The sequence below is a fragment of the Rhizobium sp. L43 genome, assembly GCF_002531725.1.
In the GTDB taxonomy this organism is placed as follows: domain Bacteria; phylum Pseudomonadota; class Alphaproteobacteria; order Rhizobiales; family Rhizobiaceae; genus Rhizobium.
Genome location: NZ_NWSQ01000008.1, coordinates 57,672 through 115,342, shown reverse-complemented (window position 1 = coordinate 115,342; position 57,671 = coordinate 57,672). Strand labels below are relative to the sequence as shown.

49 protein-coding genes and 1 pseudogene (2 of these 50 cut by a window edge) are annotated in these 57,671 nt (G+C 61.9%); 34 read left to right on the top strand and 16 right to left on the bottom strand.

The window, feature by feature from the left end; translation table 11 throughout:
• From CO667_RS12465 to CO667_RS12445, 5 genes are all read right to left on the bottom strand, one after another.
• A protein-coding gene (locus CO667_RS12465; RefSeq protein WP_097618663.1) for an ABC transporter ATP-binding protein crosses the window boundary here: on the bottom strand, window positions 1–558 show its 5' portion. 204 nt of this gene lie to the left of the window's left edge; only the first 558 of its 762 coding nucleotides appear in the window; it begins with the start codon at window positions 556–558; its stop codon lies beyond the left edge, outside the window.
• Window positions 555–1,595, bottom strand: coding sequence for an iron ABC transporter permease (locus CO667_RS12460; protein WP_097618662.1), 1,041 nt, complete (start codon window positions 1,593–1,595; stop codon window positions 555–557). The genes CO667_RS12465 and CO667_RS12460 overlap by 4 nt, the downstream gene beginning before the upstream one ends.
• On the bottom strand, window positions 1,592–2,617 hold the full coding sequence (locus CO667_RS12455) for an ABC transporter substrate-binding protein (RefSeq protein WP_097618661.1): 1,026 nt from the start codon (window positions 2,615–2,617) through the stop codon (window positions 1,592–1,594). The genes CO667_RS12460 and CO667_RS12455 overlap by 4 nt, the downstream gene beginning before the upstream one ends.
• A 161-nt stretch (window positions 2,618–2,778) precedes the next feature.
• Window positions 2,779–3,060: a hypothetical protein gene (locus tag CO667_RS12450; RefSeq protein ID WP_097613600.1), complete on the bottom strand. Its 282-nt coding sequence runs from the start codon at window positions 3,058–3,060 to the stop codon at window positions 2,779–2,781.
• A gap of 26 nt (window positions 3,061–3,086) precedes the next feature.
• Window positions 3,087–3,539, bottom strand: coding sequence for a hypothetical protein (locus tag CO667_RS12445; protein WP_097618660.1), 453 nt, complete (start codon window positions 3,537–3,539; stop codon window positions 3,087–3,089).
• Window positions 3,540–3,704: 165 nt separating this feature from the next.
• Between CO667_RS12445 and CO667_RS12440 the strand changes: the two genes are divergently transcribed.
• The 5 genes from CO667_RS12440 to CO667_RS35360 all read left to right on the top strand — a co-directional run bounded on the left by CO667_RS12440 (window position 3,705) and on the right by CO667_RS35360 (window position 15,896).
• Complete coding sequence (locus CO667_RS12440; protein ID WP_097618659.1) at window positions 3,705–10,004, top strand: HAMP domain-containing protein; 6,300 nt, start codon at window positions 3,705–3,707, stop codon at window positions 10,002–10,004.
• A 10-nt stretch (window positions 10,005–10,014) separates the two neighbouring features.
• Window positions 10,015–11,691 (top strand): response regulator, encoded by a 1,677-nt coding sequence (locus CO667_RS12435; protein ID WP_097618658.1) that lies wholly within the window; start codon window positions 10,015–10,017, stop codon window positions 11,689–11,691.
• Window positions 11,692–11,876: 185 nt separating this feature from the next.
• Window positions 11,877–13,649 (top strand): malto-oligosyltrehalose trehalohydrolase, encoded by a 1,773-nt coding sequence (gene treZ, locus CO667_RS12430; protein ID WP_245433129.1) that lies wholly within the window; start codon window positions 11,877–11,879, stop codon window positions 13,647–13,649.
• A 25-nt stretch (window positions 13,650–13,674) separates the two neighbouring features.
• The gene (gene malQ, locus CO667_RS12425; protein WP_179874131.1) at window positions 13,675–15,546 is read left to right on the top strand and encodes a 4-alpha-glucanotransferase; all 1,872 of its coding nucleotides are present in this window, start codon (window positions 13,675–13,677) and stop codon (window positions 15,544–15,546) included.
• A 188-nt stretch (window positions 15,547–15,734) separates the two neighbouring features.
• On the top strand, window positions 15,735–15,896 hold the full coding sequence (locus CO667_RS35360; RefSeq protein ID WP_179874126.1) for a hypothetical protein: 162 nt from the start codon (window positions 15,735–15,737) through the stop codon (window positions 15,894–15,896).
• Window positions 15,897–16,017: 121 nt separating this feature from the next.
• Here CO667_RS35360 and CO667_RS12420 read toward each other — a convergent pair whose 3' ends face one another.
• Window positions 16,018–17,205 carry a hypothetical protein gene (locus tag CO667_RS12420; protein WP_097618785.1) on the bottom strand — a complete coding sequence of 396 codons (1,188 nt, stop codon included), beginning with the start codon at window positions 17,203–17,205 and terminating at the stop codon, window positions 16,018–16,020.
• Between the two features lie 490 nt (window positions 17,206–17,695).
• Here CO667_RS12420 and CO667_RS12415 point away from each other — a divergent pair, with 490 nt between their 5' ends.
• From CO667_RS12415 to CO667_RS12395, 5 genes are all read left to right on the top strand, one after another.
• Window positions 17,696–18,571, top strand: a complete 876-nt coding sequence (locus CO667_RS12415; RefSeq protein ID WP_097618655.1) for a DMT family transporter — start codon at window positions 17,696–17,698, stop codon at window positions 18,569–18,571.
• Window positions 18,572–18,713: 142 nt separating this feature from the next.
• On the top strand, window positions 18,714–19,628 hold the full coding sequence (locus CO667_RS12410; protein ID WP_003550760.1) for an ABC transporter permease: 915 nt from the start codon (window positions 18,714–18,716) through the stop codon (window positions 19,626–19,628).
• A gap of 3 nt (window positions 19,629–19,631) precedes the next feature.
• The gene (locus CO667_RS12405; protein WP_179874125.1) at window positions 19,632–20,558 is read left to right on the top strand and encodes an ABC transporter permease; all 927 of its coding nucleotides are present in this window, start codon (window positions 19,632–19,634) and stop codon (window positions 20,556–20,558) included.
• Window positions 20,551–22,185 carry an ABC transporter ATP-binding protein gene (locus CO667_RS12400; RefSeq protein WP_097618653.1) on the top strand — a complete coding sequence of 545 codons (1,635 nt, stop codon included), beginning with the start codon at window positions 20,551–20,553 and terminating at the stop codon, window positions 22,183–22,185. Before CO667_RS12405 ends, CO667_RS12400 begins: the two co-directional genes overlap by 8 nt.
• Entirely contained in the window at window positions 22,182–23,129 is a 948-nt protein-coding gene (locus tag CO667_RS12395) for a 2-hydroxyacid dehydrogenase (RefSeq protein WP_097618652.1), read from the top strand. Before CO667_RS12400 ends, CO667_RS12395 begins: the two co-directional genes overlap by 4 nt.
• A 29-nt stretch (window positions 23,130–23,158) precedes the next feature.
• Here CO667_RS12395 and CO667_RS12390 read toward each other — a convergent pair whose 3' ends face one another.
• A complete protein-coding gene (locus CO667_RS12390; protein WP_097618651.1) occupies window positions 23,159–23,878 on the bottom strand; it encodes a GntR family transcriptional regulator in 720 nt (239 codons plus the stop codon).
• Window positions 23,879–24,020: 142 nt separating this feature from the next.
• On the opposite strand from CO667_RS12390, the gene araD reads away from it, so the two are divergent.
• The 13 genes from araD (at window position 24,021) to CO667_RS12325 (ending at window position 35,533) form a co-directional block, all read left to right on the top strand.
• Window positions 24,021–25,757 carry an L-arabinonate dehydratase gene (gene araD, locus CO667_RS12385; protein ID WP_097618650.1) on the top strand — a complete coding sequence of 579 codons (1,737 nt, stop codon included), beginning with the start codon at window positions 24,021–24,023 and terminating at the stop codon, window positions 25,755–25,757.
• Between the two features lie 9 nt (window positions 25,758–25,766).
• Window positions 25,767–26,957, top strand: coding sequence for a mandelate racemase/muconate lactonizing enzyme family protein (locus tag CO667_RS12380; RefSeq protein ID WP_097618649.1), 1,191 nt, complete (start codon window positions 25,767–25,769; stop codon window positions 26,955–26,957).
• A gap of 22 nt (window positions 26,958–26,979) precedes the next feature.
• Window positions 26,980–27,690, top strand: coding sequence for a ribonuclease activity regulator RraA (locus CO667_RS12375; RefSeq protein ID WP_097618648.1), 711 nt, complete (start codon window positions 26,980–26,982; stop codon window positions 27,688–27,690).
• Window positions 27,691–27,870: 180 nt separating this feature from the next.
• The gene (locus tag CO667_RS12370) at window positions 27,871–29,403 is read left to right on the top strand and encodes an aldehyde dehydrogenase (NADP(+)) (protein ID WP_097618647.1); all 1,533 of its coding nucleotides are present in this window, start codon (window positions 27,871–27,873) and stop codon (window positions 29,401–29,403) included.
• A 106-nt stretch (window positions 29,404–29,509) separates the two neighbouring features.
• Window positions 29,510–31,030: an ABC transporter substrate-binding protein gene (locus CO667_RS12365; RefSeq protein WP_097618646.1), complete on the top strand. Its 1,521-nt coding sequence runs from the start codon at window positions 29,510–29,512 to the stop codon at window positions 31,028–31,030.
• Window positions 31,031–31,106: 76 nt separating this feature from the next.
• A complete protein-coding gene (locus CO667_RS12360; RefSeq protein ID WP_097618645.1) occupies window positions 31,107–32,162 on the top strand; it encodes an Ldh family oxidoreductase in 1,056 nt (351 codons plus the stop codon).
• Between the two features lie 210 nt (window positions 32,163–32,372).
• Window positions 32,373–32,663, top strand: a complete 291-nt coding sequence (locus tag CO667_RS12355) for a hypothetical protein (RefSeq protein ID WP_097618644.1) — start codon at window positions 32,373–32,375, stop codon at window positions 32,661–32,663.
• An 89-nt stretch (window positions 32,664–32,752) separates the two neighbouring features.
• Window positions 32,753–33,157: a hypothetical protein gene (locus CO667_RS12350; protein WP_097618643.1), complete on the top strand. Its 405-nt coding sequence runs from the start codon at window positions 32,753–32,755 to the stop codon at window positions 33,155–33,157.
• 67 nt (window positions 33,158–33,224) lie between these two features.
• The gene (locus tag CO667_RS12345) at window positions 33,225–33,473 is read left to right on the top strand and encodes a hypothetical protein (RefSeq protein ID WP_097618642.1); all 249 of its coding nucleotides are present in this window, start codon (window positions 33,225–33,227) and stop codon (window positions 33,471–33,473) included.
• A gap of 398 nt (window positions 33,474–33,871) precedes the next feature.
• Entirely contained in the window at window positions 33,872–34,102 is a 231-nt protein-coding gene (locus CO667_RS36360) for a hypothetical protein (protein ID WP_097618641.1), read from the top strand.
• 176 nt (window positions 34,103–34,278) lie between these two features.
• Window positions 34,279–34,542 carry a hypothetical protein gene (locus tag CO667_RS12335; protein WP_097618784.1) on the top strand — a complete coding sequence of 88 codons (264 nt, stop codon included), beginning with the start codon at window positions 34,279–34,281 and terminating at the stop codon, window positions 34,540–34,542.
• Between the two features lie 97 nt (window positions 34,543–34,639).
• A complete protein-coding gene (locus CO667_RS12330; RefSeq protein WP_097618640.1) occupies window positions 34,640–35,149 on the top strand; it encodes a hypothetical protein in 510 nt (169 codons plus the stop codon).
• A 132-nt stretch (window positions 35,150–35,281) separates the two neighbouring features.
• The gene (locus tag CO667_RS12325) at window positions 35,282–35,533 is read left to right on the top strand and encodes a hypothetical protein (protein WP_097618639.1); all 252 of its coding nucleotides are present in this window, start codon (window positions 35,282–35,284) and stop codon (window positions 35,531–35,533) included.
• 55 nt (window positions 35,534–35,588) lie between these two features.
• Here the strand turns inward: CO667_RS12325 and CO667_RS12320 are convergent, their stop codons facing one another.
• Window positions 35,589–38,090, bottom strand: a complete 2,502-nt coding sequence (locus tag CO667_RS12320) for a methyl-accepting chemotaxis protein (RefSeq protein ID WP_097618638.1) — start codon at window positions 38,088–38,090, stop codon at window positions 35,589–35,591.
• Window positions 38,091–38,307: 217 nt separating this feature from the next.
• The gene (locus CO667_RS12315) at window positions 38,308–39,036 is read right to left on the bottom strand and encodes an endonuclease/exonuclease/phosphatase family protein (protein ID WP_097618637.1); all 729 of its coding nucleotides are present in this window, start codon (window positions 39,034–39,036) and stop codon (window positions 38,308–38,310) included.
• Window positions 39,037–39,238: 202 nt separating this feature from the next.
• Here CO667_RS12315 and CO667_RS12310 point away from each other — a divergent pair, with 202 nt between their 5' ends.
• On the top strand, window positions 39,239–40,201 hold the full coding sequence (locus CO667_RS12310) for a lysylphosphatidylglycerol synthase domain-containing protein (RefSeq protein ID WP_097618636.1): 963 nt from the start codon (window positions 39,239–39,241) through the stop codon (window positions 40,199–40,201).
• Here the strand turns inward: CO667_RS12310 and CO667_RS12305 are convergent.
• Window positions 40,148–41,644, bottom strand: a complete 1,497-nt coding sequence (locus tag CO667_RS12305; RefSeq protein WP_097618635.1) for a phospholipase D-like domain-containing protein — start codon at window positions 41,642–41,644, stop codon at window positions 40,148–40,150. The genes CO667_RS12310 and CO667_RS12305 overlap by 54 nt on opposite strands.
• A gap of 103 nt (window positions 41,645–41,747) precedes the next feature.
• On the opposite strand from CO667_RS12305, the gene CO667_RS12300 reads away from it, so the two are divergent.
• Window positions 41,748–42,998: a DUF763 domain-containing protein gene (locus CO667_RS12300; protein ID WP_097618634.1), complete on the top strand. Its 1,251-nt coding sequence runs from the start codon at window positions 41,748–41,750 to the stop codon at window positions 42,996–42,998.
• Window positions 42,999–43,092: 94 nt separating this feature from the next.
• On the opposite strand, the gene CO667_RS12295 is transcribed toward CO667_RS12300, so the two are convergent.
• The 3 genes from CO667_RS12295 to CO667_RS12285 form a co-directional block, all read right to left on the bottom strand.
• Entirely contained in the window at window positions 43,093–43,542 is a 450-nt protein-coding gene (locus tag CO667_RS12295) for a pyridoxamine 5'-phosphate oxidase family protein (protein ID WP_097618633.1), read from the bottom strand.
• Window positions 43,543–43,688: 146 nt separating this feature from the next.
• On the bottom strand, window positions 43,689–44,606 hold the full coding sequence (locus CO667_RS12290; RefSeq protein WP_097618783.1) for a DMT family transporter: 918 nt from the start codon (window positions 44,604–44,606) through the stop codon (window positions 43,689–43,691).
• A 162-nt stretch (window positions 44,607–44,768) separates the two neighbouring features.
• Window positions 44,769–45,419: a GntR family transcriptional regulator gene (locus tag CO667_RS12285; RefSeq protein WP_097618632.1), complete on the bottom strand. Its 651-nt coding sequence runs from the start codon at window positions 45,417–45,419 to the stop codon at window positions 44,769–44,771.
• Between the two features lie 172 nt (window positions 45,420–45,591).
• Between CO667_RS12285 and CO667_RS12280 the strand changes: the two are divergent.
• From CO667_RS12280 to CO667_RS12265, 4 genes and pseudogenes are all read left to right on the top strand, one after another.
• Window positions 45,592–46,972, top strand: a pseudogene (locus CO667_RS12280) (malonyl-CoA decarboxylase).
• Window positions 46,969–48,483: a malonyl-CoA synthase gene (locus CO667_RS12275; protein WP_097618631.1), complete on the top strand. Its 1,515-nt coding sequence runs from the start codon at window positions 46,969–46,971 to the stop codon at window positions 48,481–48,483. Before CO667_RS12280 ends, CO667_RS12275 begins: the two are co-directional and overlap by 4 nt.
• Before the next feature lie 97 nt (window positions 48,484–48,580).
• Window positions 48,581–49,927: an SLC13 family permease gene (locus tag CO667_RS12270; protein WP_097618630.1), complete on the top strand. Its 1,347-nt coding sequence runs from the start codon at window positions 48,581–48,583 to the stop codon at window positions 49,925–49,927.
• Window positions 49,928–50,119: 192 nt separating this feature from the next.
• The gene (locus CO667_RS12265; RefSeq protein WP_097618629.1) at window positions 50,120–50,362 is read left to right on the top strand and encodes a DUF982 domain-containing protein; all 243 of its coding nucleotides are present in this window, start codon (window positions 50,120–50,122) and stop codon (window positions 50,360–50,362) included.
• Between the two features lie 303 nt (window positions 50,363–50,665).
• On the opposite strand, the gene CO667_RS12260 is transcribed toward CO667_RS12265, so the two are convergent.
• The 3 genes from CO667_RS12260 to CO667_RS12250 all read right to left on the bottom strand — a co-directional run bounded on the left by CO667_RS12260 (window position 50,666) and on the right by CO667_RS12250 (window position 52,565).
• On the bottom strand, window positions 50,666–50,869 hold the full coding sequence (locus CO667_RS12260; protein WP_097618628.1) for a cold-shock protein: 204 nt from the start codon (window positions 50,867–50,869) through the stop codon (window positions 50,666–50,668).
• Between the two features lie 109 nt (window positions 50,870–50,978).
• Entirely contained in the window at window positions 50,979–51,491 is a 513-nt protein-coding gene (locus CO667_RS12255) for a hypothetical protein (RefSeq protein ID WP_097618782.1), read from the bottom strand.
• A gap of 150 nt (window positions 51,492–51,641) precedes the next feature.
• Window positions 51,642–52,565, bottom strand: coding sequence for a LysR family transcriptional regulator (locus tag CO667_RS12250; RefSeq protein ID WP_097618627.1), 924 nt, complete (start codon window positions 52,563–52,565; stop codon window positions 51,642–51,644).
• Between the two features lie 100 nt (window positions 52,566–52,665).
• Here CO667_RS12250 and CO667_RS12245 point away from each other — a divergent pair, with 100 nt between their 5' ends.
• From CO667_RS12245 to hutC, 5 genes are all read left to right on the top strand, one after another.
• A complete protein-coding gene (locus tag CO667_RS12245; protein WP_097618626.1) occupies window positions 52,666–53,691 on the top strand; it encodes a putative sulfate exporter family transporter in 1,026 nt (341 codons plus the stop codon).
• A gap of 98 nt (window positions 53,692–53,789) precedes the next feature.
• The gene (locus CO667_RS12240; RefSeq protein WP_097618625.1) at window positions 53,790–55,340 is read left to right on the top strand and encodes a CoA-transferase; all 1,551 of its coding nucleotides are present in this window, start codon (window positions 53,790–53,792) and stop codon (window positions 55,338–55,340) included.
• Window positions 55,337–56,143: an SDR family oxidoreductase gene (locus CO667_RS12235; RefSeq protein WP_097618624.1), complete on the top strand. Its 807-nt coding sequence runs from the start codon at window positions 55,337–55,339 to the stop codon at window positions 56,141–56,143. The genes CO667_RS12240 and CO667_RS12235 overlap by 4 nt, the downstream gene beginning before the upstream one ends.
• Window positions 56,140–56,991 (top strand): MaoC family dehydratase, encoded by an 852-nt coding sequence (locus CO667_RS12230; RefSeq protein ID WP_097618623.1) that lies wholly within the window; start codon window positions 56,140–56,142, stop codon window positions 56,989–56,991. Before CO667_RS12235 ends, CO667_RS12230 begins: the two co-directional genes overlap by 4 nt.
• A protein-coding gene (gene hutC / locus CO667_RS12225; protein ID WP_097618622.1) for a histidine utilization repressor crosses the window boundary here: on the top strand, window positions 56,988–57,671 show its 5' portion. Its footprint extends 84 nt past the window's final position; 684 of the gene's 768 nt are visible here — the first part of the coding sequence; its start codon is at window positions 56,988–56,990; its stop codon lies off the right edge, out of view. The genes CO667_RS12230 and hutC overlap by 4 nt, the downstream gene beginning before the upstream one ends.

Here is a 57,671-nt window from a genome sequence, read left to right as displayed (position 1 = left end):
GATCGGCAGGCCGGAGACGAGCCGCATCAGGCCGATCTGGTGCTGGATGTCGAGGTGGTTTGTGGGTTCGTCGAGGATCATCTCTTGCGGCGACTGGGCGAGCGCCCTGGCGATATGAGTGCGCTGCTTTTCACCGCCCGACAGGTTCTGCCAGCGGTCGTCGCGCTTCTCCGCCATGCCGGCGCGCGCGAGCGCACTTTCGACCGCCTCTTCGTCGGCCCTCGTCCAGCCCGAGAACATCGACCGGTGCGGAAATCGTCCGAGTTTGACGACGTCGACGACCTTCAGATTGGCATTCGTCGTCGCGTGCTGTTCGACGAAGGCGATGCGCCTCGCGATCGAGCGGCGGCTGATTGCGCCGATGTCGCTGCGGTCGAGCGTGACACGGCCGGAATGCGGCCGCTTCAGGCCGGCGAGAAGCCGCAGCAGCGAGGTCTTGCCCGAGCCGTTCGGCCCGAGCAGGCCGAGCATACGGCCGGGCTGCGCCTCCAGGGAAACGCCGTCCAGAATGGTCTTCCTGCCAATTTTCCAGGTGAGGTTGTCGGCCTTGATGCTCATGACGCGCGCTGGAACCGGTAGAGAATGATCGAGAAGAAGGGAACACCCACGAGCGCCGTGACGACGCCGATCGGCAGGATTTGACCGGGAATGAGGGCGCGCGCGGCAATGTCGGCGAGCACCATGAAGATCGCTCCGCCGATGGCGCAGGCCGGCAGCAGGCGGATATGCAGCGGCCCGACGACGAAGCGGGCGACATGCGGCACGACGAGACCAACGAAGCCGATCGAGCCGACCATGCTGACGATCGTCGCGGTCATCATGGCGGTTAGCGCGGAGAGCACCATGCGGGCGCGGCCGACATTGACGCCGAGCGAGGATGCCGCCTCGTCGCCGAAAGCGAAGGCGTCGAGCACGCGGGCGTAGAACAGACAGGCGGCGAGACCGAACCCGACGACGATCGAAACCAAAGCGAATTCCGGCCAGCGCACGCCGCCGAAACTGCCGAGCAGCCAGAACATGACGTCGCGGGCTTGCTGTGCATTGGCCGAGGTGGTGACGATATAGGAGGTCGAGGCGTTGAAGAGCTGCGATGCGGCGACACCGGCAAGGATGGTGCGGTCGGCGCCACCGCGTGTGCCGTTCGACAGCAGTGCGACGAAGAAGAAGGCTGCGAAGGCGCCGGCAAAGGCGCCTGATGAGAGCGAGACCGCGCCCGAGCCGATGCCCAGGATGACGATCGCGACGGCGCCGGTAGAGGCGCCGGCGGAAATGCCGAGCACATAGGGTTCGGCAAGCGAGTTGCGCAGCAGCGACTGCATGATCGCGCCCGACAGCGCAAGGCCCGCGCCGCAGAAGGCGGCAACGAGCGCCCGGCTCAGGCGATAGTCCCAGATAACCGTCTCGTGGATGCCGTTCAGCTCGATGGCGGTCCATCCAAGCCGGTTGGTGACGGCCGAAAAGGTGGTCGCCAGCGGAATCGGCAGGTCGCCGATCCCGACGCTGACGCCGACGGCGACCGCGATCAGGCAGAGGGAGGCGAGCAGCAGTGCCGTGACCGCCCCCAACTGCCGGAAGAGACGGCCTGCGTCGGTCACTTCCGCAGACCGAGCGCCTTCAGCTGCTCGGCTACCTGCTCGGCGCCGTAGATCGTGCGGATGGTCGGGTTCATGGCCTGGCCGTCCATGACGACGAGCGCCTTGTTCTTGACGGCCGGGATCTGGCTGACGGCGGGGTCGGTGTTCAGGAACTTGATCTTCGCCTCGGGCTTGTCGAGTTCCCAGCGGTTGCGGTCGAGGCTGGCGACGACAATGACGTCGGGATTGGCGGCGATGATGCCTTCCCAGCCGATCGTCGGCCATTCCGCTGCCGCGTCGATTGCATTATGCCCGCCGAGCAGGTCGGCAATGAAGCCGGAGGCGCTGTTCTTGCCGCCGACATAGGCATCGGCTGATGGGCTGGGGCTGGAGAACCAGAAGACGTAGGACAGGTTCTTGCCGCCCTTGGAAACGCTCGCGCGAAGCTTGGCCTCACGCGCCTTGAAGTCGGCGATAACAGCCTGGCCCCGATCGGCAACGTCGAAAATCTCAGAGAGTTCGTCGATTTCCTTGTAGAGAAGATCCATGTTCCACAGCTCGCCGCGGCTGCCATACTGGTCCTTGACGTCCTTGGTGCTGAGGCAGGTGCTGGGCGAGAGATAGGTTGAAACACCGACCTTGTCGAAATCCTCACGCTTGGCGATCTTGCTGTTCGGCCCGACGAGGCTCGGCAGGGCGACGGCCACGAAGTCGGGATTCTCGGCCAGGATCGACTCGAAGGTCGGCATCTCGACGGTGAGAAGCTTGACCTTGGCATTGGCCTCGGCGAGCTCCGGCAGAACCTTGCTCGGCCAGAAGGCGGTGCCGTCCATCTTATCCTGGAGACCGAGCAGCAGCAGGATTTCCGCGCTGTTCTGGCCGAGGCCGATCGCCCGCTCGGGCGCCTTCTTGAAGGTTACCTCAGCGCCGCAGTTTTCCAGCGTCAGCGGATAGGTGGTCGAACCGGCCAATGACGGGGTTGCGGCAAGGCCGATCAGGGCGGAGAGGCCGCAGGCGGCCAGGAGCGATTTGAGGCTGGTCACGAAGAAATCCCGGTGCGTGAATATATGCGCCCGGGGTATAGCCGCAGGAGCGGCTAGGAAACAAGACAAAAATGATCAACTTTTCGCAAAAAATCGACAGTGCCGGATGTTGCGGCCGGAGTAACGATCTCCGACGTCGCAAGCAAAACCTTTGAGCTTGGTCAGGTGAGTTTTCCCACGAGCTTGGCATAGTCCGAAAACGTGGCTCCTTCGCCTTTGCGGCCGGCTTCGCCGGCAAGCTGCAGCACGCGGATCGGAAACAGGATCGCCGCCCGGTTGGCGCCGGAAAGCTCGTGGTCGTCGTCCTCCTCGATCGCCTTTTGAGCCTTCGAGAGCGCGGCGCCGATTTCCCCGCGCGTGAGCAATTCCTTCTCGGCGATGGCGTCGCATATCGAGGCCATCGCCATGATCAGGCCTTTGAGCTGCAGATTGGCGGTATTCATGGGAACTCCCAGGTGAAGAGCGAGATTTAGTCCGCCTCGACCGGTCGGATCGTGTCGACCGAGACCGTGCCGTCGAGGATACCCCGCTTTATATCACGTCTGTTCCGATCGATCTCGATCACGGTGTAGAGCTTGTCGTCGCGGAAGGCGCTGGCATTGACCGTCGTCACATCCTCGGCGGGCGCCGCATCGACTTCCATGAAATCGAGTTCGCGCGCTGCGGCGACGATTCTGGCGTCGCCCGGGGTTCTGGCGGCCACGACAACGATGCCGTGTCCCGGGGCATTGTCCCATCTGGGATCATCGGGTTTGGCGATCGGTTCCAGCCGGTAGATATTGAGCATCTCGCCGCCGGTTTCGGGTGACGCCTCCGCCGCCGCATCCTGCATTTGCGCCTGGCTCTCGACCGACCTTCCGAAGGTGTTCGGATTGGTCGCGTTGTTGGTCTCTTCCCTGCCTGTCCTTGAGACGTTCGACATGTCGCTCTCCATCATCAAGACGGAAACGACGCCCGGCGGGAAACTGTTCCCGCGCAGGCGAAGTTTACGGCTGACGGTATATGGGTCTGTACAACCGCGCGGCTCAGCCATACCCTTTTTCCACTCGAGCACTAAATTATCTCCAGTCGAGCAGGGGGGATTTTCGTGAGCAATCAAACCAGTGAATTTTCGCGGGATAGCGTCACGCCAGACAGCATCAATGGGCACGACCACAAGACGATGGCGTTCGACGACGCCAGCGCACTTCTGGAGGTCCTTGTCGCAGTCAGGCGCGGCGATTTTTCCGTGCGGATGCGGTCGGATCTGACCGGCGTCACGGGCAAGGTCGCCGACGCTCTCAACGACATCATCGCCGCCAATCAACGCATGGCCCAGCAGCTCGAACATGTCGGCCAGGTCGTCGGTCGGGACGGGCGAACGAGCACGCGGGTGCGCTTCGGTTTGTCGGATGGTTCCTGGTCTGAAATGGAGGGTTCGATCAACGGCCTGATCGACGATCTCCTGTGGCCGACGACGGCGGTCACGCGCACGATCACCGCGGTTGCCAAGGGCGACCTGCTGCAGACCGTGCCGCTCGATGTCGACGGGCGGGCGCTGAAAGGCGAATTCCTGCGCTCGGCCGATATCGTCAACACGATGATCAAGCAGCTGAGCGTGTTCACTTCTGAGGTGACGCGCGTCGCCCGCGAAGTCGGCACCGACGGCAAGCTCGGCGGGCAGGCGCAAGTGCCCGAGGTGACCGGCGTCTGGAAGGACTTGACCGAAAGCGTGAACTCGATGGCGTCGAACCTGACGGCGCAGGTGCGCAATATCGCGGAAGTGACGATCGCGGTTGCGAACGGCGACCTTTCGAAGAAGATCACCGTCGACGTGCGCGGCGAGATCCTGCAGCTCAAGGAAGCGATCAACACCATGGTCGACCAATTGCGCTCCTTCGCCTCGGAAGTGACACGCGTCGCCCGCGAGGTCGGCACCGAAGGCAAGCTCGGCGGCCAGGCGCTGGTTCCGGGTGTGGCCGGCACCTGGAAGGATCTGACTGACTCGGTCAACGCCATGTGCGGCAATCTGACGGCCCAGGTGCGCAACATCGCCCAGGTGACGACGGCGGTCGCCCGCGGCGACCTCTCGCGCAAGATCACTGTCGACGTCTCGGGCGAAATCCTGGAACTCAAGGAAACCATCAACACGATGGTGGATCAGCTCAATGGTTTCGCCGGCGAAGTGACGCGCGTGGCGCGTGAAGTCGGCACCGAAGGCCGCCTCGGCGGCCAGGCCCAGGTGCCCGGTGTCGCCGGCACCTGGAAGGATCTCACCGACAACGTCAATTCCATGGCCTCGAACTTGACGGCACAGGTGCGCAATATCGCCGAGGTCTCGACGGCAATCGCCAATGGCGACCTGTCGAAGAAGATCACCGTGACGGTGTCGGGCGAAATCCTCGAGCTGAAGGAAACTATCAATACGATGGTGGACCAGCTGAACGCTTTCGCTTCGGAAGTGACGCGTGTGGCGCGCGAAGTCGGGACGGAAGGCCGGCTCGGCGGCCAGGCCAATGTGCGCGGCGTGGCCGGCACCTGGAAGGACTTGACCGAAAACGTCAACTCGATGGGCGGCAACCTGACGGCGCAAGTGCGCAACATCGCCGAAGTCTCGACCGCGATTGCCAATGGCGACCTGTCGAAGAAGATCACCGTCGACGTGAAGGGCGAGATCCTCGAACTGAAAGAAACCATCAATACGATGGTCGACCAGCTGAACGCCTTCGCCTCGGAAGTGACGCGCGTCGCCCGCGAAGTCGGCACCGAGGGGCGGCTCGGCGGCCAGGCCAATGTGCGCGGCGTCGCCGGCACCTGGAAGGATCTGACCGACAGCGTCAATTCCATGGCCTCCAACCTGACCGGACAGGTGCGCAACATCGCCGAGGTGGCGACCGCGGTCGCCCAGGGGGACCTTTCCAAGAAGATCACTGTGACCGTGTCGGGAGAAATCCTCGAACTGAAGGAAACCATCAATACGATGGTCGACCAGCTCAACGGCTTTGCCGGTGAAGTCACGCGCGTGGCGCGCGAGGTCGGCACGGAAGGCCGGCTCGGCGGCCAGGCGAACGTGCTCGGCGTCGCCGGCACCTGGAAGGATCTGACCGACAGCGTCAATTCCATGGCGGGCAATCTGACGGCGCAGGTGCGCAACATCGCCGAGGTCTCCACAGCGATCGCCAATGGCGACCTGTCGAAGAAGATCACGGTGTCGGTTTCTGGCGAAATCCTTGAGCTCAAAGAAACGCTGAACACCATGGTCGACCAGCTGAACCGCTTCGCCTCTGAGGTGACGCGCGTCGCGCGCGAAGTGGGAACCGAAGGCAAGCTCGGCGGTCAGGCGCAGGTGCCGGGCGTCGCCGGCACCTGGAAGGATCTCACCGAAAACGTCAACTCCATGGCCTCTAACCTCACCGGCCAGGTGCGCAACATCGCCGAGGTGACGACGGCTGTGGCGCGCGGCGACCTCTCGCGCAAGATTACCGTCGACGTGAAGGGGGAAATCCTCGAACTGAAAAACACTATCAACACGATGGTCGATCAGCTCAACGCTTTTGCCGGCGAAGTCACGCGTGTTGCCCGCGAAGTCGGCACCGAAGGCAAGCTCGGCGGCCAGGCGCAGGTCTCCGGGGTCGCCGGCACCTGGAAGGATCTGACCGACAGCGTCAATTCGATGGCCGGCAACCTGACGGCGCAGGTGCGCAACATCGCCGAAGTGGCGACCGCGATCGCCAACGGCGACCTGTCGCGCAAGATCACCGTCGACGTGCGCGGCGAAATTCTGCTCCTGAAGGACACTTTGAATACCATGGTCGACCAGCTTCGGTCCTTTGCCGGCGAGGTAACGCGTGTGGCCCGCGAGGTCGGCACGGATGGCAGGCTCGGCGGCCAGGCGGTCGTTCCCGGCGTCGCCGGCACCTGGAAGGACCTGACCGACAACGTCAACCTGCTTGCCGCCAACCTCACAACACAGGTGCGAAACATCGCCGAGGTGACGACCGCTGTGGCGCGCGGCGACCTTTCGCGCAAGATCACCGTCGACGTGAAGGGCGAAATCCTCGAACTGAAGAACACCATCAACACGATGGTGGACCAGCTCAACGCCTTTGCCGGCGAAGTGACCCGCGTTGCCCGCGAAGTCGGCACCGAAGGCAAGCTCGGCGGCCAGGCGCAGGTGCCGGGTGTGGCCGGCACCTGGAAGGACCTGACCGACACGGTCAACGTCATGGCCGCCAACCTGACCGAGCAGGTGCGCGGCATCGTCAAGGTGGTGACGGCGGTCGCGAACGGCGACCTCAAGCAGAACCTCACCGTCGCCTCCAAGGGCGAGGTGGCAGCGCTTGCCGAAACCATCAACAATATGACCAACACGCTCGCGACCTTCGCCGATCAGGTGACCACGGTGGCGCGTGAAGTCGGCGTCGAAGGCCGCCTCGGCGGCCAGGCGAACGTACCCGGCACCGCCGGCACCTGGAAGGACCTGACCGGCAACGTCAACCTGCTTGCCGCCAATCTGACGACGCAGGTGCGCGCCATTGCCGAGGTGGCGACCGCCGTCACCAAGGGCGACCTGACGCGCTCGATCAAGGTCGATGCGCGCGGCGAAGTGGCCGAGCTCAAGGACAACATCAACACGATGATCGACAATTTGCGCCTGACGACGGAGCGCAACACCGAGCAGGACTGGCTGAAGACCAACCTGGCGCGCTTCACCAATATGCTGCAGGGCCAGCGCGATCTGACGCTGGTCGGCAAGATGCTGCTGTCGGAGCTGGCGCCTCTGGTCGGCGCCCATCAGGGTGTCATCTACCAGGTGGATGCCGACGAAGAGCAGTCGTTCCTGTCGCTGCTTTCCGTTTATGCGCAAGGCGTCGAGGCGGCGCATCCGCTGCGGCTCGACTTCGGCCAGGGACTTGTCGGCCAGTGCGCCAGCGATGCCCGCCGCATCCTGGTCACCGACCTTCCCGATAACGTCGTTCCGATCAGCTCCGGCGTATTCACGACCCTGCCGAGAAGCGCCATCGTGCTGCCGGTGCATTTCGAGGGGCAGGTGAAGGCGGTAATCGAGCTTGCCTCCGCCGGCGAATTCACCGAGCTGCAGCTCTCCTTCCTCGACCAACTGACGACATCGATCGGCATCGTTCTCAACTCGATCGAAGCGACCATGCAGACCGAAGGCCTGCTCAAGCAATCCCAGCAGCTCGCCGCCGAGCTGCAGACGCAGCAGCGTGAGCTGCAGCAGACCAACGAACAGCTCGGGCAGAAGGCGCAGCAGCTGGAAGAACGCAACGTTGAAGTCGAGGCGAAGAACCAGGAGATCGAGCAGGCCCGGCGTGCGCTCGAGGAAAAGGCAACCGAGCTCGCGCTGACATCGAAATACAAATCCGAATTCCTCGCCAACATGTCGCATGAGCTGCGCACGCCTTTGAATTCGATCCTCATCCTCGGCCAGCAGCTGGGAGAAAATCCGGATGGCAACCTGTCGGGCAAACAGGTCGAGTTCGCCAAGACCATCCACGGCGCGGGAACCGACCTGCTGAACCTCATCAGCGATATCCTCGATCTGTCGAAGATCGAGTCCGGAACGGTCTCGGTCGATGCCGAGGAGATCTTCGTCAGCAACCTGCTCGAGATGATGGCCCGGCCGTTCCGGCATGAGGCCGAAAACCGCAGCCTGTCGTTTGCGGTCGAGGTCGACGGCGATGTCACCAAGAGCATCATTACCGATTCCAAGCGGTTGCAGCAGATCCTCAAGAACTTGCTGTCGAATGCCTTCAAATTCACTGCGCAGGGCGGCGTGACGCTTCGCGTCGCGTTGGCCACGAGCGGCTGGTCGCCCGATCATCCGTCGCTGCGGCATGCGCCTTCGGTGATCGCCTTCGAAGTCGTCGACACCGGTATCGGCATTCCGCCGGAAAAGCAGCGCATCATTTTCGAGGCGTTCCAGCAGGCGGATGCTTCGACAAGCCGCAAATATGGCGGCACCGGCCTCGGCCTGGCGATCAGCCGCGAATTGGCGAACCTGCTCGGCGGCGAGATCCAATTGCGCAGCACGCCGGGCGTCGGCAGCACCTTCGTTCTCTACCTGCCGCTGACATATGTCGGTGCCGGTGCGGTTGCACCCAGGCCCGCCCCAACGCCGGCGAACGTCGTGGAATTTGCCGAAGCGGCTGCCCGCCGCGCCGAGAAACCCGCCGAACGTGTCGCAGACGATCGTCAGCGGATAGCGGTCGGCGACTCGGTATTGCTCGTCGTCGAAGACGATGCGCATTACGCCCGCGTCCTGGTCGATCTCGCCCGCGACAATGGCTTCAAGGTGCTGGTCGCGATGCGCGGCAGCGATGCGCTTGTTCTTGCGCAGGAGTACAAGCCGTCGGCGATCTCGCTCGATATCTTCCTGCCCGACATGCTCGGCTGGACGGTGCTGAGCCAGCTCAAACAGAATTCGCAGACGCGGCATATTCCCGTCCAGATCATCAGTCTCGACGAGGACCGCCAGCATGGGCTGACCCGCGGCGCCTTCGCTTTCATGAGCAAGCCGACGACGCCTGAGGGACTTGGAAAGGCGCTGTCGCGGCTGAAAGCCTACGCCGAGCCGCGCCGCAAACAATTGCTGCTGGTGGAAGACAATGAGGCCGAGCGTATGAGTGTCACTGCCCTTCTCGGGCATGACGACATCGACATCACCAGCGTCGGTTCCGGATCGGAAGCGCTCGCCGCTCTTAGGCAGGACCCGCCGGATTGCGTCGTGCTCGATCTCACGCTGCCTGACATGTCCGGCTTCGATGTGCTGGAGCAGATACGCGACGACGCGGAGATCGGCGAAGTGCCGGTGGTCGTCTTCACCGGCCGGGAGCTCTCGCCTGAGGAAGATGCGACGCTGCACAGCATGGCCCGAAGCGTTGTGGTGAAGGGTGTGGAGTCGCCCGAGCGTCTGCTCGACGAGACGGCGCTGTTCCTGCATCGCGTCGTCGCCGACCTGCCGGCGGCAAAGCAGGCGACGCTGCAGGAACTGCACAGCTCGGACGAAGATCTCGTCGGCGAGACCGTATTGCTCGTAGACGACGATGCCCGCAACATTTTCGCGCTGAGCAGCGTGCTGGAGCGCCGGGGAATGAGGGTCCTGACCGCGACGACCGGCAGTGAGGCCATCGAGGTCATCAACAACGAACCCTCGGTCGCGATCGTGCTGATGGATATCATGATGCCCGGAATGGACGGTTACGAGACGATGCAGGTCATTCGCTCGGAGCCCCGGTTCCGGCGGCTGCCGATCCTGGCGCTGACGGCGAAGGCGATGAAGGGCGACCGGGAGAAATGCCTGGAAGCCGGCGCGTCGGACTACCTGGCAAAGCCGGTCAATACCGAGCAGCTCCTGTCGGCTCTGCGCATGTGGCTGCACCGCTGAGGATCCGGCCATGAACCCTGTCAACATCCTCCTCGTCGACGACCAGCCGGCAAAGCTCCTGAGTTACGAGGTCATTCTCGAAGAACTCGAGGAGAACCTCATCAAAGCGCAATCCGCTCGCGAAGCTTTCGAGCATCTGTTGCGCACCGAAATCGCTGTCATTCTCGTCGATGTCTGTATGCCCGAACAGGACGGGTTCGAGCTCGTCAGCATGATCCGGCAGCATCCGCGCTATCAGAATACGCCGATCATCTTCGTTTCCGCCGTCATGCTGGCGGAGCCGGACCGGCTGCGCGGCTATGCCGTCGGCGCCGTCGACTACGTATCCGTGCCGATCGTTCCGGAGGTTCTGAGGGCCAAGGTCAGGGTCTTTGCCGATCTCTATCGGAAGACGCGGGAGCTTGAGCGTCTGAACGCCGATCTGGAGGCTCGGGTTCGCCAGCGCACCGCCGAACTCGAGGCGTCCGCGGACCAGCTGCGCCAGCTCAACGAAGAGCTCGAACATCGGATCGACCAGAGAACACGCGAGCGCGAGGAGGCGCTGGCGCAGCTGTTCGAGGCGCAGAAGCTCGACACGATCGGCCATCTCACCGGTGGCGTGGCCCACGACTTCAACAATCTTCTGATGGCGGTGCTCGGCAGCCTCAACCTTCTGAAGAAGCGGCTGCCAGCCGACGAACGCAGCGAACGACTGGTGACGAACGCGATCCAGGCGGCCGAGCGCGGCACCGCGCTGACCCAGCGCCTGCTTGCCTTCGCACGCCGCCAGGAGCTCAAGCCGCAGGCGGTCGATTTCCTCATGCTGTTCGAAAACGTCGAGGATCTTCTCGCCAAAGCGGTGGGGCCGCGCATCGAAATCCGGAAAAGCATTCCGGCAGATCTCGCGCCTCTGCTGGTCGACAGCAACCAGCTGGAACTGGCGCTGCTCAATCTGTTCGTCAATGCCCGGGATGCACTCGAAAGCGGCGGCGCCGTGACGGTTGCCGCCGCTCAGGCCGAAGAGCCCCGGCCGGCCGGTCTTACGGGCGGAAGTTATATCAGGATATCGGTGTCGGACGATGGTGAAGGCATGGACGAGGCGACCGTCTCGCGTGCCGCCGAACCCTTTTTCACCACCAAAGGAGTCGGCAAGGGCACGGGCCTCGGCCTGTCGATGGTTCATGGCCTGGCGGCGCAATCCGGCGGTTCGATCCAGATATCGAGCACGATGGGCAAGGGCACGACCGTATCCCTGTGGCTGCCCGTCGCCGAGACCGTCGTCAAGGCGCAGCCGGTCGTCGAGCCTCCGGCGGCGGAGACTCTGACACCGGTGTCGCGGCCGCTCGCCATTCTCGTCGTCGACGATGATGCGCTTGTCAGGACGGGAACCGTGGCGATGCTGGAAGATCTCGGGCACCTGCCGCGGGAAGCGTCTTCGGCTTCCCAGGCTTTGGAATTCCTTGCCGACGGACCGAACTGCGATCTCGTCATCACCGATCATGCCATGCCCGGCATGACGGGCGCGGAACTTGCGCGTCACCTTCGTTCGGTTTTTCCCGGCCTGCCCATTATCCTTGCTTCCGGCTATGCCGAGTTTTCCGAAGACCATGGCCTCGGCCGGATGCTGCGGATGAAGAAGCCGTTCACGCAGGAACAGCTTCGGGCGGCCATGGATCAAGCGCTCTCGGGCAAGGTCGCAGCAGCCTGACGATCGAGGCGAGGATACGCTGCTTATATTGCGTTAGGGCCGGCTCTCACTCTAGTCGTTGTTAAACCGCCGCCCGGCATAGAGGATGCGGAGCCGCGGCGGCATCCGCTTTGCGCTCGCGCCGGCGAAACTTTTTGTGCTGACAAAAGTTACCCAAATCCCATCCCTTCACCAAAGGCTTTCCCTTGACCAAAATGACGTTCGGCCCCGCATTCACCGAAGAGGGCATTCTGTTTCGCCTTTGGGCTCCCTTGCATGAAAGCGTGTCGCTGAAGCTTGAAGGCGCTGGCCCGCGGCCAATGCAGGCGGCTGAAGACGGCTGGCACCGGTGCACCGTTGCGGATGCTCGTCCCGGGGCGCGCTACCGCTTCGTCTTGCCCGACGGCCTCGAAATTCCCGATCCCGCCTCGCGGTTCCAGCCGCAGGATGCACACGGTCCGAGCGAAGTGATCGATCTTCCCTCTTATCGCTGGAAGACGGGCGACTGGACCGGCCGGCCCTGGGAGGAGATGGTCATCTACGAGATGCATATCGGCGCCTTCACGCCGGAGGGCAGCTTCAGGGCCGCCATCGAGCGGCTCGACCATCTGCAAGCGTTGGGTATCACGGCGTTGCAGATCATGCCGCTCAGTGAATTTCCGGGCCGTTACAGCTGGGGTTATGACGGCGTGCTTCCCTATGCTCCCGACAGCAGCTACGGCCGGCCGGAGGATTTCATGGCGTTGGTGGACGCAGCACACCAGCGCGGCATCTCCGTTTTCCTGGATGTCGTCTACAATCACTTCGGGCCGGACGGGAACTATATTCCGTCCTATGCGCCGCTCTTTACCGACCATCACAAGACGCCGTGGGGCCATGGCGTCAACTACGACGGCGACGGGTCGGAGATGATCCGCAAGTTCATCATCGAGAATGCCCTCTATTGGATCACCGAGTTCAGGCTCGACGGTTTGCGCTTCGATGCCGTTCACGCCATCAAGGACGACAGCGCCGAGCATCTGCTTCACGAACTCGCCCGCCGCGTCAGGGCGGCGGCCGGCAACCGGCATGTGCACCTGATCGTCGAAAACGAGGAAAACGACAGCGAGTTGTTGAAGCGTGACGAAAAGGGGGAGGCGAGGCTGTTCACTGCCCAGTGGAACGACGACGTGCATCACGCGCTGCACATCGCCGCGACTGGCGAGACCTTCGGCTATTATGCCGATTACGCCGGCGACACCGGCAAGCTCGGCAGGGCGCTGGCGGAAGGTTTCGTGTTCCAGGGCGAACATATGCCGTACCGTGGCGGAAGCCGGGGCAGGCCGAGCGGCCACTTGCCGCCCACTGCCTTCGTGTCCTTCATTCAGAACCATGACCAGATCGGCAACAGGGCGCTGGGCGACCGGGTTCTGGCGTCAAGCCCGGTCGACGCCGTCAAGGCCGTCATATCAATCTATCTGCTGGCGCCCGAGATACCGATGCTGTTCATGGGCGAGGAATGGGGCGCCACAGAGCCTTTTCCCTTTTTCTGCGATTTCGATGAGGAGCTGAACGAGAAGGTCAGGAAAGGCCGCCGCGAGGAGCTTTCCCGTCTGCCGGGCTTCGACGCCGACGACCTTCTCGACCCGACGGCGCCTTCGACCTTTGCTGCGGCCAAACTGGATTGGTCGAAACTCGCCGCCTCTGACGTGCTTGAATATTACAGGACACTTCTCGATCTCCGGCACCGGCGGATCGTTCCTCTGCTGAAAGGTGCCCCCGCCGGAAGCGCGGTTTACCGCGCGGCGGGCAACGAGATCGCGGTGGATTGGACCCTGGCGGAAAGCCGGCGTCTTCATCTGCGCGCCAACCTCGGCAATGCGGCGGCGCCGCCGCTCGCCGCGCAGCAGGACGACGCCGAGACGATATTCCGGCTCGGCGGCAGCGACGGCGGCGATCTCGCGCCTTGGACGGTGATCTGGAGCATCAGCGAGGCGTGACGGCGGTGGGAGGAAGGATCGAATGATGAAATCCGCTGCGCTCGACAAGCTCGCCCGGCTCCACGGCATCAGTCCGACCAGGCCCAGCCCCGACAACCGGGAAGTGATGATTTCCGCCGCGACCAAGCGCAAGATACTCTCGGCGCTCAATGTCGAGCTGACGGGGACGGCGGATCTGGAGACCGGCGCGCTGCGGCGGCAAGTCAAGCCGGACGGCAGGACGATCCCGGTGTCATTTCTGCCGGATTTCCTTTCCGGCACACGGGTCTGGGGCGTGAGCCTGCAGCTTTACGAGCTCCGTTCGGCACGCAACTGGGGCATAGGAGACTTCAAGGATCTGTCTGATCTGGCCGATCTGGCCGGAGCGCTGGGGGCCGATTTCATCGGCCTCAACCCGCTTCATGCACCGTTTCTCGCCGATCCCGACCGCTGCAGCCCCTATGAACCCTCGAGCCGCCAGCATCTCAACCCGCTCTATATCGCGGTCGATGAGGTGCCGGGTTTTGCCGGCAGTCCCGAACTCGAACGGGAATTGGAGCGCCTTCGCCAATCCGATCTCGTTGACTACATCGGCGTCGCGCGAACCAAGCTTGGAGCCCTTCATGATCTCTGGTCGGTGTGGCAACAGCGACGCGCCGGTGACAAGACCGGCTATGACGATCCGGCCGATTTCGATGCCTTTGTCGCGCAAGGCGGCGACAGCCTGCGGCGGCATGCGCTGTTCGAATGCCTCTCGTTTTCCATGAACGCGCGCGGCGCGGGTGCCGGCTGGCAGCGGTGGCCGGTCGAGTTCCAGCGCTTCGACAGTGTCGCTGTCGCCGATTTCGAGCGCGAGCATGCGGGCCATGTTCGCTTCCACATGTGGCTGCAGTGGCTCGCCCACCGGCAACTGATGCAGGCGGCAGAGCGGGCGCGCAAGGTCGGCCTGCGGCTCGGGCTCTATCTCGATCTTGCCGTCGGGGAGGCGGTCGACGGCTCGGCGACGTGGAGCGAGCCTGATATCTATGTCTCCAAGGCGACGATCGGCAGCCCTCCTGATCCATTCGCCGTAGACGGGCAGGATTGGCACCTTGCCGGATACCTGCCATCCGAAATTGCCGGAGGCGGGGTGTCGCCTTACCGGCGCATGGTGAGCGCCGCCATGCGCTATGCGGGCGCCATTCGCATCGACCACGCCCCGGCCGTCCGCCGCCTTTTCCTGGTTCCACTGGGCGACAGGCCGGATAGCGGCGCCTATGTCGGCTATCCCGAGGGTCGGCTGCTGGAGATCCTCGCGGAGGCGTCCGCCGAACATCGATGCCTGGTCATCGGAGAATCTCTCGGAATGATCCCGGAGGGATTGCAGGAGGATCTGGCCGCCGCCGGCATCCTCTCCTATCGGATCCTTTCCTATGAACAGGACAAGAAGGGCTTCAAGCCGGCCGATGCCTACCCCGTTCTCGCGCTCGCCTGCATTTCGACGCATGACCATCAGACCCTTGCCGGCTGGTGGCGCGGCGCCGACATTCAGGACCGTTGCGAACATGGCATCGTGCCGCCCGATCTCACCGAAGAGCATCTTGAACACCGCAAGCGCGAGCGGAGATACCTGAAAGCGGCATTCAAGGCCGCCGGCCTCGACTTGCCGCCCCGGCTCACTGCGGCGCGGGCAAGCGAAGAGACGCTGAAAGATCTGACCGTCAGCGCCTACCGTTTCATTGCTCGGACTCCATCGCTTCTGACCGCCGTGCGGCTTGCCGATCTCACTGACGAGAAAAGACCGACCAATATTCCGGGCACCAGCGACAGCTATCCGAACTGGAAGCCGAAGCTATCGGTTTTGCTGGAGGATTTGATGTCGAGCCCGCTGCTTAAGAGCGTAGCGGCGGCAATGCGGGAGGAAAGGCCGCGGGAGTGATTGAGGTCGAGCGAGCCGTCAGCTTCGTGATCGTCGTTCGATCGGATCTGCCGCCAAGGGAAATCGATCGCGGAGGAACGAATAGGAAGCTAGCGAATTTACACGAATAAGGACAGGAATGTTAAGATGAGGGCCTATCCGCTTTCGCCGCTTTAAAGGCGGCGCGACCAATATGGTGGGACAAGATCATGACGACCGCAATCATCCTTATCGCATTGGCTCTGATCATCATCTACGCCGGCCCGACCTTGCTGTTCATCTGCGTCGGCTATGCCGATTATGTGCTGGAGCGGCGAAGACATCTGGTCGCCGTGAAGCACGCCGTCAGGCGTCGCAGCGACGAGTTTTAGAGCCACGGTATCAAAGGGTCAGCTTTTTCATCGGCCTTAATGCTGCTTGGCCGTCCCGTGGGAATGGACCCAGAGGCAGGCTGGAAAACCCGCCTCTGGCTGCAGCTGTTCTGCGAGCAGCTTAGTCGTTCGCCGTGACCTTGACGCCGAGCACCGAAGGAATGGTGTTCGGTGCGCCCATGGCAGCACCCATGATCATTGGGAAGGGAACCGGCTTTTCCGGCGCGGCGCTGATTGTCAGGCTTTTCGGCCCGTCGAGATAGGTATTGACGGCAGCCGATACCTGGTTTTGCAGCTCCGGCAGGTTGAGCTGCGCCATCATGATCGGTACCAGACCTTTCAGCGATTGCGCCAGCTGGTCTCCCGTGACCCCCTGCTGCGAGCCGGCATAGTCGAGTGCCTTCTTGGTGATCGACGCATCGTCGAAGCGGATCGACGCGCTGTTGAACGTCAACTGCTGCATCAGCCCCAACATCGCCAGGCCGACGGCCTGGTTGGCCTCTTCCTTGTTCGGATTGGCCTCGGCGGTCTTCACCGCCTCCTGCAGTGATTTGATGAAGCCGAGCGTGTAACCGGAAAAGTCGACGGCGACGTTCAGCCGGCCGATATTCTTGAAGTCGAAAGCATATTCGTCGACGGCGACCTTGCCGCTTTCGACCTCCCAGCTGCCCTTCATTGTCACCGTGCCGTCGAGCGTCGTCAGCCCCAGCTTCTCGATGGCCTGCTTCGCACTTGCCTCCTCGACCTGCGACAGGTCGGCTTTGATGCCGGCGACATTGGCGTCATAGGCAAAGCCGCCGTCCTCGCGCCCCAGGTTTGACTCGATGCCCTCGATCGCCAGCACGTCCTTGCCCTTGACATTGACGGCGATCGGGCCGGTGCTGAACGTCTCATACAGGAGGATATCGTTCAGCGTGTCGCCCGCTGCATTGGCTGGAATCGTCAGGCCGGAGATCTCGATGTCCTTGGCGGAAAAACGACCTTGCTCCTGGCTCATGTCGATATCCGGGAAAGAGACGGTCTTGGCGTGGTAACCGCCGCCTTCGGTTTCCTCGACGCCCTCGAAGGTGAGTTCGCCGATCTTCAAAGTATCGCCGGGCAGGTTTGCATATCCCACCTGGACGCCCGTAGCCGTTACCGTGTCGCCATCGACATCCGCCTTCTCGAAGGTGATGACCGTGCCGCCGGCACTGGTTGCGGCATTGAGCTTCTTCATCATGTCAGTGCCGTCAAGAGCAAGCGCCGGGCCGGCGAGCGTCAGGAAGGCGGTGCTTGCCATCATCAGGTGGAGACTGCGCATATGCTTCATCGAGATATCCTTATGTCGAAAGTAGATACGGGATTTGAGAAATTCCCGGACATACCCGCCCGCTCCCAGGCGTGAGAGCGGCTGGAGGTCGCGGTTCATCTGGTCGGCTAATTGGGGGGTGAGGAGGTCAGGTTCCGTCGGAACCGTCGGGCTGAAGAGACATAGCCAACCTTCCGCCGGGGATTAACGGCAGCATTTTCTCTATCAAAGGTAGTTTTTCGGTTCATTCTCACACATGAATTGTATTCTTGCGATTCTTGCAAGCCTCAAATTCCGATTGCCAAGCGAAATCACCCGTCGGATTTCTGCGCCTTTTTCAATGCCCTAAGCGGCAGAGCCAGCTCTTCGCTTTCGGTTCTCAACTAATATATTTGTATTTTAGCATGGACGATGATTGATCGTTCGGGATAAGACGCTCGCGCTACAGACAGATAATGGATCGAACGACCGATAGGGCGTGGCCTGCATTCGTTCAATCAGGAGAAGCGTGATGCAGCCCGGTCGCACAGGCCTTGCCGTCTGCATGATGGTGGCCGCCGCCTTTTTGAACAGTCTCGATGCCATCATCGTGCGCTTGTTGGCTGGCGACGTGCATCCGTTGATGATCGGCTTTTTCCGGTCGTTTTTCGGACTTCTCGTCGTCACGCCGTGGATGGTGTCGCGGGTCGATCTGAAAGCCTCTCCCTATCGTCTTCTGCATGTGCTGCGTGCGGGTCTGAAGCTTGCCTCACTGGTTGCTGTGTTCATCGCCTTTGCGCACGCGCCACTGGCCGATGCCACGGCGATCAATTTCACCATGCCGATGTTTCTCGATCTCGGTGCGTGGCTCGTGCTTAGGGAAGATGTCGGCGTCTCCAGCGTCGCCGGCATTGCCGCAGGCTTTATCGGCGTCATGATCATCATTCGTCCGGGAGCATCCGGTTTCGACCAATGGCTGCTTTTTGCGCTGGCAGGAGCGGTCTTGACGGCGGCGAGCCAGTTGATGCTGCGGCGGATGGCATTGCGGGATAGTGCGGACCGGCTGGTTGCATGGAATCTGATAACGACCGTGCCGCTCGGCCTCATCGTCATGCTGCCGGTATGGTCAATGCCGACCTGGAGCCAACTCGGGCTGCTTGCCATGCAAGGGGCGCTCGGCGCCCTCAACATGACGCTGATCACGCGCGCCTTCGGTATGGCGGCTGCGAGCGTTCTGGCGCCGCTCGACTTTCTCCGGCTGCCGGTCGTGGCACTCATGGCCTTCTTATTTTTCTCCGAAGTTCCGGCGGCGCAGACGTGGATCGGTGCAGCGGTCATCATCGGCGCGACCATTGTTGCAACGGGCGGCATGGCGTGGCGACGAAAGCCTCCGGTTGATAAGAGCTGACGATTTTGAGAAAGGGGGTTCACAAAAATTCTAGATAAACTAATATTTCAGTTAACCTGTCGCCGGAGGGGGCGACGGGCGGGGCTTCGGACACGCGAAGACCAGGCCTGACGGTCCGCATGGGTTCACTCGGGAGGAGTGCATGAAAAGTTTCATCGGCAAACGCGCGATCGCCAGTGGCGTCTCGCTCGTGGTGCTTATCGTCATCGTGTTCTTCTTGTCCCGGCTGACAGGTGATCCGACCGACCTCTATCTGCCGATCGACGCGACCACGGAGATGCGCCAGCAATTCCGTGAGATGAACGGGTTCAACGACCCGTTGATTATCCAGTTCGGCCGTTATGTCTCAGATCTCGCCCAGGGCAATTTCGGCCAGTCGCTGCGCCAGGCCCGTCCGGCCATGGATGTCGTGCTCGAGGCCTTCGTCTGGACCTTCTGGCTGGCTGTCATCACCATGGCGCTGGTCACGGTGGCTGCGATCGTCATCGGTTCGCTCGCGGCGTTTCGCGTCGGCGGCGTCTTCGACCGTCTTGCCACCTTCTTCTCGCTGATCGGCGCTGCAGCCCCGGATTTCTGGCTGGCCATCGTGGCGATCGTCATTTTCGCCGTCAAGCTGCATGTCCTGCCGACATCGGGAACGGGAACTTTCTGGCACTGGGTCCTGCCGGTCAGCGTGCTGTTCATCCGGCCCTTCGGCCTGATCCTGCAGGTGGTGCGCGGCTCGATGATCAGCGTGCTGTCTTCCGCCTACGTGAAGACGGCTCGCGCCAAGGGCGTCCGTTCGAACTCCATCATCTTCATTCACGGGCTGCGGAACGCCATGTTGCCGGTGATCACCGTCATCGGCGACCAGGCGGCCGCCATCTTGAACGGTGCCGTTGTCGTCGAGACAGTGTTTGGTTTTCCCGGCATCGGCAAGCTGATGATCGATTCCATCCTCCTTCGCGATTTCGCCGTCGTGCTGGCCGTCATCATGGTCTCGGCATTGGCGATCTTCATCATGAACCTGCTGATCGACATCGCTTACGCGCTGCTCGATCCGCGTATCCGGTATTGAGCGATGACGATGACCGACACGCAGATCCTCATCGAGAAGAAACCGAGCGGCCCGATTGGGCGTTGGCTGACCATGCTGTGGGCGGATAAGCTCGCTTTCTTCGCCGCTCTGTTCCTCTTGATCGTTCTTCTCTGTGCGCTGTTTGGCCCGTTTCTGCTGGAGAGCATTGCCACCAAGCAGAACCTGCGGGGCCGAAATGCGCCGCCCTTCGATATCAACCGCGGATTGCTTTACGTCCTTGGAGCCGATGCGCTGGGCAGGCCGCTTCTTGCCCGCGTCATCGTGGCGGCGCAAAACACCATCCTGGTTGCCGCGGCGGCGGTGCTTGCATCATCGATCGTCGGCACGGGGCTCGGACTGGTGGCGGGTTACAGCCGCTCTTCCGCGGCTCAATGGATCATGCGCCTCGGCGACGTCATCATGTCCTTTCCGTCGCTGCTTCTGGCGGTGATCGTGCTCTACATGCTCGAGCCGTCGGTCACCAATATCGTCCTCGTCTTGGCGATCACCCGCATTCCCATCTATCTGCGCACCACGCGTGCCGAGGTGCTGGAAGTGCGCGAGCGGATGTTCGTACAGGCGGCGAAGGTCATGGGAGCATCGTACTGGCGTATTGTCTTCCATCACATCCTGCCAGTGATCTTCCCCACGCTGGTGACCATCGCGACGCTGGATTTCGCCTTCGTCATGCTGGCGGAATCCTCCCTGTCATTCCTGGGGATCGGCATTCAGGCGCCGGAGATCACCTGGGGTCTCATGGTTGCTCAAGGACGACCCTACCTCACCAATGCCTGGTGGCTTTCCTTCTGGCCGGGTCTTGCGATCATCCTGACGACGCTGTCGCTTAACCTTCTGTCGAACTGGCTGCGCATCGCGCTCGATCCGACGCAACGCTGGCGCCTTGAAATGAGGGGCAGGAAAAATGGCTGAACATCTTCTGGAAATACGTGACCTCTCGGTCGAGTTCCATACGGTCAGCGGCACGGTCAAGGCTGTGCAGGATGTCAGCTGGCATCTCGATCGCGGTGAGACGCTGGCGATCCTCGGGGAAAGCGGTTCGGGCAAGTCCGTGTCCGCCTCGGCGATCATGAACCTGATCGACATCCCACCCGGCAGGATCACCCGCGGCACCATTCTCCTCAATGGGCACGACATGCTGAAAATGACGCCCGAGGAGCGGCGTTCGATCAACGGCGCCAAGATCGCCATGATCTTTCAGGACCCGCTGGCCCACCTCAACCCGGTCTACACGGTCGGCTGGCAAATCACCGAAATGATGACGACGCATGGTCAATCCGCGGAGCAGGCCCGTGCCAGGGCGCTGGAACTGATGGAGCGGGTCGGCATATCAGATCCGCAGGCGGCGATGCGAAAGTATCCGTTCCAGTTCTCCGGCGGGCAGCGGCAACGCCTGATGATCGCCATGGCGATCGCCTGCAAGCCCGACATCCTGATTGCAGATGAACCCACCACCGCGCTTGATGTTACAGTGCAGGCACAGGTGCTCGAACTTCTGCAGGAATTGCAGCAGGAAACCGGCATGGGCCTGCTGCTGATCACCCACGATCTCGGCGTCGTCGCGGAGGTCGCCGACCGGGTGGTGGTGATGAATTCCGGCTGCATCGTCGAAACCGGCAATGCGGCCGACGTCTATCGCAACCCTGAGAACCCCTATACGAAGAAGCTGATTGCCGCCGCACCCGGGAAGGGCGCAATGGCGCAAGAGCGTGACCGGCAGGGCGAACCGCTGCTGCGCGCCATCGGCCTGAAGAAGAGTTTTGGCGCATTCCAGGCGCTGAAGGGCGTCGACCTCGTCATCATGCCCGGCGAGACGGTGGCCGTTGTCGGCGAGAGCGGTTCCGGCAAATCGACCCTGGCCCGGGCGATCGTTCGCCTCGACGATCCGCAGGCGGGCCAGGTCCTCTACCGCGGCAACGATCTGCTGGCGATGAGCCCGCGGGAGATATTCGGGCTGCGCCGCGATTTGCAGATGGTCTTCCAGGACCCGACGCAGTCACTGAACCCGCGGATGAGCGTGTTCCGGTTGATCTCCGAGGCCTGGGTCATTCACCCCGATATCCTGCCGAAGGCGAGATGGAAGGAGAGGGTGGCCGAGCTGCTGGTCAAGGTTGGCTTGAAGCCTGAGATGGCGGACCGGTATCCACATCAGTTTTCCGGCGGCCAGCGGCAGCGCATCGCGATTGCCCGAGCGCTGGCGATGGAGCCGAAACTGATCATCTGCGACGAGGCGGTTTCGGCGCTCGACGTGTCGATCCAGGCGCAGGTGATTGCCTTGCTCGAGGGCCTGCGTCGCGAATTCGGCCTGTCCTACCTTTTCATCGCCCATGACCTGCCGGTGGTTCGCGATTTCGCCGATCGTGTCATCGTCATGAAGGCCGGCGAGATTGTCGAGGAGGGGCCGGTGGGCCAGATCTTCAACGCGCCCTCCCACCCCTACACCCAGGCGCTTCTTGCCGCGAGCCTCGATCCCGATCCCGAGGTTCAGGCCACGCGCCGCGCCGCACGTCATAAGCAGGAAGGACTCGTTTCCGCATGAAGCCCGATGTTATCGTCGCCTATCCGCTCCGGCCCCGTCAGATGGCAATGCTGGAGGCGGCCTATACGCTGCACCGGCTGGATCTTGCAGAAGGCTGGGAACGGGACGCTCTGCTTCAGAAAGCCGGCCCGATCTGCACGGCTCTGGTGTGCAACGGCCATGTAACGATCGATGAAGCCCTGCTTGCGAAATTGCCGGCACTGAAGCTCGCCGCCTGTTCCTCGGCGGGTTACGACCAGATGGATGTCGAGGCGATGACGCGGCGCGGCATCAAGCTCACCAACACCTCCGAGGTGTTGTGCGACGACGTTGCCGACATGGCGCTGCTTCTGATGCTGGCGGCGCGCCGGCGCCTGCCGGAGGGCGATCGCTATGTGCGCTCCGGCGACTGGGGGCTGAAAGGCATGATGCCGCTGACGACGTCGACCTCGGGCAAGAGGGCCGGCATCGCAGGCCTCGGCCGCATCGGCATGGCGATTGCCAGGCGATGCGAGGCTGTCGGGCTGACGGTCGGCTATTATGGGCGGACGAAGAAAGCCGACAATGATTTTGCCTATTTCGCCGACCCGGTAAAACTGGCCGACTGGGCCGATATCCTGATCGTGGCGACGCCGGGCGGACCCTCGACCGAAGGGTTGATTTCGGCGGACGTGCTGAATGCGCTCGGGCCGGCTGGTAGCTTCATCAATATTGCCCGCGGCACCGTGGTCGATGAGCCGGCCTTGATCGCGGCCCTGCAGGAAGGGCGGATCGCTTCGGCCGGCATCGATGTCTACCTTAACGAACCCAATCCCGATCCCCGCTTCGCAGCACTCGACAATGTCGTGCTTTATCCCCATCACGCCAGCGGGACCGAGGAAACGCGCGACAGGATGGCGCAATTGACGGTCGACAACCTCGCCGCCTTCTTCGCAGGCAGGCCGCTGCTGACACCGGTCAATTGACCCCGGCTGCAACCCGCGGCGCGGCCGGTTCAGACGAAGTAATCGGGGAACTCCTTCCTGAGCTCTTCGACCTTTGCGACGGTCTGGCTGAGATGCTCACGGATCGCGTCGACGGCCCCCTGTTCGTCGCGGGCGGCAATTGCGTCGATGATGGCGTGGTGGCCAGCGAGGATGCTCATGATCTTGCCCTTTTCGGGCAGATGCAGACGACGAATGCGCTCGAGATGGCCGGACCGCTCGCGAACCAGCTGATGCAGGCTGCTGCGCTTGGCGCCTGCGAACAATGTCTGGTGAAAGAGCTCGTCGAGCTCCTGGAAGATGGCAATCTGATCGACGTCGTCGGCGACTGCCGACTGCATTTTGATGATCGAGCGGGCGCGGGTGATGACGCTCGGATCGGGATCCGGATCGGTCGCGAGCCGTCGGCAGACTTCCGATTCCAGCGCGACGCGAAGGAAATGCGCCTCGTAAATTTGCAGCACATCGATCCTGGTCACGACAGTGCGGGACTGCGGGTAAATGCGAACCAGGCCCTCCTGTTTGAGAAGCTGAAGCGCGTCACGAATGGGAGTCTGGCTGACTTCATAGGTCTCCGTCAGCTCGGTGCGCGACAGCGTGGTGTCTGGGGGCAGCTGAATGGTGATGATGCGCTTTCTGAGATCATCATAGACCCGCTGGACGGTGCTGCCGGCCGCGACCGGAAAACCGGGTGCCGTCAGGCCGAATGTGGAGGCGAACTGGGAATTCATATGGGGCAATCCTTTTGCTCCATTCATAGCCTTGCGTGACCTAATGCACAAGAATGCAAACTTGCCGTTGATATATATGGCAAACTAAAATATCAGTTATGGCCATGCGCAGATGAACGGGTAAAAAAGGTAGGAGAAAGCCGTGGCCGCTGGGAAAACTTACGAGCAACTGCGGTCGGCCCGATGGATGCTGCCGGATGATCAGCGCTCGTTCGGTCACCGGTCGCGAACCATGCAGATGGGCTATGCGCCGGAGGATTGGCAGGGAAAGCCGATCATTGCCGTGATCAACACCTGGTCCGATGCCCAGCCGTGCCACATGCATTTCCGCGAACGCGCCGAATGGGTGAAGCGGGGAATTCTTCAATCGGGCGGCTTCCCCATGGAGCTGCCGGCGCTTTCCCTTTCTGAAAACTTCGTCAAGCCGACCACTATGCTCTATCGCAATATGCTGGCGATGGAGACCGAGGAGCTGTTGCGGAGCCATCCTGTCGACGGCGCCGTTCTGATGGGCGGTTGCGACAAGACCACGCCGGGCCTCGTCATGGGGGCCGTCAGCATGGGCATTCCCTTTATCTATCTCCCTGCCGGCCCGATGCTTCGCGGCAATTATGCCGGCAAGACCCTGGGGTCGGGGACCGACGGTTTCAAATACTGGGACGAGCGGCGTGCCGGCACGATCACCAAGGAGGAGTGGCAGGGCATCGAAGGCGGGATTGCCCGCAGCTACGGCCATTGCATGACCATGGGCACGGCCTCGACGATGACGGCGATCGCCGAGGCTATGGGATTGACGCTGCCCGGCGCATCCTCGATTCCGGCAGCCGACGCCAATCACCAGCGCATGTCGGCGGCCTGTGGCCGCCGCATCGTCGACATGGTGTGGCAGGACCTGACGCCGGACCGGATCATCACGCCGGCCGCCGTCGACAATGCCGTCACGGTCGCCATGGCGACCGGCTGTTCCACCAATGCGATCATTCACCTGATCGCCATGGCGCGCCGCGCCGGCGTCCCGCTGGAGCTCGACGACCTCGATCGCATCGGCCGCACGACGCCGGTTCTTGCCAACATCCGGCCCTCCGGTTCGATCTACCTGATGGAGGACTTCTTTTACGCGGGCGGCTTGCGCGCCCTGATGAAGCAGCTCGGCGACAGACTGGATCCCACCGCGATGACCGTCACCGGAAAACCCCTGGTGGACGGTCTCGACCAGGTGAAGATCTACAATGACGACGTTATCCGGCCATTGTCGAACCCGGTCTATCACGAAGGTTCGCTGGCCGTGCTCAAGGGGAACCTGTGTCCCGATGGCGCGGTGATCAAACCAGCGGCCTGCGATCCGAAATTCCATCGCCATCGTGGTCCGGCATTGGTCGCCGACAGCTATGCGGAGATGAAGAAGATCATCGATGATCCCGATTATCCGCTGACGCCGGACACTGTGCTCGTGCTGCGCAATGCCGGCCCCCAGGGCGGCCCCGGCATGCCGGAATGGGGCATGATCCCGATGCCGAAGGCGCTGTTGAAGCTCGGCCTGCGCGACATGGTGCGCATCTCGGACGCCCGCATGTCCGGAACCAGTTTCGGCGCCTGCGTGCTGCATGTCGCACCGGAATCTTATGTCGGCGGCCCCCTGGCTCTGCTGCGAACGGGGGACATGGTAGAGCTCGATATTCCGGCACGCAGCCTCAACATGCAGGTTTCCGAAGAGGAGATCGCGGCGCGGCGGGCCGGCTGGGTGGCGCCCACGCGGCATTACGAGCGCGGTTATGGTTTCATGTTCTCCCGCCATATCGAGCAGGCCGACAAGGGCTGCGACTTTGATTTCCTGACGACGGAATTCGGTGGCAAGACGCCGGAACCGGCCATCAACTGAGGCACGACGATGTTTGATCCCGATCGACGTACGATTCCCGCACAGCCGCCCAAGGCTGGCTTCGCTGCCGGTCCGTCCAAACTGGACGCCATCCGATCGGTCACCCTGTCGCTCGCTTACCTGCCGTTGGCGCGGCCGATCAGCGATGCCAAGGTGTTGACGGGCCGGCAGAAGCCGCTGACCCAGGTGGCCTTTCTGTTTTGCGAGATCGTCTCCGAGGCTGGCCATAGTGGGCTCGGTTTCAGTTACTCGAAGCGGGCAGGCGGACCTGCCCTTTATGCACATGCCTGCGAGCTTGCCGACAATCTGATTGGCGAAGACCCCAACGATACAGCGCGCATCTGGGACAAGCTCTGCTGGGCCGGGGCCTCGGTCGGCCGCTCCGGCATTGCAACCCAGGCAATCGCCGCCATCGACATCTGCCTCTGGGACCTGAAGGCGAAACGCACCGGCCTGCCGCTTGCAAAACTGCTTGGCGCCCATCGCGACAGTGTTGCCTGCTACAACACCTCGGGTGGCTTTCTGTCATCGACCGTCGAGGAAATCCGCGATGCCATCGACCACTCGATCGCCTCCGGTATCGGCGGCATCAAGATCAAGGTCGGGCAGCCGGACCCGATGATCGACCTTCGTCGGCTCGATGCGGTGACGAGCCATATCGATGGCCGTGTTCCGTTGATGGTCGATGCAAACCAGCAATGGGACCGCACGACGGCGTTGCGCTTCGGCCGGATGGTCGAGCCGCTCAATCTTGAATGGATCGAAGAGCCGCTCGATGCCTATGATGCCGAGGGCCATGCGGCACTGGCACGCGAGCTCGCCACGCCGATCGCCACCGGCGAAATGCTGGCAAGCGCCGACGAGCACATGGCGCTGATCCGGGCCGATGCGGTCGACTTCATTCAGCCGGATGCGCCGCGGGTCGGCGGCATCACGCCCTTTTTGCGCATCTGCACACACGCCGAGGCGAAACGTATGCGCCTGGCGCCGCATTTCGCCATGGAAATCCATCTGCACCTGGCGGCCGCCTATGCACATGAGCCATGGGTAGAGCATTTCGATTGGCTGGCGCCACTGTTCAACGAACAACTCGATATCAAGGACGGTCGGATGATCGTGCCGGCCCGTCCGGGGCTTGGTTGCAGCCTGACGGGCAAAGCCCGTGACTGGACCGTGGAAACCTGCAGCTTCGGCGTCTGAATGAGAACGAGGAGAAGGAAATATGAACCCCGCAACCCGTGAAAAGCTGATGGGCGTCTCCGTCGCGACGCTGTGTTCGGCACTGTTCAAGCGCGGCCTGAGAAACCAGACGATCCAAGATGTTCGGCCGGTGCAGCCGAAGGGCCGCAATATGGTCGGACCGGCCTTTACGCTGCGCTACATGCCTGCGCGCGAGGACCGCAATGCAATGAACGTCTTTCGCAACCCGAAACATCCGCAACGGCTTGCCATCGAGACTTGCCCGGAAGGCTCTGTTATGGTGATGGACAGCCGCAAGGATCCGCGCGCAGCCTCTGCCGGCGACATCCTGATTACCCGCCTGATGATGCGCGGCGGCGCCGGCGTCGTCACGGATGGCGGCTTCCGGGACGCCATGACGATCGGTGGCCTTGATATCCCCGCCTATCACAGCCGCCCCTCCAGCCCGACGAACCTGACGCTGCACGAGGCAATCGACATCAATGTGCCGATAGGCTGTGGCGATGTGGCGGTCTTCCCGGGCGACATCATGGTTGGTGACGACGATAGCGTGATCGTCATCCCGGCAGAGATCGCCGACGAGATCGCCGATGAAGCGGTGGAGATGACCGCTTACGAGGATTTCGTGACGGAACGCGTCAAGCAAGGTCATACGATCATCGGCCTCTACCCGGCCACCGACGAAAGCAATCTGACGCTCTTTGCCGAATGGCGGAAGGTGAATGGCCGCTAGAGCATGATGCCGAAAAGCGTAAAGCGGTTTTTGGACGACATCATGCTCTAACTCTTTAATTGAGAACAGGATTCAGATTTTAGGCCGACCTGGCCCAAAATCATCCTGTTCTAAGCCGGCGCATCTTGAACAACACTTCACGCATCAGGACGGAGCGAGGCTCCGCCGAGGAGAATAACAATGAGCTGGACCCCTTCAGGCAAGCATTTCATCGCCGGCGAGTGGATTGCCGGAACGACGACATTTCGGTCAGAGCCGGCGCATGGGCAGGCACATGACTTTGCTGTCGGCACAACGGAACTGGTCGACCGCGCCTGCCGCGCCGCCGAAGCTGCTTTTGCAGCGTTTTCGGCAACGACACGCGAGGAGCGCGGCATTTTCCTCGAGGCAATCGCCGAGGAGATCGACAAGCGCGGCGAGGCCGTCACCCTCATCGGAACGCAGGAAACCGGGCTTCCGGAGGGCCGACTCAACGGCGAACGCGCTCGCACCACCGGCCAACTCAAACTGTTTGCCGACCATATCCGCAAGGGCGCGCATCTCGACGCTCGCGTCGACGCAGCCCAACCCGACCGGCAACCGGCGCCGCGGCCCGAGATCCGTCTGGTGCAGCGGCCGATCGGCCCGGTCGCCGTCTTCGGCGCTTCGAATTTTCCGCTGGCATTCTCGACGGCCGGCGGCGATACGGCAGCCGCGCTTGCCGCGGGCTGCCCGGTCGTGGTGAAGGGACATTCAGCCCATCCCGGCACAGGTGAGATAATTGCCGAGGCGATTGCAGCCGCTATCGAGCGTACCGGAATGCCGGCCGGCGTCTTCAGCCTGATCCAGGGCGGTCGCCGTGATGTCGGAACGGCGCTGGTGACCCATCCGGCCATCAAAGCCGTTGGCTTTACCGGCTCGCTTGCCGGCGGAAGGGCGCTCTTTGACCTTTGCGCCCAGCGCCTTGAGCCGATCCCCTTTTTCGGGGAACTCGGCAGCGTTAATCCGATGTTCCTGCTGCCGGCCGCTACCGCTGCCCGGGCAGAGGCGATCGGTTCAGGCTGGGCCGGTTCCCTGACGCTTGGTGCCGGCCAGTTCTGCACCAAACCCGGTATCGCCGTCGTCGTCGACGGGCCGGAGGCGGACAAGTTCACCAGTGCCGCCAAGGCGGCTCTTGAAAAGGTGGCGCCGCAGACGATGCTGACCAAAGGCATCGCCACGGCCTATCACGAAGGTGTCGAGCGCATGCGGACAAGCAATGCCGTCGCGCCGGTTCTCGCGGCACAGAGTGCTGGCCGCGAAGCAACGCCGAACCTGTTCGAGACCAACGGCTCGGCCTGGCTTGCCGATCACTCGCTCAGCGAAGAAGTATTCGGTCCTCTCGGCCTCGTCGTGCGCGTCGGCACGCCTGAAAAGTTGCTCGCCCTTGCCGAAAGCTTTCAGGGACAGCTGACCGCGACGATCCATATGGACGATGCCGATCTGGGCCTTGCCCGCGACCTGCTGCCAATCCTCGAGCGGAAGGCTGGCAGAGTGCTGGTCAACGGCTTCCCAACCGGCGTCGAGGTTGTCGATTCCATGGTGCATGGCGGACCCTACCCGGCCTCGACCAACTTCGGCGCGACCAGCGTCGGAACCATGTCGATCCGCAGGTTTCTGCGCCCGGTTGCCTACCAGAATTTCCCCGCCGGCCTGTTGCCCCAAGACCTGTTGCCCGAAGAGCTGCGCAACTGAAACCGAATTAGATCGGCTCTCGCAAGAGGAGGCGAGGGCCGGACCAGCAGACATATAACGAAGATTTGCTGTGAGGAGCGCCAACGGCGCATGGGAGGAGAACGAAATGAAACTGCATTTGCTAGCGGCCTGCTTTTCAACCACGATGATCGGACTGAGCGCCGGCTCGGCTCACGCTGAGGATGCCAAGAGCAACGTCACTGTTGTGCTTGCCGAAACCGTCGATGTCGTCGAGCCCTGCATGGCGGCGCGCCAGGACGTCGGCCGGGTCATTTCTGAAAACGTCAACGAGATGCTGGTGGAATTTGACTACGTCAATGGCGGCCTCAAGCCCCGCCTGGCGACGGAATGGTCGAAGCTCGACGACGACACCTGGGAATTCAAGCTGCGCCCGAACGTCAAATGGCACGATGGCAAGCCGTTCACCGCCAAAGATGTCCAGTTCACGATCGAGCGCAACAAGAACAAGAAGCTCAGTTGTGAGACCGGCGGCAAATATTTCGGCGGCACGGAGTTCAGCTTCGAGACGCCGGATGCCAACACGATCCGCATCACGACAAAACCGGCGCAGCCGATTCTTCCGCTTCTGATGACGGTGATGGCTGTGGAGCCGGCCGAGGCGACACCGGCGGACGAGTTCACCCGCAAGCCGATTGGCACCGGCCCCTATACGTTCGACAAATGGGAGATCGGCCAGTCGATCGTGCTGAAGCGCAATCCGGATTATTGGGGCGAGAAGCCACAGGTGGAACAGGCGACCTATCTGTTCCGCTCCGACAGCGCGGTCGCGGCCGCCATGGTCGATGCCGGCGAAGCCGATATCGTTCCGGCCGTATCGGTGCAGGATGCCACCAACAAGCAAACCGATTTCGCCTACCCGAATTCAGAAACGACATCGCTGCGCATCGACACGCGCGCAGCGCCGCTTAACGACCGGCGCATACGCGAAGCGATGAACCTCGCCATCGATCGTCAGGCAATGCTTGGAACGCTGTTCCCCGAACAGGCAAAGATCGCAACGCAGCTCGTCGTGCCCACAACGATCGGCTACAATGCCGATATCCCCGCCTGGCCCTATGATCCCGAAAAAGCAAAGGAATTGGTCAAGGCGGCGAAGGCCGACGGCGTCCCGGTCGATCAGGAAATCCGCATCATCGGCCGCAATGGGCAATATCCCAATGCGACCGAAGCGATGGAAGCGATGATGGCGATGCTTCAGGACGTCGGCTTGAACGTGAAACTCGATATGTATGACGTTTCCGTCTGGAACGGCTATTTCGTTGCACCTTTCGTCGCCGATTCCGGTCCGACCTTGACTCAGTCGCAGCACGACAATGCGACCGGCGATCCCGTCTTCACCGCATTCGTGAAATACGCGACCGACGGCTCCCATTCCATGGTTCGGGATCCTGCGGTCGACGCCCTCATCGCCAACGCGACCTCAGCCACCGGCGACGAGCGCACGAAACTCTGGAAGGAGCTTTTCGCCAAGGTGAACACCGAGATCATTGCTGATATCCCGATGTTTCACATGGTCGGTTTCACCCGTGTTTCCCCGCGTCTCGACTTCAAGCCGACGATCGCGACGAATTCCGAACTGCAGCTGTCGCAGATCCGCTTCAAGTAAGCTGGTCGACCTGACTCAGGCACGGGCCGCCCGCCAATGGCGGCCCGCGCTTTCCACGACATGACGGATGGATGCTATGCCTCTGATTGACCGCATTGCCCTGACCCAATTCGCCGAGCAGATACTGATCGGGGCCGGCATGGAGCCCGACAAGGCCGAAACGACGGCCGCCGTGCTGGTGGAGGGCGACATGATCGGCCACGAAACGCATGGCGTCAGCCTTCTCAACTGGTATGTCGAGGCGCTGCAGGACGGTTCGCTGGCGAAGTCGGGCAGCTATGAGGTCGTCAATGACCGCGGCGCAGCCTTCGTTTGGGACGGCAAATCCTTGCCTGGCGCATGGCTGCTGACCAAGGCGATCGACCAGGCCTGCGAACGCGTTGTTGATTATGGCGTCGTCACCGCCGCGATCCGCAACTGCCATCATACCTGCGCCCTTTCAGCCTTCATGCGGCAGGTGACCGAGCGGGGACTCATCGTACAGCTGTCGGTGTCGCATCCCGCGGCAAGCCGTGTCGCGCCCTATGGCGGTACGAAGCCGCTCCTGACGCCCAACCCGATGGCTGCCGGTTTCCCGACGTCTGAGGATCCGATCCTGATCGACGTCTCGGCTTCGATTACCACCACGACGATGACGCAAAACCTGGCGAAGGCCGGTAAGAAATTTCCTGAGGCCTGGGCTTTCACCGCCGCCGGCGAACCGACCGATGATCCGCGCGAGGTGACCGAACGTGGTGGCACGATGATGCCTCTCGGCGGCCAGTTGAAGGGACACAAGGGCTTCGGCCTCGGGCTGATCGTCGAATTGCTGGGGCAGGGCCTTTCCGGCAAGGGACGGGCGAACGCCCCGGCTGGCGTCTTTTCGCAAAGCGCCTTTATCCAGGTTATCGACCCTGGCTTTTTCGCCGGGCTGGATGCCTTTACGGCGCAGTCCGATTTTCTCGCCGCTGCATGCCGCAGCAACCCTCCCGCCCCCTGGAACAATGGCCCGGTCCGCATGCCGGGTGACAGCGCGGCCCGAAAGCGCCGCTCGGCGTTGGAAGAGGGCGTGCCGGTCGGCGACGTGGCTTGGGCGAAGCTTTGTCAACATGCCGAGATCCTGGGCTTGCCTATTCCCGATGTCGTCGCGTGAGACACGCGCTGCGGCCGGCCTGGAGCGAGCCACGCCAGCCCATCGGTTCTCTCGAGACAGGCGCCATGACGGCTCCGAGCCGCTCACTGTGACAGAGTCCGGGCGATCGGTTCCGGCCTCCAGCCGAATTCTGGAACAATGTCTGTCGTCCCCTGTTACTTTGGCGATAAAATCGGTGAAGTGTGAAGGACGCAGCAGCTGGAGGGTTCGATGAAGCGGAGCATAGGATTTGGGCTGGTTTTCGCCGTTGCGCTGACGGGCTGCACGACCGGCGCAGGCAATTACTCATCGGCGGGACTGGCCCCGATTCTCGGCAGCATCACGTATGATGGTCAGCCTCGCACGAAGCTGACGAAATCGCCCGTGGGCTCGTCCTTCCCGCACACCTTTACAGATCAATGGGGACGCCAGGTCGAGGAGATTTACATCATCCGCCCCGACCGGAGCTTACTGATCGCCGAGCGCCATTACCGGCCGGTCTTCTCGCTCGACGACGACTAGAGCCAGCAAAAGTGCGGGAGCGGTTTTGCGCGCCGAATTGCGTAAAACTCCGAGAAAAAACGGACATGCCCTGGGAAGGAGAATTGATCATGCCGCGACGCAAGAGCACTGGGACGACGACACTCGACACCAAAGGCGCCAAGATTGGCGAGCCGGTGCCGAAAGCCGTCATCGATACCGTCACGGCCTCCGTCGGCATTCCCCGGCAGCCTAATCACGGTTTGCATGAGGAGTTGAACACGCTGCGACAGCAAATCGACGCGCTCCAGAAGCAAGTCCTCGATGCCGCCCGATCGGTAAGGGGAGGTGCCGGGAAGGCAATGCGGCAGACAGAAGCGGCGGTGAAGCTCTATCCGGCCCTGACGATCCTCCTCGTTGCGGCTGCTGCGGGTGCGCTCGCCTTCGCTGCACGCCGCGCCTCGTCGCGCCATCGCCATCAACCAGTGCTGCGGGGGTTGACGGATCTCTACGACACGATCCGCGAGCGCATCTGACAAGATTTCAGGATTGTCAGCATCCCGTTTATGCCCGACACTTGATCATCAAAGGGAGGGCTACTGCATGCTCGACACCATCATACGAAACGCTCTTGATATTGTTGGGCGCACCGAGCGCCTGCTCGAGGCAAGCAAGCGGCTGCAGGACAGTGAAGGCCTTGACGAGATCGAGGTGTACGAGCTCGACCACGAGATCGAACGGCTCGGCGATGCGGTTTTCGTCGTGGACGAAGCCATTCGGTCGCTCGCACGCGCTGTCGATTGCTGGCCGGAGGCCGCCCGGGCCTACGAGATGCGAGGAACATTGCATTGATGAACTGCCGTTGCCTCTGAACGGTTTTAGGGCGACATCCTGTTCATACTCTTTGGTTGAAACAGGAAACAGATTTTAGGCCGAGCCGGCCTAAAATCGTCCTGTTCCAGGGAGCTGACACTGCACGAAGCCGTTCCGGACGGGTTTTCGAGCCGTGATCTGCGTGTCACGCCGATGTCACGCGACCATGGAAACAATATGTGCTTGATCGGCGTCGTTGGGGTGAGGCCGAGGTCTCAGGGCCGCCGGTGCGATTGCCGGAACTGGCCGCTCTATTGTTTGATCGATTTTCAAGTGCATTGGAGACACGCGATGAGGGATGTGCTTCCGACTATCATGCTTGTCCCGAGCCGGGGACGGCCGGGTCAATCCTGCAATTGTTTCGCCGAGGCATCACGATGACCTCGAAGACCTCCGGGCGCAAATCTCAGCCCCACGAATTCATCTTTCCGGTTCACACACGCACGATCGCACAGATCAGGTACGATAGCCTCAGCCGAGTGATGACGGTGGTCTATCACGACGGCCGCTCAACAACGACGAGCGGCATACAAGGCCCCGCGATGCTGAGGATTCTGGCGCAGCGTCCGCTGGAGCGCTCCCCGTTTCTGTTGCAGACGGTCATCTGACGCGGGAAGGTCGTCGGCGACCCTTGTCTGCGTCACGCGGGCCCTTGTCTGCGTCACGCGGACCGTTGTCTGCGTCGCGCGGACAAGGCATCCGTTGGTTAAATCGGCGTGATCGTGCATCCATTTCCCGCGGGCTGCGTTCATCTCCAATAGCCAGAGCCATGGAGGGAATGCCGATGACCTTTCCACCGCCGAAAACCGAAGCTCCCGCGCAACGCTTTGAACAGGCGACCGATGCCGCGCGCGACGCTTTGGAAAGGCTGATTGCAGCCGCCAATGAAGCCGGATGGGCAACCGGAGAGATAGCCGCGGCGCTACTGAAGGCTGCGCAGTTTCTGAATGATGCCAACAACAAAGATCCCGACCCGGCCGACGATCCCGTCATCAGTGACGTATCTGCCAGGCAGGAGCAGATTGGTCATGGCGAGCTCTATGATTAGAGCCGTTCCGGGAAAAGTACGACGCGGTCTCCGTTCCCGGGATGCATCCTTCTGAGCTGTCGAGCGTTCTATCGCCAGGAACAACTGGAGAGGCATCATGTTCAAGGACGAACTCGGGAACATCGGCACAAACAAGGATATGCGCGACGATGGCGGCACCGCGCCGGCCGCCGTCGAAGAGGCGAACGCCAACCCCGATCTGATCAGGCGTGAGGGTTTCGCAAGCGAGGCCGAATATCGGGCATATCTTGCGACGCTCGGTGGTCATGTTCCGGTTGAAGGTGTCGTCGAAGCCGCCGTCCTGGTCTCCGATGATCATGCGCTGGAAAGCCGTCTGCGAGATCTGAGAGAAGAGCTCGAAAACCTCCGTGCTCGGCTTCACGTGATCCAACGTCAGGCGGCGACCGTCGTTGCGGAGAACGTCCGGTGGGCCGATGCAAGCGCTCATGCGCAGTTGGGCACCCAACCCTGGCTCAAGCTGGCAGGCGCAATGGCGGCAACATTTATCGTCACGAGGGGCATCCGACGGCTACCTCTGGGGACTGTTGCGACGACGGCAATGCCCTTGGCCGTTGCCGTGATGAATCGGAAGCTCGCCAGAGGATGACTCCGGAACACGTGCGGGATTCCCGGACGAGATCGTCCCTCTTCGACCGATCAGCTCCGGTATCGCCATGAAGCGGGCGCCATCTTCTCGCCGAAGTATTAGTGACATCTTACTTTCGAAAGGGAGATGAGCATGGCTGGACATGACGACCGCTACGTCGAGATTACCACGCGGCTTCGCTCGGTACGATCGTTCTGCGACTTCCTCTCGCAGGGCGGAACCGTCCGCGTCGCCATGTCGGACGGTGCGCCCTATAAGGATGTTACCGCCGTTCTCCTGGAGCGGAACCGCAGGGAGGCGGAGGCGCTCGACCGGGTGCGCAGGCATCTCTACCCGGAATTCGCCGACGAAGAGGTGATGCCGCCGCTCTACAGCCGTCACTGAGGCGCGTCGCGCATTGTGAGCCTGGGCAAGCAGCGATGCGGAGCGGCCGACCCTTCTATGCAGCGGCGACGCGTTGCGTGTCCGTTTCATCGAGTTGGAACTGGTCTATGAGCTGCAGGAGCGTCCTCGTCTCGTCGGCAAGTTCCTTCGTTGCCGCACTCGTTTCCTCAACCATGGCCGCATTCTGCTGCGTCATCTGATCCATCCGGTTCACCGAGGAATTGACTTCGTGCAGGGCGTTGTACTGCTCCCTGCTCGAGCGGGCGATGACGTCCATCTGTTCGGATGCGGTGACCACTTTTGCGGAAATGCTTTCGAGGACTTCGCTCGTTTCGCGGACGACACGCGCCCCATTGGTAATCTCAGCCCGCGAGCGTCCGATGAGCTGTTTAATCCGCTGGCCGGCCTCGGCGGAGCGCTGGGCGAGATCGCGGACCTCCTGGGCCACGACCGCAAAGCCCTTTCCAGCCTCGCCGGCGCGGGCCGCTTCGATGCCGGCGTTGAGCGCGAGCAGGTTCGTCTGGAAGGCGATCTCATCGATGACGCCGATGATCTGCACGATCTCGTCGGAAGCCGCTTCGATCTTGCCCATCGCGTCGATAGCGCTGGCAACCACCGAGGATGAGGAATCGGCCGTCTGTTTGGTGTCGGTGATGATCTGGCGGGCATCGTCGGCGCAGAGCGCGGACGAGCGAACCGTCGTGGTGATTTCCTCGATGGCCGCGGCGATCTCTTCCAGTGCGACGGCCTGCTGTTCGGTGCGCTTTGCAAGGTTGCTTGCGGATAGATCCATCTGGCCGGCATTTCCTTCGATCATGCGGGTATTGGTACGGATCTGGTCGATCGTTTCCTGCAGGCGAAGCAGCGACGAATTGAAATCGTTGCGAAGCTGCTCAAGCCGGCCGAAGAAGGGCGTTGCGATCGTCTGCGAAATATCGCCTCGCGCCAGGCGCCCGAGGCCCTCGGCCAGCGCCGTTACCGCAAAGTCTATCTGCTGTTCGACCGCGCGTTTTTCCGCGTCGTTGCGATGCCTTTCCTCCTCGGCCCTTGTCCGTTCGATCTCGCTGCGCTCCTCGATTTCGACCTTGGCGATGGCATTGTTCTTGAAAACCCCGAGCGCACGCGCCATGTCGCCGATTTCGTCGGCCCTGTTATCACCGACGATCGACGTTTCGAGCTTGCCGTCGGCGAGCCGCCGCATGGCTGAGGTGATCTGATTGATCGGGCCCTTGAGCGTAACGGTCAGCCCGATCCCGGCGAGGATTGCGATCACCACGCCGAGGATCGTCGTGCCGAGAGACATGGAATTGGCGTCGGTGCGTTCTGCAGCCGCATTCTGCCGCTGCATCTCGGCGAAAGCCGTCAGCTGAGACCACATCCGGTCGACGTCGGCGGCGGCGGCACGGAATTCGTCCAGGCGCTGCCCGCTGACGTGGACGAGGTCGGTGGCCGCCTTCTGCATCTTATCCATCGCCGGCAGCAGCTTCGGTTTGAGGTTGTCGAATTGCGCAACGCCGCCGGCATTGGAAATCAACGTGTCCAGCCCCTTCCTGACCGCGGTGATTTCCTGCGAAAGCCTCTGGAGATTGGCATCCGTCGGCGCCAGCGTCAGCTTCGCCATCACGATCTGAATCACATAGGCCGAGGTTGTCAGTTTCTGGCCGTCTCTCTGGCTGGTCTTGGCGCGCTCGACCGTTTTGGCGGTCTCGGCCGCCTTGTCCGTTACCGCCTTCAGCCGCCGTGCGGCGACCGCCTGCAATTCGGGCAACCTGCCGATGATCCGGCTCGTCGCATCCTTGAGGCCGGCTGCGCGTTCCTCGGTCTGGCCGGCTTCGACAAGCGGCTTCAAAGAAGCAATGACATCGTCGATCGTCTTCTTGACCTCCGATGCCTCGCCGCCAAGCGCCATTCCGACGATGCGCTGCTGCCGGGCAAGCTCTTCCATGTCGGGGCCGTCGATCGGGCCGACGGCTTGCGCCTTGTCGTTCAACGATTGGGCGAAGGAGGCGAAGTCGGAGATGCGCTGTGCATCGCCAAGCGTATTGCGGGCCTCATCTTCCTTCATGTCGGCAGCACGCTGGAGAACCTTGGCGCCTTCGATAATATCGGTCTGGGAGGAGACGACGACGCTCTGCGCCTTCTGGAGATCGGCGAGGAGTGTGGCCCGGCTCTCCTGAAGCTGCCATAGCGAGTCCATGCGCGCGGAAATTCCGTCGATCGAAGACAGCGTCTGTTCCAGCTCCTGCTGGCCGCTGCGATCTGCGGCAAGCCGGTCGAGGCTGGACTGCAAAAGGCTGCGCTGATCGGCAAGCTTTGCGGTGACAAGGTCCCGGTTTTCCTGCGTGGCATTGGCAAGGAACTCCGCCATCGCGGCAGACAGGTTGCGAAAGCCGCTCAAGGACTGCAGGACGGAGTTGGAAATATCCATCCGCCCCTGAAGCAGGCTCGATGCATAAAGGCCCATCGCACCGACGGCCATGATGCTCAAGATGAACGGAACGATGAATACCATCACCTGCGTCTGGATGCGCACACGCGACAACAGCCTACCCAACATCAACCCCTCCTCTTCCCCCAGGAGAACGGTCGATTTCGAGTGAAAGTCCTGATCCGCTCGAACCGACTACACATCCCAGCCCCGCTCGGATACATGCTATATCCGCGGAATGAATATTCCATATCACATTATTCGTGAAATATTCGTTTCAATGTCGTTGCGGGTGCCGGCGAATGTCGCTTTTCAGACGGATGCAGAACGAGCACGACATCGGTGATCAGGCGAAGCCGATTTCCACAAGCAGAGGGAGGTGGTCCGAGGCGACCCTCGTCAGCCGGTTTTCCAGGACATCCGCTCTTTTGACGACGAGATCGTCGGTGACGAAGATGTGGTCGAGACGCATCAGGGGATAACGGGCGGGAAAGGTCGCTCTCGGCGCGGTGGTGCCTGCGAGTTGGGCGTCCTTCAAAGACCGTGCGGCAAGCCGGTAGGTCGCCGATGACGGAATGGCATTGAAATCGCCGCAAAGAATGCTTGGCAGAGGCTCGTCCGTCGCCCCGCGCAGCCAGCCCGTATTCAACAGCGTCGTCATCTGCCGGATGCGCTCGCGCCCGCGAAGGCCGAGATGGGTGTTGATGACAAGCAGCTTCCTGTCGCCGACCAGGATTTCGATGGACAGGGCGCCGCGCTGTTCGCCGATCGACGGCAACGGGCCGGCCTTCACCGCGCCTGTCGGCAGTGCGGTGATGATCGCATCGCCGTACTGCTCTTCGGCGATCGACAAGGCCGGATGGAAATGTGCCTGCATCTTCAGAAGCGAGGCAATCGCATGCGCCTGGTCGACGCCGCCGGTCCTGCGCCTTGAGACATCGACCTCCTGAAGGGCGACGATATCTGCCCCGGCCTCGGCGATGACGGATGCGATGCGGCCGGGATCGAGCTTCCGGTCGCTGCCGATGCAGCTGTGCACGTTATAGGTCAGGAGTTTGATCGATTTATCCGGCATGGGCCTCGCTGAAAGCTCGTTCCCTCTGGGGAACACAAAACTCGTTTGATCGTTCCGAATGATCGGGTCTGGAGCGCCGAGCGTCCTTTGGGACGCAAGGAGGACGCTCTAGCTCCTTGAATCGACGAATCGCGCTTTCCGAAAATCGACTCCGATTTTCGGGGCTATGCGTTGGCGCTCGCACTTCGGAAACGGACAATCGATGAGTTTGAAACGCATAATCTGGAATGGACTGTTCGTGGCCGCCCTTTGTCTTGCGGTCTTTCTCCTCTATCGGATTTTCCAACAGTATAGTCTCGACCAGATCGTCCAGTCGGTTCGCAGCATTCCTTTTTCCTCCTTCTGCACAGCTCTTCTCTTTGCCGCGGCATCCTATCTGTGCCTCAGCTGTTTCGATCTCCTGGCGATCCGTTCACTCGGCAAGTCCTTGCCTTATCGGAAGATCGCGCTGGCTTCGTTCATCAGCCTTTCACTCGGCCACAATATCGGCTTTGCCGGCCTGAGCAGCGGCGCCTTTCGCTATCGTTTCTATTCGCGCTGGGGGCTGACGGCGGAGGATGTGGCGAAGATCATCCTGTTTTGCGGCGCCACGGTGGGGCTTGGGCTGATCACGCTTGGCGGTCTCGCCATGATCGTCAATCCCGGCGATGCCGGGCGCCTGCTGCGCATCGATTCGGGAAGTGTGCGCATCGTCGGCTTGCTGGCGCTGGTCGTGCCGGTTGTCTATGCGGCCCTGGCGTTCTTCATCCGCGGCACGTTGCGGCTGTGGCGCTGGTCGTTTCAGCTGCCGCGATTTTCGATCGCGCTCGCGCAGGTCGGGGTCGGGACAGTCAACTTCATGCTTGTGTCCGCCTGCCTGCACCAGATGCTTTCGGCCTTCGGCGACGTCGCCTTCTTCCGGTCGGTGACGGCTTACGTGCTCGCCAATTCGGCAATCCTCGCAACCCATGTGCCGGGCGGTCTCGGCGTGCTCGAGGCCACCGTCTCCTATGCCGTGCCGAAGGAAGCGTCGATCGGCGCATTGATTGCGTTCCGGTGCGCCTATTTCTTTATCCCGCTGGCACTCGGCTCTACGCTTTTCGTCATCAGCGAGGTGATCTTCCGGCGGAGATCACGCGGGGCGGATGAGGAGGCGGACGAGCGCGCCGAGGCCCAGTCGGTCTAAAGGGGCGAAGGGTCGAACCGGGTCGAAGAGCGCGGTGCCTGAAATCGGCGAAATGCTGCCCGACAGCTCGACGGTGAATTCCCGCAAGCCCCGAGGCCCGTCATTGAGCGCATCGACCGCGGCGATGATCGAGCCGCTTTGCATAAAGGCTGCTGCAAAGCTTGCGGGGGTGGTTCCGAGATATTCCGAAAGCAGGCGATTGCGCAGATCCGCGATGGCGCGGCGGTGCTCGTCATCGCCCGCCTCGAACAGCATGTCGCATTCGCAATCCAGCCCTTCCGAGCGGTTGTTGAGATTGGAGGAGCCGATGCGGACCAGCTCGTCATCGGCGATCATCAGTTTGGAATGGACGAGCACCTCCACCTCGCCGTTTTCTCCCGGCGTGACCGAGTAATAGACGCGCAAACGGTCGGCGCGATCGGCGCGTATGAGGCGGCGGATGACGCGGTCGCGATTGCCGCCCATGACCAGCTTTTCGATCAATCCGTGAGAGCTGCGCGTGCAGATGATGACGACCTCAGGCCCGTCTTCCTCCTGCAGCCGCGCGGCAATGGCGTTCGCGACACGGAAGGAGGCGAGATATTGCGCCTCGATGTAAAGTAGCCGCCGCGCCCGGGCGATGACGTCCAATGTCATGGCGATGCCGTCGCTGATGCCGGGGCGAAAAGCGGTCGAGGGCTCCGTCAGCGCGAAGCTGACCGGGATCTCCCTCATGGAAATGGCGAGATCGTCGGGCCAGGCAAAGGCGATCTTGCCTGCAAGCGGCAAATGGCTTTCGCCGGTGGCGTTTTCCCAGCGCTGCCTGGCGATATCGCCGATCAGCCTGGCGGCGTCGCCGGTGACCATTGCCTGGACGTCATGCAGCGGATCGTAGGAAACGCCCTCGGGATCGCGCCGCAGTTTCTCCACGGCGCGATGGCGCCTTGTATCCCATCGCCGCGACGTCAGGTCTATGCCGCCGATGAAGGCGACGGCATCGTCGATGCAGACGAGTTTCTGATGGTGGCAGCCGCGTAAGGTCGGTTGAAGCTCGAAGCGCAGATCAATCCGCGCATTCCTGGGAAAGGTCTTTTTCCGCACCACCTGCAGGGACTTTTCCGAATAGATCGGCCCGAGCGTCCAGATGAGGATGCGTATTTCGAGCTCGGGATTTGCCGCTGCCAGGGCGTGCAGGATATCGGCCAATGTTTCGTCGGATTTTTCGGGCTCCATCCGGATGTCGGGATTGAAATCCCACCCGACGATCCAGACGGTGCGCCGCGCCTGCCGCAGCGTGCGCGCCAGTTCGGCGAAATAGCTGTTGCCGTTGATCAGGAAGGCTGCCTTGGCAGCGCTCCCTTCCAGGCGCAACGCGCCGCCCTCCGGTTTTTGGCGGTCGCCTGGTCGTTGTGATTTTGTCTGGGGTAAGTTCGGGTCATTGAAGATGGTTTCGAATGTCGTCATGATTGCCTCGGCCTCTCACTGGGAGAGCAAACGCTTGGAATATTTTTGGGTTCCCTGTCGCGCCAGATGAGGCGACCGGCAATGCAAAGTGCAAGGAAACGAGATGTCACAACGAGCAGGCAGCGCCGATCTTCCCCTTCACGGGGGACGTGTGCCGCATTGGCTCGGCGACCGGATGACGCGGCTCGGCACGTTGATCACCGAGGCGATCGTCCATCACTATGGCCGCGACGAATTCCTGCGCAGGCTCGCGCATCCCTTCTGGTTCCAGTCCTTTGGTGCGGTCATGGGCATGGACTGGCATTCCTCCGGCATCACGACCAGCGTTCTCGGTGCCCTGAAGCGCGGGCTGAAGCCGCGTGCCGGCGAACTCGGCCTGCATGTCTGCGGCGGCCGTGGCGCGCATTCGCGCAGGACCCCGCAGGAGCTGCTGTCGATCGGCGAGCGTGTCGGTCTCGACGGGGAGGGGCTGGCGACGACGAGCCGGCTCATCGCCAAGGTCGACAGCGCTGCCCTCCAGGACGGATTCGACCTCTATCTCCACGGCTTCATCGTCGCCGACGACGGCCATTGGGTGGTGGTGCAGCAGGGCATGAACGGCGACAAGCGGCAGGCCCGGCGTTATCACTGGCTGTCGGAAGGGCTGGAGAGCTTCGTTGATTCACCGCATGCGGCAATCGAAGGCAGGAGCCAGGGCGAGATCGTCAATCTTGCCGACAGGCGCGCCGAGCGCTCGCGGCGCGGCCAGCTCGATCTGCTGGCGACGCTCGGCCCTGACCGGATCATCCGCGAGGCTGCCGCACTGCTGCGTGCCGATGAGCCGGCGCCCGAACCCGCCGAGCAGCCGATGCTGCCCCACCTGATCATGCCGGCCCATCACGACGTCCGTGAGAGCGACGTCAATATGCGCCGCCTGCATGGAAATCTCGCCGCCGCAGCCGATCGCGGACCGGCGGATTTCCAAGAGCTGCTGCTTGTTCCAGGCGTCGGCGCCCGCACGGTGAAGGCGCTGGCGATGGTGGCGGAAGTCGTCCACGGCGCCCCCTGCCGCTTTTCCGATCCGGCACGCTTCTCGATTGCCCATGGTGGCAAGGACCGCCATCCCTTTCCGGTGCCGCTCAAGGTCTATGACCAGACCATCGCCGTGATGAAATCGGCGGTGCAGAAGGGCAAGCTCGGACGGGAAGAGGAGTTGCAGGCGCTGCGCCGCCTGGACGACCAATCCAGGCAGATGGAACGCTACGTGACCGGCCCCGACCTCAAGGAAATCATCGCCGGCGAATTTCGCCAATCCGCCGATTTCGGCGGCCGCAGCGTCTTCGGCTGGGAGCCGCCGCCGGTGGATGAGGTCTAGGATTCAACTGCCGACCAATGCCTGGCGACCTCGCGTCTCACGCGGGGGCGCCTGCATCATCGAAACACGCAGGGGAGCAGGGCGGCCTTTGCCCTTAACTCGCGGAGCCAGGCAGGGCGATCTCACCGTTTTCTTCGCCATCCCAGTAGCGGATGGAGGAGGCTGAAATCTTGATGAGAACGATCCCTGGAGTGTCCACCCCTTCAGGAAACCACCGCTCGAGATCGGGGACCCAATGTTCTTCGAGTGCCGCCCTGTCCCGTACCAGCGAGGCGAAGCCTTCGACAGCGATAAAAATCCCCGGCTTGCCGAGGAGGCTGGGAGGCGCCGTGAACGTCAGCGAGACGGCGTCGATGCCTTCGATCTCGGCGATTTTCCTGCTGTCTTCATAGGAAAAGAACCAGGAATCCCCGTCATATTCGACGTCGCCGTTATTGCTCATCGGTCGAGTTGAGATGCGGCCCGCCCCGGCGCTCGTAGACAGCATGCAGAAATCGATCTTCTTCAGTTGCGAGGATAGGTCTTCCAGGGTCATGGATGCCATTGCGATCTCCCATGTTTGAATGCTCGGGAGTAGCGTGCAAGCGTCCAGATTGTTCCGTGGAAGTCCACGTGACTACGTCTCTATCCCTCTGACTTTATGTCCCTCCGGGCGGTGACTCGAAGCTAAAGATAAGCAGCGCTATCGCTTCAATGGCCGTCGCACGGGACGGCTTCAGCCGGAACCGTCTCTTTTAGATTCTTCCGATGGAAGATGAAGAGCCCCGCGACGACGATAATTGCCGCACCGACAATGATCTGCGCATCGGGAACATCATTAAAGAAGATATAGCCGAGGACGATCGCCCAGAGCAGCAGTGTATATTGCAGCGGCGCGAGCAGCGATGCCGGTGCGAGCTTCAGCGAGCGCGTGATGAGCAGATGCGCGCAGGTGGCGACGATGCCGAGCAGCAGCATGCCGGACCAGTCGAGGAGCGTTGCCGGCTGCCAGTGGCCGACGCTCAAAACGATGCCGGTGATGAGGGCGGCAACCGTCTGCCATGTCACGAGCGTCGTATCGCTGGTCGAGCGCAGATAGCGGCTCATGACCAGCGACAGCGCAAAGGCAAGGCTGCCCGCAAGGCCGAAGAGCGACGGAAGCGACAGCATTGCGGTTGACGGACGCAGCGCGATGACGACGCCCGCGAAACCGATCAGAACGGCCAGCCAACGCCGCCAGCCGATTTTTTCTCCGAGAAAGAAATGGGAGAGCGCCGCGATGTAGATCGGCCCGGCCATATAGAAGGTCATGACATCCGCAAGCGGCAAATAAGCGACGGCGGCGTAAAACAGCGCGACATCGCCAGTCGCCATGAGAACACGTATGAACTGGAGGCCTTTCTGCTCGACGCGGAACAAGGCCATCGGTCCTTGCCGCACGATCATGGGTCCCAGCAAGATGAAAGCGCCGACCGAGCGGATCACCAACACCTGGCCGACGGCAAAGCTTGCGACCAGCCACTTGCCCATCGCATCGTTCAACGCAAAGAGCAGATCGCCGAGCAGCATCAGCACGACACCTGTTATGATCAGGTTTCCGGCATTGGCTATCGCCGCTTTGGTCTTCATCTCTACCGTCCTCGCGAAGCGGCCGCGCATGCGCGGCCGAGTGCGGCTTCGGCCTTAACGCTTCCAATGTCAATGGTCAGTGAAGAGCATTTGCCCTTAAATTGGGCAGAGACGGATCGTCAGACCTGCTGCCGAATGCGCGGTATTGTCGCCTAACGAAGCTCACCTGGCCGCCATGCTGGCGACCAGATCGCTGAACCTCTCTCCCTGGATGCCGACATGCGTCCGCAGCAGGCGGCGGGCTTCGTCGCCGTCTCCGGCAAAGATCGCGTCGACGATGGCGCAATGTTCTGAGAAGGAGGTCGATAGGCGGTTGCGCACGCGCAGCTGGAGGCGGCGATAAGGTCGCAGGCGGCGGTGCAATTGCAGACATTGCTCCTCCAGGAATTCGCTGCGGCCGGCTGCGTAGATGGCCTTATGGAATTCCTCATTGTCGTAATAATAGGCATCGCTGTCGCCGGCAGCGGCCGATTGCTCGCAGCGGCTGTGGGTGGCGGTGATCGCTTCCCGGGAGGCCTCGTCCAGCCGTCGTGCGGCGAGTGATCCGGCCAGGCCCTCCAGCTCGGCCATCACCTCGAACATCTCATAGACACGGTGCGGCCCAGGATCGATGACAACAGCGCCTCTGCGCGGCCGAATTTCGATGAGGCCGATCGCATCGAGCTGCATCAGCGCCTCGCGCACCGGCGTGCGGGAGACCCCGAAACGTGTCGCAAGCACCATTTCGTCGAGCCGCTCACCGGGGGAGAACTCGTTGGAAAGAATTGAGTTTTCAATCTCATCCCGAAGCCATCGGCCTGCATTTTCGGACATTTGTCTCACTTCCTCATACATAAACGCGATTCTTGTATACACGATTGTTGACCTCGTGTACGAAGAGTGGCATTCTACATACTACCGGTGAAACCCGACGATGGAAAGCAGCCGTCAAAGCATCGCGAACCCAGCCGACCCAGAAGAGACCAGCGGAACAGAGGAGAATGGCATGTCTGAGGCCTCCTTCTTCACCGACATGCTGCAGAGCATCACCGATCGCGGGCGCCAGCTGCTGTTTTCCGGCGCGCGTGCCACACAGGCCGCAGCCAAGGCCGATCTCCAGACGCTCTGTGAAATGCTGCTGTCGAGCCGTGGCGAAGCCTCGGGCATGGCGCTTGCAGCCGAGATCCTCGATCGCTGGGAGGCGCTCGACAGCGAGGGTGCGCAGGCATTCCTCAATATGCTGCATGAAAAATTCGGACCCGATACGGCCAGGCTCGACCAGGCGATCGAAACCTACCGCACCGATAAAAGCTCGGCTGCGGTTATTGCCCTTCACCAGGCGGCCGAGCCGCGGCGACCTGCGCCGATTGAACCACGCGCCGAACGGCACCGCCAAGCTTGTCCGGATGCGCCAGCAACTGCTGGCTTCCAAAGACCAATCCGAGGGTTATCACGCGCTTGATGCCGACTTTACCCATCTGTTCGGCTCCTGGTTCAATCGCGGCTTCCTGACGCTGCGCCCGATCGACTGGACGACGCCGGCTTACATCCTTGAAAAAATCATCAAATACGAAGCCGTGCACGAGATCGCCGGCTGGGAGGAGCTGCGCCGTCGTTTGGCGCCGGCCGACCGCCGATGCTTTGCCTTCTTTCACCCCCGGCTGGCCGACGAGCCGCTGGTGTTCGTCGAGGTGGCGCTGACACGATCGGTGCCGCGCGCAATTGGAGATGTGCTCGACGAGGGCAGGGAGCAGATCAATGCCGACGAGGCGACGACGGCCGTCTTCTATTCGATCTCCAACTGCCAGGATGGCCTGCGCGGAATCTCGTTCGGCAACTTCCTGATCAAGCAGGTCGTGGACGATCTGTGCAGAGACCTGCCCGGCCTGAAGAATTTCGTCACGCTGTCGCCGGTGCCGGGCTTTGCCCGTTGGCTTGCCAAGGCGCGCGCGGAAACGCCGTTGGCGCTGGACGATCCGAACTGGCCCGACGACGAGAAGACAGCGGCCGAAGTGGAGCGCGTATTGCTGCCGCTGGCGGCGCGCTATTTCCTGACCGAGCGGACGCCGGAGGGCCGCCCCGTCGACCCCGTCGCCCGCTTCCATCTCGGCAACGGCGCTCGACTGGAAAGACTGAATTTTCTCGGCGACCGCTCGGCCAAGGCGATGCAGCAGGCCCACGGCCTGATGGTCAACTACCTCTACAAGCTCGACGATATCGTGGCCAACCACGAGGCTCTCGCGCAGCGCGGTGAAGTGATTGCCTCGCCTGCGGTCAAAAGCCTGCTCAACCAGAATGACGAAAGCCGCCGCAGCGGCAATGGCCAGCAAGGCTCCCGGCCATTCGCACAGATAGTGAACTCAACGCTTGGAGGAGGGCGAAAGTGAGCAACCATCTTTTCGACGCCATGCGGGCGGCTGCGCCCGGTGACGCACCGTTCATCCGGATCGATGACACCCGCACATGGACTTATGACGACGCCTTCGCTCTTTCCGGCCGCATCGCCAGCGCGATGGACGCGCTCGGCATTCGCCCCGGCGACCGGGTGGCGGTGCAAGTCGAGAAAAGCGCCGAGGCATTGATCCTCTATCTCGCCTGTCTTCGAACCGGCGCCATCTACCTGCCGCTCAACACCGCCTATACGCTGGCTGAGCTCGATTACTTTATCGGCGATGCGGAGCCGCGTTTGGTGGTTGTTGCGCCGGCTGCCCGGGAAGGCGTGGAGACGATCGCCAAGCCCCACGGCGCGATCGTCGAAACGCTCGATGCCGATGGCAGCGGCTCGTTGCTGGATCTCGCACGCGATGAGCCGGCCGACTTTGTCGATGCCTCGCGCGCTGCCGATGATCTGGCTGCGATCCTCTACACGTCGGGAACGACGGGACGCTCCAAGGGGGCGATGCTCACCCATGGGAACCTGCTCTCGAACGCCCTGACCTTGCGGGATTATTGGCGCGTCACATCAGGCGACCGGCTGATCCATGCCTTGCCGATCTTTCACACGCATGGGCTGTTTGTCGCCACGAATGTCACACTGCTCGCCGGCGCCTCGATGTTCCTGCTGTCGAAGTTCGACGCCGACGAGGTCGTTTCACTGATGCCGCAGGCAACGATGCTGATGGGCGTGCCGACCTTCTACGTGCGCCTGCTGCAAAGTCCGCGCCTCGACGAGCAAGCGGTCGCCAACATCCGCCTGTTCATTTCCGGTTCGGCTCCCCTGCTTGCCGAAACCCATACCGAGTTCCAGGCTCGCACCGGTCACGCCATTCTCGAGCGCTACGGCATGACGGAAACCAATATGAACACGTCGAACCCCTATGAGGGGAAACGGATTGCCGGAACCGTCGGCTTCCCGCTGCCTGGTGTGACGGTGCGCGTCACCGACCCCGCCAGCGGGCTCGAGCTGCCGCCTGAAGAAACGGGAATGATCGAGATCAAAGGGCCGAACGTCTTCAAGGGCTATTGGTGCATGCCGGAAAAGACGGCGGCGGAGTTCACTTCAGATGGATTCTTCATCAGCGGCGATCTCGGCAAGATCGACCGGGACGGTTATGTCCACATTGTCGGCCGCGGCAAGGATCTGGTGATTTCGGGTGGATACAACATCTATCCGAAAGAGGTCGAGGGCGAGATCGACCAGATCGAGGGTGTGGTCGAAAGCGCTGTGATCGGTGTGCCGCATCCCGATTTCGGAGAAGGCGTGACCGCCGTCGTCGTCTGCAAGCCCGGCGCTGTCCTCGATGAAAAGACCATCGTCAGCGCCCTGCAGCAACGTCTCGCGCGCTACAAACAGCCCAAGCGCATCATCTTTGCCGAGGACCTGCCGCGCAACACGATGGGTAAGGTTCAGAAGAATATCCTGCGGCAGCAATACGCCGATCTTTATACCAGGAAGTAAGACGGCTGCGCCCTCTGGGAGGAGGGTGCGGCGACATTCCGCATCAAGCTTGAAACACAACAGCTACGGCGCTGGAGGCGTCGGAGGGAGGGGAATCATGGGTATTGAACTACTGGCCATAGGCCTGCTGGTCGCTATGTTCATCATTGCGACGATCCAGCCGATCAACATGGGTGCGCTCGCCTTTGCCGGCGCCTTCGTGCTCGGCTCTCTTGTTATCGGCATGAAAACCAACGATATATTTGCCGGCTTTCCGAGCGATTTGTTCCTGACGCTCGTCGCCGTCACCTATCTCTTCGCCATAGCCCAGATCAACGGCACGATCGACTGGCTCGTCGAATGTGCCGTCCGTCTGGTGCGCGGGCGGATCGGCCTGATTCCCTGGGTGATGTTCCTGGTCGCTGCCGTCATTACCGGTTTCGGTGCTCTGGGTCCCGCCGCGGTCGCCATTCTCGCACCCGTCGCTTTGAGCTTTGCCGTGCAGTACCGCATTCACCCGGTCATGATGGGCCTGATGGTGATCCACGGCGCGCAGGCCGGTGGCTTCTCGCCGATCAGCATCTATGGCGGTATCACCAATCAGATCGTGGCGAAGGCCGGCCTGCCTTTCGCGCCGACGTCGCTGTTTCTCTCCAGCTTCTTCTTCAACCTGGCGATCGCGGTGCTGGTCTTCTTCATTTTCGGCGGCGCAAAGGTGATGAAACAAGATCCAGCATCGCTTGGCCCCTTGCCCGAACTGCATCCCGAGGGCGTATCGGCGTCGATCAGAGGTCACGGCGGCACGCCGGCAAAACCGATCCGGGAACATGCCTATGGAACGGCTGCCGATACCGCGACGACGCTGCGCCTCAACAATGAGAGAATTACCACCTTGATCGGCCTGACGGCGCTCGGCATCGGCGCCCTGGTCTTCAAGTTCAACGTCGGCCTCGTCCCCATGACCGTGGCTGTCGCCCTGGCGCTCTTGTCACCGAAGACCCAGAAGGCGGCAATCGACAAGGTCAGCTGGTCGACCGTGCTGCTGATTGCCGGCATCATCACCTATGTCGGCGTCATGGAGAAGGCCGGGACTGTCGATTACGTGGCGAACGGCATATCCAGTCTCGGCATGCCGCTGCTGGTGGCGCTCCTGCTTTGCTTTACCGGCGCCATCGTCTCGGCCTTTGCCTCCTCGACCGCGCTGCTCGGCGCGATCATCCCGCTCGCCGTTCCATTCCTCCTGCAAGGGCATGTCAGCGCCATCGGTGTGGTCGCGGCGATCGCGATCTCGACGACGATCGTCGATACCAGCCCATTCTCCACCAACGGCGCCCTTGTCGTCGCCAATGCGCCGGATGACAGGCGAGAGCAGGTGCTGCGACAGCTGCTGATCTACAGCGCGCTGATCGCGATCATCGGCCCAATCGTTGCCTGGCTGGTGTTCGTCGTGCCGGGTCTGGTCTGACGGCGGGTTGCTGCCCCCAACAATCGTGTGCCGAGCCCCGTTCGGCACACGATCGCTGCGACTGCGATGAGAGATCGCTCACTCGTGCCGTGCCGCTGCGACTCCTGGGCCATGTAAGACCAAAGCCCTATGCCGGAACGAGCCTGCGCAGATGACGTTCAGCCGATAGCCGAAAGAGCTGAGGAGCTGTCGATGCGCCACGATTTTTGGGACCAGCCGGTTGAGGTCATCATTGGGGATGGCGACCACCTCAAGAGTATCCGCAGCAGCAGGGACGCGCTCGCATATCTCATGACCTGTTGGCCGCGCAAGAAAGCGGCATCCTTCGCCGCGGCGAAGAGGATCTGCACGGATGCCGTCGACGGGCGAGCCGATTCATCCGCGGCTGCACTGGCATTCAAAGTTGCGGCGGAAGAAGCCGGCGTCCTGCGTTAGCGAACGTTGCATGGGCCGGCGAAGCTGCGGATAGTCGATGCCTCGATCATGCCGACCACCGTCTCGAGCAGCACCACCTCGCCGGGGCCGAGAAGTCGGGCGAGAGCATTGTATCAGGGGCGTAAATAGCCCATGTGTCAGATGTGAATGCGCGGAAAATTCTTGCCGTCCCGGGTACCCCAAAAACGGCAGTATAACCTCGATCGCCGTCGTGACGGCTTGAGGCAACCAGGCATTCGCGCCTGGGAATCGTGACGACGAGCCCAACCCGCTCAACGCGGGCTGGGAATCTTCGTTTTTCGATCAGATGGTCGAGACGTTCTCAGCCTTCGATTTTCCGGTCTTGCGGTCCTGTCCGACCTCGAAGCTGACCTTGTCACCTTCGCGGAGCGAACCGCCGCGTTGCAACGCAGACACGTGCACGAACACGTCCTGTCCGCCGTCTTCCGGGGTAATAAAGCCGAAGCCCTTGTCGTCATTGAAGAATTTAACCGTACCTGTCGGCATAAGATAACCATTCCTTGTATCGTGCGTCGATTTGCGAAGGCGAAACTATAGCACCGCCGCTCGTCTATCAACCTGCATTAGCCAGCGCAAATTTAAACGTAGCGCCGCATCAGCTCCGACGAAGCTCAATGCGGCTCGTAACGACCGATCGACCTGTCGCTGGATCGGTGTCGACTGTTGTGAGGCGCATGCCGGACGCCCCAACTTTTTCGATCGTCATATGGGCACGTCGATCGCCATTTACCTCTTTCGCCCATTTTATCGCGAGGTTTATGGCATCACCATTGCGCCTCCCGCCAAGCCCCGCGGTGCCGCTTCCGGCGCCCACATAGGAGCCGGTGTATCTGTCGCCGCTGGCCTTGAGGTTGGCGCTGATGACCCGGGAAAAAACCATGAGGCTGGTGCAGCGCCCATTGAGCGAAAGCGACCTCGCATTCGTATCCGACTTAAACTGGCAAGTGACTTTCATGACGGGTGCGTTTGTCCGCACTTTCACCGTCCCCTTGCCGTTCCAACTTCCCGCAAGTGTTTTCAAAAAAGCCGATTCGTCGGCATTGGCGACGCCGGCCATTGCCATTGACGCCGTGGCAACAGCGATAGCGCATGCAAAAACCTTGAACATGTGAGTCATATTCGGACCGCGCAACATCAGGACCGTCACTCTCGGCTGTTGAGGAGGAAGGCGGTCATATAACCGCCGCACGTTGATTTCGTTCCATACGCGAAGCATCGTTTGGGCACGCAGATATTGCCTGCGCACTCGATCGAGTCGCTAGAGCGCCCAATCATCCCAATTTTTAATTTCGGCGGCTTTATCCTCTCGGCAAATCGTTTCTAGTGCCAGCGAGGCGCGACTAGGGTGCCTTTGTTTATGCCGCAGGATTGCAAATTGGCGGGACGGCAGGGGGAAACGCGCCTTGACCAGCAGACCTTGCGTCAAGAGCGGCGCGGCCACGGCGCCCGACACGACCGTCGCGCAGAGGCCTTCCCTTGCTGCCGATATGACCGCCTCGTTCGATGGCAGTTCAAGCGCGACGGCCAGATTTTCGGGGCCGATGCCGAGACTGGAAATCGCCGCCTCGAAAGCCGACCGGGTTCCGGAACCCTTTTCGCGCATGACCCATTTTGTGCTCGAAACCAGGTCCGCCGGTGCAATTGATTTGCCGCGCGCCCAGGGATGGCGCGGCCCGACGACGATCAGGAGTTCGTCATCGGCAAGGGGCTGAACATTCAGTGCCGGCTCATCGACGCTGCCTTCGACGAAGCCGACCTCGGCCAATCCTTCGAGCACCGCTTTTGCCACCGTGGTCGTGTTGCCGATCATCAGCTTCAGATCGATGCCGGGGTAGCGGATCTTGAAACGCATCAACATCGCCGGCAGCCAATAGCTTGCGATCGTCTGACTGGCAAAAACGACCAGTTCACCCTTTTGCAAGCCGCCGAGATCGGACAAGACGAGCGCTGCGGCTTTTGCGCGTGCGAGCGTCGCTCTTGCCTCTCCCAGAAACACCCGTCCTTCAGATGTCAGCTCTATGCGGCGTCCGACGCGATGGAAAAGCTCGACGCCATAGGAGGTCTCGAGATTGCGGATAGCCGAGCTGACGGCCGATGGCGTCAGCCCGATCGCGGAGGCGGCGTTGGTCAAGTGCTCGCGTTCGGCAACCGCTACGAAAATGGAGAGCTGTTCGAAGGTCATGATTCAATCGTTCGATTTTACCGAATAAATCCTACTAAACTATTCAATAGAAGTCGACAATTGAGTGTGGGACAGTGCGGCATTCCGCAAGGTCTTGCCGATGCTCATCTCTGCCTCACGTCCCCTGTCTCTTCTTTCCGTCCTGCCGGGCCTTGTCCTTTGTGGGGCAGTCACGTTCATTGCACACTTGGTTGAGCAGCTGCAGATCATGATTTTCGGCTCGCATTGGATCGAGAGCCTCGTGCTTGCTATTCTGATCGGCATTGTCGTGCGCTCTTCGATCCGGCTGCCGCGGACCTTCGTTCCCGGCATTCAATTCGCCGCCAAGACGCTTCTCGAGATTGCGGTGGTGTTGTTGGGCGCTTCGCTCAGCACGGCTGCCGTCCGTCAGGCCGGACTGCCGCTCGTCGGCGGAATTGCCGTTCTGGTTGCTCTGTCTTTGGCCGGCAGCTTTCTGATCGGGCGGCTCTTCGGGCTGTCGATCAGTCTGGCGATGTTGGTTGCTTGCGGCAACTCGATCTGCGGCAATTCTGCAATTGCCGCTGCAGCGCCGGTGATCGGCGCCAAACCGGACGAGATCGCCGCGTCGATAGCCTTTACCGCGCTGCTGGGCATCGGTGCAGTGCTGACGCTGCCGCTTCTTCACCTGTTCTTTAGTCTCAGCGCCGTTCAATACGGCGTTTTCGCAGGAGTGACAGCCTATGCCGTCCCGCAGGTATTGGCGGCCACGGCCTCTGCCGGCGCCGTCAGCACCCAGGTGGGCACGCTCGTCAAACTGATCCGCGTGATGATGCTCGGACCCGTCATCCTTCTGCTCGTTGCAGTTCACGGCCGCCGTGCTGGCGGCTCTGCAGTCAATCTCCGCCATGTCCTCCCATGGTTCATCCTCGGTTTTGCAGCGATGGCGACGCTTCGTTCCCTCGATGCGATCCCGGCGCCGTTGCTGCCCGGGATGTCGGCTGTCTCCGCCGCCTTCACCGTCACCGCCATGGCCGCTTTGGGTCTCTCCGTTGATGTCAGATCCGTCGCCCATACCGGCGGTCGGGTCCTCGCAGCGGCGGCGCTGTCGCTATTGGCGTTGGCAGCTCTTGGGCTTTGCCTGATCGGGCTGCTGAATATCGGCTGATCGAGGCAACTTGCCCAAAATACCGGCAAAGATTCCAGTTGCCTTCCAAACGATCGGCGGCTAGCCTGTATATACAGGCCGGGGAAGCAAAGATCGTCATGCAGGTCATCTCTTCACAGCAAGCTGCGGATCTTCTCGAAGACGGGATGACGGTCGCTGCTTCGGGTTTTGGAGGATGCTGCCATCCCGAGGCGATCACGGCGGCGGTCGAGAAGCGCTTCCTCGCCTCCGGAAAACCGCGCAACCTGACACTTCTGTTTGCTGCCAGCACCGGCGATCGTCAGACGCGCGGCATGGGGCATTTTGGCTATGAAGGCCTTGTCGCCTGCGTGATCGCCGGGGGGTGGCGCGGTACGCCGCGCCTTGGCAGGCTGGCGATCGAGGAAAAGATCGAAGCGCATTGCTGGCCGCAAGGCGTCGTCGCCCAGCTCTACCGGGCGATTGCCGCCGGCCAGCCGGGAGTGGTCACCCATATCGGGCTCGGCTCTTTTATGGATCCGCTGCATGGCGGCGGCCGCATGAATGCGACGACGCCGCGGGCGCTTGTCGAGCGCGTGTCGTTGCGCGGCAAGGAATGGCTGCTTTATCCGTCAATGCCGCTCGACTGCGTGCTGTTGCGCGGCACGACGGCCGACGAAGACGGCAATATCACCCTCGAGGACGAGGCCTTTCCGCTCGATGTGCTCGCCATGGCCCAGGCAGGCCGAAACTCCGGCGGTATCGTCGTCGTGCAGGTCAAGCGGATTGCCGAGCGCGGCTCGCTGCCGCCCAACGACGTTCGCATCCCGGCAGTGCTGGTCGATTATGTCGTGGTCTGCGATGATCCGGCTGAGCACGGCATCAGCTTCGCCGAGACCGACAATATCGCCTATACCGGCCGCGTCCGGATGGCGCTGAGCCGTCTGCAGCCGGCACCGCTCTCGGCCGATAAGATTATTCAGCGCCGCGCCTTCCTGGAACTGGCGCCGCTCAATCGTCCGACGATCAACCTCGGCATCGGCATCGCCGCCGGGATCGGCCGCATCGCCGGCGAAGAGGGATTCGACGATTATACGGTGACGATCGAATCCGGCGTCATCGGTGGCGTGCCGGCCGAGGAGCTGTCCTTCGGCGCCGCAGTCAATCCGAGCGCCGTCATCCCACAGGCATCACAGTTCGACTTTTACGACGGCGGCGGCCTCGATATCGCCTTCCTCGGCATGGCCGAGGTGGATCGGCATGGTGCGGTCAATGTCAGCCGTTTCAACAATTCCATCGTCGGGGTCGGCGGCTTCACCAATATTTCGCAGACGGCCAAGCACGTTGTCTATCTCGGCGCATTTTCGGCCGGCGGCGCGGAAGTTGCGGTTGCCGACGGCCGCCTCGACATCACCAGGGACGGCAGAGTCTGCAAGATCGTCGACCAGGTCGACCAGATCAGTTCGAGCCCCGCCTTTGCCCCGGAAGGCCAGTCACAGCTCGTCGTCACCGAGCGTGCCGTCTTTCGGGTGATCGACGGATGCCTGACGTTGATGGAGTTTGCCCCCGGCATCGATCTTGCCGCCCATGTTCTCGACCGCCTGCCGAAAGGCGTCGCGGTGTCGGATCAGCTGAAACAGATGGATGCGCGCCTGTTTTCGAACCAGGCTATGAGGGACTTTGCCCCATGAAAATCGATGGCGCCGTCATTATCGTCACGGGGTCGGCAACGGGTGTCGGGGCCGCATGCGCAAAACAATTCGCCGAGCGCAGTGCCCGGGTGGTCGTCAACTACAACAGCAGCAAGAAAGAGGCCGATGAGACCGGCGATGTCTGCCGCAGTCTCGGCGCGGAGGTCGAAATCGTCCAGGCCGACGTTGCCGATGACGCGGCCTGCCGCCGCATGGTCGCGACTGCCGTCAAACGATGGGGTCGGCTCGACGCCCTGGTGAATAACGCCGCAATGACGGTTAAATCGGATCCTTTCGATCTGGAGACATTGTCGGCCGAAGATTTTCAGAATGTCTTCGGCGTCAATGTCATCGGCGCCTATCAGATGTGCCGGGCGGCTGTGCCTGCCATGCGGGACAGCGGCGGCGGTGCGATCGTCAATGTCTCATCCAATGTCGCCTTTACCGGCGGCGGCAGCTCGCTTGCCTATACGGCCTCCAAGGGCGCGCTCAATGCGCTGACCTTGGCCCTGGCGCGCACCTGCGGTCCCGATATCCGGGTGAACGCGGTTTGCCCTGGCATTATCGATACGCGCTGGATGCGCGACACGCTCGGGCCGGATGCCTATGGCGTCATTGCCAAGCGATTTTCGGAAAGCGCGCCGCTCGGCCGTGTGGCGACACCGGAAGATGTTGCCGGCGCCATTGTCTGGCTTGTGCAGGGGGCAGACTTCGTCACCGGTGAATTGCTTTCCGTCGACGGCGGTATCCGCCTGTCCGGTGGCGTTCGCAAACCCGTGGCATCCGACGGAGCCGCATCGTGACCCTGTCGGCCCAATCCATCCTCGATTTTCCGGTGCCGCAAGCGACGCATGTGGTCACCGCAAGGGATGCCATTCTCTATGCCCTGTCGGTCGGCTACGGCATCAACGCGCTCGACGAGAAGGCATTGAACTACGTCTATGAACGCGATCTCGTGACCGCGCCGACGCTTGCCAATATCGTGGCGCATCCGGGCCCGTGGATGCAGCAGACGGGCGTGGACTGGGCGCGTCTGGTGCATTCCGAACATCGCCTGACGATCCATCGGCCGGTCCCCCTCGATGTACCGCTGATCTCCCGGTCGCACGTCTTGTCGGTGGTCGACCGCGGCGTCGAGAAAGGCATGTTCGTCAGCTTCGAGCGGCTGATCGCAACCGCAAACGGTGACGAGCCGATCGCGACGATCGTCCAGACGAACGCCTGCCGCGGCGACGGTGGATGCGGGTCTGCGGGGTCTGCGCCTGAACCCTTGTCCAAAGTCCCCGACCGAGAGCCGGACTTCGAATTCAATATCGACATTCCGGCAAATGCCGCTCTGCTTTATCGCCTGAACGGCGATCTCAATCCGCTGCATATCGACCCGCAGGCAGCCGCCAGGAGCGGTTTCGACCGGCCGATCCTGCATGGGCTCTGCAGCTTCGGTTATGCGGGCTACGCCATTGTCGCTGCTATCGATCCAAGCATGGCCAGCGGCTTGAGCGCCATCGCGGCGCGGTTCAGCGCGCCGATCTTTCCCGGCGAAACGATCACCGTGCAGATGTGGCGGAACGATGCCGAGATTCGCTTCAGGGGGATCGTCGCGTCACGGGGCGTGACCATCCTCGACAATGGCATGGCGAGGCTGTCATGACGAAAGCGGTCAAACCGGCCGGCCGCGAGGCGCGCCATTATATCAGGATCAAGGAGCGGATCCTGGCCGACATCGCCGAGGGCAAGCTGCGGCCGGGAGACCGAGTATCCTCCGAAAGCGAACTGGTGGCGGCATTCGGCGTCAGCCGCATGACGGCGAACCGGGCGCTGCGGGAGTTGATGTTCGAGGGTGTGCTGAAGCGATCCGCCGGCATCGGAACCTTCGTGTCGCCAAAACATCTCGACGTCGATCTGCTTCAAATCCGCAACATCGCCGACGAAATACTGGAGCGGGGTCACACGCATAAGGCGGCGATCGTCAAGGCCGGCTCGATGAAGGCGGATGCCAACGTTGCCGACGCGCTCGAACTGCCCCTCGGAGCTGCGGTGATGCATTCGCTGATCGTGCACCTGGAAAACGATGAGCCCATTCAGGTCGAGGAGCGCTACGTCAATCCGCTGATCGCGCCCGACTATCTGTCGACCGATTTCAGCAGCATGACGCCGAACGAATATCTGACCAAGGTGGCGCCGATCACGGCATTTGAACATGTCGTCCAGGCCGTCAAACCGGATACGGCGGTCCGCAAATATCTCGGCCTGAAAAATGATCATCCTTGCCTGCGTGTCTTTCGAAGGACTTGGTCGGGCGAGGCCGTCGTGACATGCGCGCTGCTGTAT

Excerpts from the sequence above, each read along its gene's own strand:
- CO667_RS12450 (WP_097613600.1), bottom strand. The coding sequence starts at position 3,060 with ATGAATACCGCCAATCTGCAGCTCAAAGGCCTGATCATGGCGATGGCC.
- CO667_RS12445 (WP_097618660.1), bottom strand. The coding sequence starts at position 3,539 with ATGTCGAACGTCTCAAGGACAGGCAGGGAAGAGACCAACAACGCGACC.
- CO667_RS12435 (WP_097618658.1), top strand. The coding sequence starts at position 10,015 with ATGAACCCTGTCAACATCCTCCTCGTCGACGACCAGCCGGCAAAGCTC.
- malQ (WP_179874131.1), top strand. The coding sequence starts at position 13,675 with ATGAAATCCGCTGCGCTCGACAAGCTCGCCCGGCTCCACGGCATCAGT.
- CO667_RS35360 (WP_179874126.1), top strand. The coding sequence starts at position 15,735 with ATGACGACCGCAATCATCCTTATCGCATTGGCTCTGATCATCATCTAC.
- CO667_RS12420 (WP_097618785.1), bottom strand. The coding sequence starts at position 17,205 with ATGAAGCATATGCGCAGTCTCCACCTGATGATGGCAAGCACCGCCTTC.
- CO667_RS12415 (WP_097618655.1), top strand. The coding sequence starts at position 17,696 with ATGCAGCCCGGTCGCACAGGCCTTGCCGTCTGCATGATGGTGGCCGCC.
- CO667_RS12410 (WP_003550760.1), top strand. The coding sequence starts at position 18,714 with ATGAAAAGTTTCATCGGCAAACGCGCGATCGCCAGTGGCGTCTCGCTC.
- CO667_RS12405 (WP_179874125.1), top strand. The coding sequence starts at position 19,632 with ATGACGATGACCGACACGCAGATCCTCATCGAGAAGAAACCGAGCGGC.
- CO667_RS12400 (WP_097618653.1), top strand. The coding sequence starts at position 20,551 with ATGGCTGAACATCTTCTGGAAATACGTGACCTCTCGGTCGAGTTCCAT.
- CO667_RS12395 (WP_097618652.1), top strand. The coding sequence starts at position 22,182 with ATGAAGCCCGATGTTATCGTCGCCTATCCGCTCCGGCCCCGTCAGATG.
- CO667_RS12390 (WP_097618651.1), bottom strand. The coding sequence starts at position 23,878 with ATGAATTCCCAGTTCGCCTCCACATTCGGCCTGACGGCACCCGGTTTT.
- CO667_RS12380 (WP_097618649.1), top strand. The coding sequence starts at position 25,767 with ATGTTTGATCCCGATCGACGTACGATTCCCGCACAGCCGCCCAAGGCT.
- CO667_RS12375 (WP_097618648.1), top strand. The coding sequence starts at position 26,980 with ATGAACCCCGCAACCCGTGAAAAGCTGATGGGCGTCTCCGTCGCGACG.
- CO667_RS12370 (WP_097618647.1), top strand. The coding sequence starts at position 27,871 with ATGAGCTGGACCCCTTCAGGCAAGCATTTCATCGCCGGCGAGTGGATT.
- CO667_RS12365 (WP_097618646.1), top strand. The coding sequence starts at position 29,510 with ATGAAACTGCATTTGCTAGCGGCCTGCTTTTCAACCACGATGATCGGA.
- CO667_RS12360 (WP_097618645.1), top strand. The coding sequence starts at position 31,107 with ATGCCTCTGATTGACCGCATTGCCCTGACCCAATTCGCCGAGCAGATA.
- CO667_RS12355 (WP_097618644.1), top strand. The coding sequence starts at position 32,373 with ATGAAGCGGAGCATAGGATTTGGGCTGGTTTTCGCCGTTGCGCTGACG.
- CO667_RS12350 (WP_097618643.1), top strand. The coding sequence starts at position 32,753 with ATGCCGCGACGCAAGAGCACTGGGACGACGACACTCGACACCAAAGGC.
- CO667_RS12345 (WP_097618642.1), top strand. The coding sequence starts at position 33,225 with ATGCTCGACACCATCATACGAAACGCTCTTGATATTGTTGGGCGCACC.
- CO667_RS36360 (WP_097618641.1), top strand. The coding sequence starts at position 33,872 with ATGACCTCGAAGACCTCCGGGCGCAAATCTCAGCCCCACGAATTCATC.
- CO667_RS12335 (WP_097618784.1), top strand. The coding sequence starts at position 34,279 with ATGACCTTTCCACCGCCGAAAACCGAAGCTCCCGCGCAACGCTTTGAA.
- CO667_RS12330 (WP_097618640.1), top strand. The coding sequence starts at position 34,640 with ATGTTCAAGGACGAACTCGGGAACATCGGCACAAACAAGGATATGCGC.
- CO667_RS12325 (WP_097618639.1), top strand. The coding sequence starts at position 35,282 with ATGGCTGGACATGACGACCGCTACGTCGAGATTACCACGCGGCTTCGC.
- CO667_RS12320 (WP_097618638.1), bottom strand. The coding sequence starts at position 38,090 with ATGTTGGGTAGGCTGTTGTCGCGTGTGCGCATCCAGACGCAGGTGATG.
- CO667_RS12315 (WP_097618637.1), bottom strand. The coding sequence starts at position 39,036 with ATGCCGGATAAATCGATCAAACTCCTGACCTATAACGTGCACAGCTGC.
- CO667_RS12310 (WP_097618636.1), top strand. The coding sequence starts at position 39,239 with ATGAGTTTGAAACGCATAATCTGGAATGGACTGTTCGTGGCCGCCCTT.
- CO667_RS12305 (WP_097618635.1), bottom strand. The coding sequence starts at position 41,644 with ATGACGACATTCGAAACCATCTTCAATGACCCGAACTTACCCCAGACA.
- CO667_RS12300 (WP_097618634.1), top strand. The coding sequence starts at position 41,748 with ATGTCACAACGAGCAGGCAGCGCCGATCTTCCCCTTCACGGGGGACGT.
- CO667_RS12295 (WP_097618633.1), bottom strand. The coding sequence starts at position 43,542 with ATGGCATCCATGACCCTGGAAGACCTATCCTCGCAACTGAAGAAGATC.
- CO667_RS12290 (WP_097618783.1), bottom strand. The coding sequence starts at position 44,606 with ATGAAGACCAAAGCGGCGATAGCCAATGCCGGAAACCTGATCATAACA.
- CO667_RS12285 (WP_097618632.1), bottom strand. The coding sequence starts at position 45,419 with ATGTCCGAAAATGCAGGCCGATGGCTTCGGGATGAGATTGAAAACTCA.
- CO667_RS12270 (WP_097618630.1), top strand. The coding sequence starts at position 48,581 with ATGGGTATTGAACTACTGGCCATAGGCCTGCTGGTCGCTATGTTCATC.
- CO667_RS12265 (WP_097618629.1), top strand. The coding sequence starts at position 50,120 with ATGCGCCACGATTTTTGGGACCAGCCGGTTGAGGTCATCATTGGGGAT.
- CO667_RS12260 (WP_097618628.1), bottom strand. The coding sequence starts at position 50,869 with ATGCCGACAGGTACGGTTAAATTCTTCAATGACGACAAGGGCTTCGGC.
- CO667_RS12255 (WP_097618782.1), bottom strand. The coding sequence starts at position 51,491 with ATGTTCAAGGTTTTTGCATGCGCTATCGCTGTTGCCACGGCGTCAATG.
- CO667_RS12250 (WP_097618627.1), bottom strand. The coding sequence starts at position 52,565 with ATGACCTTCGAACAGCTCTCCATTTTCGTAGCGGTTGCCGAACGCGAG.
- CO667_RS12245 (WP_097618626.1), top strand. The coding sequence starts at position 52,666 with ATGCTCATCTCTGCCTCACGTCCCCTGTCTCTTCTTTCCGTCCTGCCG.
- CO667_RS12240 (WP_097618625.1), top strand. The coding sequence starts at position 53,790 with ATGCAGGTCATCTCTTCACAGCAAGCTGCGGATCTTCTCGAAGACGGG.
- CO667_RS12235 (WP_097618624.1), top strand. The coding sequence starts at position 55,337 with ATGAAAATCGATGGCGCCGTCATTATCGTCACGGGGTCGGCAACGGGT.